Annotated in this window: 50 protein-coding genes (1 of these 50 running past the window's edge); 41 read left to right on the forward strand and 9 right to left on the reverse strand. The window is 48.0% G+C overall.

Annotated features, from left to right (window positions below):
* The first annotated feature begins 30 nt into the window (after positions 1-30).
* From ytxJ to MNQ98_RS09475, 3 genes are all read left to right on the forward strand, one after another.
* Positions 31-378, forward strand: a complete 348-nt coding sequence (ytxJ, locus tag MNQ98_RS09465; protein ID WP_241932945.1) for a bacillithiol system redox-active protein YtxJ — start codon at positions 31-33, stop codon at positions 376-378.
* A 106-nt stretch (positions 379-484) separates the two neighbouring features.
* The gene (gene ccpA / locus MNQ98_RS09470) at positions 485-1,495 is read left to right on the forward strand and encodes a catabolite control protein A (RefSeq protein ID WP_241932946.1); all 1,011 of its coding nucleotides are present in this window, start codon (positions 485-487) and stop codon (positions 1,493-1,495) included.
* Positions 1,496-1,655: 160 nt separating this feature from the next.
* Positions 1,656-2,357: a 5'-methylthioadenosine/adenosylhomocysteine nucleosidase gene (locus tag MNQ98_RS09475; RefSeq protein WP_241932947.1), complete on the forward strand. Its 702-nt coding sequence runs from the start codon at positions 1,656-1,658 to the stop codon at positions 2,355-2,357.
* A gap of 97 nt (positions 2,358-2,454) precedes the next feature.
* Here MNQ98_RS09475 and MNQ98_RS09480 read toward each other — a convergent pair whose 3' ends face one another.
* Entirely contained in the window at positions 2,455-3,087 is a 633-nt protein-coding gene (locus MNQ98_RS09480) for a GNAT family N-acetyltransferase (RefSeq protein WP_241932948.1), read from the reverse strand.
* A 279-nt stretch (positions 3,088-3,366) separates the two neighbouring features.
* On the opposite strand from MNQ98_RS09480, the gene acsA reads away from it, so the two are divergent.
* Positions 3,367-5,091 carry an acetate--CoA ligase gene (acsA, locus tag MNQ98_RS09485; protein ID WP_241932949.1) on the forward strand — a complete coding sequence of 575 codons (1,725 nt, stop codon included), beginning with the start codon at positions 3,367-3,369 and terminating at the stop codon, positions 5,089-5,091.
* Between the two features lie 263 nt (positions 5,092-5,354).
* Here the strand turns inward: acsA and MNQ98_RS09490 are convergent, their stop codons facing one another.
* Complete coding sequence (locus MNQ98_RS09490) at positions 5,355-8,426, reverse strand: penicillin-binding protein 1A (protein ID WP_241932950.1); 3,072 nt, start codon at positions 8,424-8,426, stop codon at positions 5,355-5,357.
* A 404-nt stretch (positions 8,427-8,830) separates the two neighbouring features.
* Positions 8,831-9,430: a 30S ribosomal protein S4 gene (gene rpsD / locus MNQ98_RS09495; protein WP_241932951.1), complete on the reverse strand. Its 600-nt coding sequence runs from the start codon at positions 9,428-9,430 to the stop codon at positions 8,831-8,833.
* 530 nt (positions 9,431-9,960) lie between these two features.
* Here rpsD and MNQ98_RS09500 point away from each other — a divergent pair.
* The 5 genes from MNQ98_RS09500 (at position 9,961) to MNQ98_RS09520 (ending at position 14,892) form a co-directional block, all read left to right on the forward strand.
* On the forward strand, positions 9,961-11,949 hold the full coding sequence (locus MNQ98_RS09500) for a sensor domain-containing diguanylate cyclase (RefSeq protein ID WP_241932952.1): 1,989 nt from the start codon (positions 9,961-9,963) through the stop codon (positions 11,947-11,949).
* A 97-nt stretch (positions 11,950-12,046) separates the two neighbouring features.
* Positions 12,047-12,889 (forward strand): hypothetical protein, encoded by an 843-nt coding sequence (locus MNQ98_RS09505; RefSeq protein ID WP_241932953.1) that lies wholly within the window; start codon positions 12,047-12,049, stop codon positions 12,887-12,889.
* 111 nt (positions 12,890-13,000) lie between these two features.
* Positions 13,001-14,116 (forward strand): aminopeptidase, encoded by a 1,116-nt coding sequence (locus tag MNQ98_RS09510; protein ID WP_241932954.1) that lies wholly within the window; start codon positions 13,001-13,003, stop codon positions 14,114-14,116.
* Positions 14,117-14,211: 95 nt separating this feature from the next.
* The gene (locus MNQ98_RS09515; protein WP_208914827.1) at positions 14,212-14,457 is read left to right on the forward strand and encodes an HPr family phosphocarrier protein; all 246 of its coding nucleotides are present in this window, start codon (positions 14,212-14,214) and stop codon (positions 14,455-14,457) included.
* A 147-nt stretch (positions 14,458-14,604) separates the two neighbouring features.
* The gene (locus tag MNQ98_RS09520) at positions 14,605-14,892 is read left to right on the forward strand and encodes an Fpa/YlaN family protein (RefSeq protein ID WP_208914826.1); all 288 of its coding nucleotides are present in this window, start codon (positions 14,605-14,607) and stop codon (positions 14,890-14,892) included.
* A 176-nt stretch (positions 14,893-15,068) separates the two neighbouring features.
* Here MNQ98_RS09520 and cax read toward each other — a convergent pair whose 3' ends face one another.
* Positions 15,069-16,139: a calcium/proton exchanger gene (cax, locus tag MNQ98_RS09525; RefSeq protein ID WP_241932955.1), complete on the reverse strand. Its 1,071-nt coding sequence runs from the start codon at positions 16,137-16,139 to the stop codon at positions 15,069-15,071.
* A gap of 158 nt (positions 16,140-16,297) precedes the next feature.
* On the opposite strand from cax, the gene MNQ98_RS09530 reads away from it, so the two are divergent.
* Positions 16,298-16,684, forward strand: a complete 387-nt coding sequence (locus MNQ98_RS09530; protein WP_208914824.1) for an Asp23/Gls24 family envelope stress response protein — start codon at positions 16,298-16,300, stop codon at positions 16,682-16,684.
* Positions 16,685-16,719: 35 nt separating this feature from the next.
* Here MNQ98_RS09530 and ftsW read toward each other — a convergent pair whose 3' ends face one another.
* Both ftsW and MNQ98_RS09540 read right to left on the reverse strand, forming a co-directional pair.
* The gene (gene ftsW, locus MNQ98_RS09535; protein ID WP_241932956.1) at positions 16,720-17,946 is read right to left on the reverse strand and encodes a putative lipid II flippase FtsW; all 1,227 of its coding nucleotides are present in this window, start codon (positions 17,944-17,946) and stop codon (positions 16,720-16,722) included.
* A gap of 10 nt (positions 17,947-17,956) precedes the next feature.
* On the reverse strand, positions 17,957-18,304 hold the full coding sequence (locus MNQ98_RS09540) for a YugN family protein (protein WP_241932957.1): 348 nt from the start codon (positions 18,302-18,304) through the stop codon (positions 17,957-17,959).
* Between the two features lie 139 nt (positions 18,305-18,443).
* Between MNQ98_RS09540 and MNQ98_RS09545 the strand changes: the two genes are divergently transcribed.
* The 8 genes from MNQ98_RS09545 (at position 18,444) to MNQ98_RS09580 (ending at position 26,573) form a co-directional block, all read left to right on the forward strand.
* Positions 18,444-18,638, forward strand: coding sequence for a hypothetical protein (locus tag MNQ98_RS09545; protein WP_241932958.1), 195 nt, complete (start codon positions 18,444-18,446; stop codon positions 18,636-18,638).
* Between the two features lie 246 nt (positions 18,639-18,884).
* Positions 18,885-20,066 carry a M20 family metallopeptidase gene (locus MNQ98_RS09550; RefSeq protein ID WP_241933886.1) on the forward strand — a complete coding sequence of 394 codons (1,182 nt, stop codon included), beginning with the start codon at positions 18,885-18,887 and terminating at the stop codon, positions 20,064-20,066.
* 161 nt (positions 20,067-20,227) lie between these two features.
* Complete coding sequence (locus MNQ98_RS09555) at positions 20,228-22,006, forward strand: DNA repair helicase XPB (RefSeq protein ID WP_241932959.1); 1,779 nt, start codon at positions 20,228-20,230, stop codon at positions 22,004-22,006.
* The gene (locus tag MNQ98_RS09560; protein WP_241932960.1) at positions 22,003-23,892 is read left to right on the forward strand and encodes a helicase-associated domain-containing protein; all 1,890 of its coding nucleotides are present in this window, start codon (positions 22,003-22,005) and stop codon (positions 23,890-23,892) included. The genes MNQ98_RS09555 and MNQ98_RS09560 overlap by 4 nt, the downstream gene beginning before the upstream one ends.
* A 168-nt stretch (positions 23,893-24,060) precedes the next feature.
* A complete protein-coding gene (locus tag MNQ98_RS09565; RefSeq protein WP_241932961.1) occupies positions 24,061-24,498 on the forward strand; it encodes a YlbF/YmcA family competence regulator in 438 nt (145 codons plus the stop codon).
* A gap of 43 nt (positions 24,499-24,541) precedes the next feature.
* Positions 24,542-24,805: a YlbG family protein gene (locus MNQ98_RS09570; RefSeq protein WP_208914816.1), complete on the forward strand. Its 264-nt coding sequence runs from the start codon at positions 24,542-24,544 to the stop codon at positions 24,803-24,805.
* Positions 24,806-25,160: 355 nt separating this feature from the next.
* A complete protein-coding gene (locus MNQ98_RS09575) occupies positions 25,161-25,598 on the forward strand; it encodes a hypothetical protein (RefSeq protein ID WP_241932962.1) in 438 nt (145 codons plus the stop codon).
* Positions 25,599-25,691: 93 nt separating this feature from the next.
* On the forward strand, positions 25,692-26,573 hold the full coding sequence (locus MNQ98_RS09580) for a PHP domain-containing protein (RefSeq protein WP_241932963.1): 882 nt from the start codon (positions 25,692-25,694) through the stop codon (positions 26,571-26,573).
* Between the two features lie 648 nt (positions 26,574-27,221).
* On the opposite strand, the gene MNQ98_RS09585 is transcribed toward MNQ98_RS09580, so the two are convergent.
* Complete coding sequence (locus tag MNQ98_RS09585) at positions 27,222-28,982, reverse strand: Rqc2 family fibronectin-binding protein (RefSeq protein ID WP_241932964.1); 1,761 nt, start codon at positions 28,980-28,982, stop codon at positions 27,222-27,224.
* Positions 28,983-29,163: 181 nt separating this feature from the next.
* On the opposite strand from MNQ98_RS09585, the gene MNQ98_RS09590 reads away from it, so the two are divergent.
* From MNQ98_RS09590 to spoVM, 18 genes are all read left to right on the forward strand, one after another.
* The gene (locus tag MNQ98_RS09590; protein ID WP_241932965.1) at positions 29,164-31,956 is read left to right on the forward strand and encodes a calcium-translocating P-type ATPase, SERCA-type; all 2,793 of its coding nucleotides are present in this window, start codon (positions 29,164-29,166) and stop codon (positions 31,954-31,956) included.
* A 73-nt stretch (positions 31,957-32,029) separates the two neighbouring features.
* The gene (dapF, locus tag MNQ98_RS09595; protein WP_241932966.1) at positions 32,030-32,890 is read left to right on the forward strand and encodes a diaminopimelate epimerase; all 861 of its coding nucleotides are present in this window, start codon (positions 32,030-32,032) and stop codon (positions 32,888-32,890) included.
* Positions 32,891-33,064: 174 nt separating this feature from the next.
* Complete coding sequence (locus MNQ98_RS09600) at positions 33,065-34,945, forward strand: bifunctional homocysteine S-methyltransferase/methylenetetrahydrofolate reductase (protein ID WP_241932967.1); 1,881 nt, start codon at positions 33,065-33,067, stop codon at positions 34,943-34,945.
* Between the two features lie 38 nt (positions 34,946-34,983).
* A complete protein-coding gene (locus MNQ98_RS09605; protein ID WP_241932968.1) occupies positions 34,984-35,868 on the forward strand; it encodes a YicC/YloC family endoribonuclease in 885 nt (294 codons plus the stop codon).
* A 51-nt stretch (positions 35,869-35,919) separates the two neighbouring features.
* Complete coding sequence (gene remA / locus MNQ98_RS09610; RefSeq protein ID WP_006209218.1) at positions 35,920-36,180, forward strand: extracellular matrix/biofilm regulator RemA; 261 nt, start codon at positions 35,920-35,922, stop codon at positions 36,178-36,180.
* Between the two features lie 14 nt (positions 36,181-36,194).
* Complete coding sequence (gene gmk / locus MNQ98_RS09615) at positions 36,195-36,770, forward strand: guanylate kinase (RefSeq protein ID WP_241932969.1); 576 nt, start codon at positions 36,195-36,197, stop codon at positions 36,768-36,770.
* 68 nt (positions 36,771-36,838) lie between these two features.
* The gene (gene rpoZ, locus MNQ98_RS09620; RefSeq protein ID WP_208914808.1) at positions 36,839-37,039 is read left to right on the forward strand and encodes a DNA-directed RNA polymerase subunit omega; all 201 of its coding nucleotides are present in this window, start codon (positions 36,839-36,841) and stop codon (positions 37,037-37,039) included.
* A 189-nt stretch (positions 37,040-37,228) separates the two neighbouring features.
* Entirely contained in the window at positions 37,229-38,473 is a 1,245-nt protein-coding gene (gene coaBC / locus MNQ98_RS09625) for a bifunctional phosphopantothenoylcysteine decarboxylase/phosphopantothenate--cysteine ligase CoaBC (protein WP_241932970.1), read from the forward strand.
* A complete protein-coding gene (priA, locus tag MNQ98_RS09630; RefSeq protein ID WP_241932971.1) occupies positions 38,473-41,001 on the forward strand; it encodes a primosomal protein N' in 2,529 nt (842 codons plus the stop codon). The genes coaBC and priA overlap by 1 nt, the downstream gene beginning before the upstream one ends.
* 41 nt (positions 41,002-41,042) lie before the next feature.
* The gene (gene def / locus MNQ98_RS09635; protein WP_208920551.1) at positions 41,043-41,540 is read left to right on the forward strand and encodes a peptide deformylase; all 498 of its coding nucleotides are present in this window, start codon (positions 41,043-41,045) and stop codon (positions 41,538-41,540) included.
* Positions 41,537-42,478 carry a methionyl-tRNA formyltransferase gene (gene fmt / locus MNQ98_RS09640; protein WP_241932972.1) on the forward strand — a complete coding sequence of 314 codons (942 nt, stop codon included), beginning with the start codon at positions 41,537-41,539 and terminating at the stop codon, positions 42,476-42,478. Before def ends, fmt begins: the two co-directional genes overlap by 4 nt.
* Before the next feature lie 56 nt (positions 42,479-42,534).
* Positions 42,535-43,860 carry a 16S rRNA (cytosine(967)-C(5))-methyltransferase RsmB gene (gene rsmB, locus MNQ98_RS09645; RefSeq protein WP_241933887.1) on the forward strand — a complete coding sequence of 442 codons (1,326 nt, stop codon included), beginning with the start codon at positions 42,535-42,537 and terminating at the stop codon, positions 43,858-43,860.
* A 135-nt stretch (positions 43,861-43,995) separates the two neighbouring features.
* Positions 43,996-45,036 carry a dual-specificity RNA methyltransferase RlmN gene (rlmN, locus tag MNQ98_RS09650; RefSeq protein WP_241932973.1) on the forward strand — a complete coding sequence of 347 codons (1,041 nt, stop codon included), beginning with the start codon at positions 43,996-43,998 and terminating at the stop codon, positions 45,034-45,036.
* A 7-nt stretch (positions 45,037-45,043) separates the two neighbouring features.
* Entirely contained in the window at positions 45,044-45,820 is a 777-nt protein-coding gene (locus MNQ98_RS09655; protein ID WP_241932974.1) for a Stp1/IreP family PP2C-type Ser/Thr phosphatase, read from the forward strand.
* Positions 45,817-48,045, forward strand: coding sequence for a Stk1 family PASTA domain-containing Ser/Thr kinase (gene pknB, locus MNQ98_RS09660; protein WP_241932975.1), 2,229 nt, complete (start codon positions 45,817-45,819; stop codon positions 48,043-48,045). Before MNQ98_RS09655 ends, pknB begins: the two co-directional genes overlap by 4 nt.
* A 37-nt stretch (positions 48,046-48,082) precedes the next feature.
* A complete protein-coding gene (gene rsgA / locus MNQ98_RS09665; RefSeq protein ID WP_241932976.1) occupies positions 48,083-48,991 on the forward strand; it encodes a ribosome small subunit-dependent GTPase A in 909 nt (302 codons plus the stop codon).
* Between the two features lie 4 nt (positions 48,992-48,995).
* A complete protein-coding gene (rpe, locus tag MNQ98_RS09670) occupies positions 48,996-49,655 on the forward strand; it encodes a ribulose-phosphate 3-epimerase (protein ID WP_241932977.1) in 660 nt (219 codons plus the stop codon).
* Positions 49,656-49,816: 161 nt separating this feature from the next.
* On the forward strand, positions 49,817-49,897 hold the full coding sequence (gene spoVM / locus MNQ98_RS09675; protein WP_095263314.1) for a stage V sporulation protein SpoVM: 81 nt from the start codon (positions 49,817-49,819) through the stop codon (positions 49,895-49,897).
* Positions 49,898-50,202: 305 nt separating this feature from the next.
* Here spoVM and rpmB read toward each other — a convergent pair whose 3' ends face one another.
* The gene (rpmB, locus tag MNQ98_RS09680) at positions 50,203-50,391 is read right to left on the reverse strand and encodes a 50S ribosomal protein L28 (RefSeq protein WP_054957233.1); all 189 of its coding nucleotides are present in this window, start codon (positions 50,389-50,391) and stop codon (positions 50,203-50,205) included.
* A 366-nt stretch (positions 50,392-50,757) separates the two neighbouring features.
* Between rpmB and MNQ98_RS09685 the strand changes: the two genes are divergently transcribed.
* The 4 genes from MNQ98_RS09685 (at position 50,758) to MNQ98_RS09700 (ending at position 55,925) form a co-directional block, all read left to right on the forward strand.
* Positions 50,758-52,539, forward strand: a complete 1,782-nt coding sequence (locus tag MNQ98_RS09685; protein ID WP_241932978.1) for a DAK2 domain-containing protein — start codon at positions 50,758-50,760, stop codon at positions 52,537-52,539.
* Between the two features lie 95 nt (positions 52,540-52,634).
* Positions 52,635-53,492: a DegV family protein gene (locus tag MNQ98_RS09690; protein WP_241932979.1), complete on the forward strand. Its 858-nt coding sequence runs from the start codon at positions 52,635-52,637 to the stop codon at positions 53,490-53,492.
* A 13-nt stretch (positions 53,493-53,505) separates the two neighbouring features.
* Positions 53,506-55,557, forward strand: coding sequence for an ATP-dependent DNA helicase RecG (gene recG / locus MNQ98_RS09695; RefSeq protein WP_241932980.1), 2,052 nt, complete (start codon positions 53,506-53,508; stop codon positions 55,555-55,557).
* Positions 55,558-55,637: 80 nt separating this feature from the next.
* Positions 55,638-55,925: a stage VI sporulation protein F gene (locus MNQ98_RS09700; protein ID WP_241932981.1), complete on the forward strand. Its 288-nt coding sequence runs from the start codon at positions 55,638-55,640 to the stop codon at positions 55,923-55,925.
* A gap of 165 nt (positions 55,926-56,090) precedes the next feature.
* On the opposite strand, the gene MNQ98_RS09705 is transcribed toward MNQ98_RS09700, so the two are convergent.
* Positions 56,091-56,765 carry an SOS response-associated peptidase gene (locus tag MNQ98_RS09705; RefSeq protein ID WP_241932982.1) on the reverse strand — a complete coding sequence of 225 codons (675 nt, stop codon included), beginning with the start codon at positions 56,763-56,765 and terminating at the stop codon, positions 56,091-56,093.
* Positions 56,766-56,996: 231 nt separating this feature from the next.
* Here MNQ98_RS09705 and MNQ98_RS09710 point away from each other — a divergent pair, with 231 nt between their 5' ends.
* Positions 56,997-57,671, forward strand: the 5' portion of a protein-coding gene (locus MNQ98_RS09710) for an NCS2 family permease (RefSeq protein ID WP_241932983.1). The gene runs 627 nt beyond the window's last position; 675 of the gene's 1,302 nt are visible here — the first part of the coding sequence; it begins with the start codon at positions 56,997-56,999; its stop codon lies off the right edge, out of view.

Below are 57,671 nucleotides of genomic sequence, written 5' to 3' on the forward strand. Positions count from 1 at the left end.
CTTCAATACAATGAAGGGAATGTATATCCTATGGCGACTATGACTAAAATGACTACAAACGAACAATTGCGTACTGCGCTGGAATCAACTCACCAGAAAGCGCTGCTACTGTTCAAGCACAGCACACGATGTCCCATCAGCGCCGGAGCTTACGAGGAAGTGACTGCTTATTTGCAGAATCATCCGAACGAACAGGTAGACTACGCTATGATTGATGTGGTGGCTGATCGTCCGGTTTCGAATGAAGCCGCGGACGTTTTAAGCGTTAAGCATGAATCGCCGCAAGTTATTGTTGTAAGGCAAGGAGCGCCGGTCTGGCATACATCCCATTCCCATATTACGGCTGAAGCGCTGAGAGGCAAATTGGACAGCCTGTAAGGCTGTGTCATTGCACAAAGCAGTAATTTGTCGTATCATAAATTTAATTGGCTATTGAACGTATGTTTGAATGAAAGAAAATTTATTGGCAATGGAGAGAAGGAATTTGACGGTAACCATTTACGATGTGGCGCGTGAAGCAGGCGTTTCGATGGCAACGGTATCGCGGGTTGTCAACAATAACCCCAACGTTAAGCCTCAAACCCGGAAGAAAGTTTATGAAGCAATAGAGCGTTTGGGATATCGTCCTAATGCGGTAGCCAGAGGTCTGGCCAGCAAGAAGACAACAACCGTCGGCGTTGTAATCCCAGACATTTCGAACTCTATTTTTGCTGAAATTGCTCGGGGTATCGAAGATATCGCCAACATGTACCATTACAATATCATTTTGTGTAACGCCGACAAGCGGAAGGAAAAAGAAATTCGTGTTATCAATACGTTGCTTGAGAAGCAGGTGGACGGGCTCTTGTTCATGGGCGGAACCGTGACGGACGAGCACATCCAGGCATTCCAGACCTCGGCAGTGCCGATTGTTCTCTGTGCAACTCGTGATGAGAGAGGCTCATACCCTTCGGTTGATATCGATCACGAGCAAGCTGCATTTGATGCAGTGAATACTCTGATTCGACATGGGCACCGCGAGATTGCAATGATCAGCGGTACTCTGCAGGATCCAGCTAATGGCTATGCCCGTTTTCACGGTTATAAGAAGGCACTTGAGGCAGCTGGTATTGAATACCAAGAAGATCTCGTGCGTATCGGTAATTACCGTTATGAATCTGGTGTAGAAGCTATGAAGTATTTCTTGGGCCTGAAGAAGAAACCGACGGCTATTTTTGCGGCAACGGATGAAATGGCCATCGGAGCGATTCATAGCATTCAAGATGAAGGCTATAAAGTTCCGGATGATTTCTCGATCATTAGTGTCGACAATATTCGTATGGCGTCCATGGTTCGTCCGCAGCTGACAACAGTTGCCCAGCCGATGTACGATTTGGGAGCCGTGGCAATGCGCTTGCTTACTAAACTGATGAAGAAAGAAAACGTGGAAAATTCTCGTGTTATTTTGCCGCATGAGACGATTCTTCGTCTTTCCGTTAGTCATGTAAACGAGTAGTTGTTCATGTTTAACATACAAATGTATATTTGTTGAAAAAAAGCTCCTTCAGGGAGCTTTTTTCTAGTGTTTGAAATTTGAAGTCTTTGTACGGCTTACGTCCTGGAAATTAGAGTGCGTATATGCTGGTATACGAAAGAGTGGAGGGGCATAAAGAATTATGACAACTTCTATAATTGGTCTGATTGGTGCGATGGACGAAGAGATTGAGCTGCTTTTGGCTCAGATGGATAGTAGTGAAAAAGTGTCGAAAGCAGGAGTGAATTACGTAGCTGGCACATTGCAAGGGAGAAAAGTAGTGGTATGCAAGTCAGGTGTAGGTAAGGTAAATGCCGCAGTGACTACTCAAATATTGATCGATTATTTCGGTGTATCCCAAGTGTTGTTTACGGGTGTGGCGGGCGCGCTTGATCCAAGATTGAACATTGGGGATATTGTCATTTCTTCTTCCTGCATGCAGCATGATATGGATGTGACGCCTCTTGGTTATGAACGGGGTGTGATACCATATCAGAGCATTTCTGATTTTCCAGCAGATGAGCACCTGATCAGCCTCGCTGAGACCGCCTGTAAGGAGCTTGCAGCGGAAGGTTACCTTGTGGGGAAGGTATTATCTGGGGATCAATTTATCGCCAGCAGAGACACTGTACAAACGTTGTATGAGCAGCTGAACGGCGCCTGTGCGGAGATGGAGGGATCTGCTGTAGCTCAGGTCTGCCATATGAATGGTGTGCCTTACGTCGTTATTCGTTCCATGTCGGATAAAGCGGACGGATCCGCACATGTTAATTTTGCAGAATTCACCGTTAAAGCTTCCCAGCGATCTCATTCTATTGTCAGTCATATATTAAATCATCTGTAAGATATAAAGTATCGCATTTCATATATTCATGTTGAAACGGCGCTGCCATCCATAAAAAGATGGCAGCGCCGTTTCCATTAAGTATATCTAAATTTAATCAATACATAAACCGTTGCTGGAATCGTATTCGGTCAAACTGTTCTTGCGAGGATAGAGGTACCTGTTTACCGATCTTCACCATGAGACAGTTCGCCGGATGGGAGCAAATTTCCGGATCATCGGTAGCATACCACTCCATCTCTACGACTTTCATCAGCCGTTCCATCATTTTACGGTAATCCCATACGTTCAGGCCGCTTCCTTTGAGATCCCAATGCCAGTAATATTCAGTTGTAAATACGATATACTGCTCCATTTGTCCGTCTTCAAAAGCAGTCTGAATCATTTTTTGGCCTAGTCCTAATGAACGGTAATCATTCGCTACTTCAATAGCTCCGAGCTCGATCAAATCTTCCATTTTTCCTTGGGACCATCGCTCTTGTTCATCAGCATAGTGAAAGGTTACATATCCGACAATGGTTTCTTCGTCGCGGGTAATAATAATTCTTCCTTCAGGCAGTTCTGCTATTTCAATCAGCGCTTCATGCTGTTCCGCAGGACGGCGAAAGGCATTGAGATCAGGGTGCATTGTCAGCTCTGAGATACGCTGGGGCGGTACGGGGCCTTCAATAATCAGGCGGCGGTCTTCAGGAAACAAGAGGTGAGACTTATACAGCTTGCAGTGTTCCATCCGGGTACGCTCCTTTCAAGTACATAACCTACTTATAGCAAAAAAATAAAAAAATGAAAAGCAATGACAGGAATTCCTAACCTATGATATAATCACTTCGACATAAAACCTTCACAATTATATCATTGACTTTCGAGTTTCCTCTCGAAAATCTTAGGTCAATGCACGATGATTTGAGCCTCAAGATGACCTGCCGTTTGTGAATTCTATTGTTACATTCATATCATTTGTAAGCGCCCACAAGTAGGGGAACGATTTAAGAATGAGGAGGATGCAATCATGAATCAAACGCATAGCGAAGTACTGCCTAGTGAAGTATCTAGTTCGAACATGAACAAATACGAGCAATCGGTCGCCCAGTTTTCCTGGGATGAGATCGAACGCCATTTCACTTGGTATGAGACAGGGAAAGTCAACATGGCTTATGAAGCAATTGACCGGCATGTAGCCGAAGGACGGGGAGAGAAGACAGCGCTGCTGTATAGTGACGCATCGCGTGATGAAGCGATCTCCTTCGCCCAATTGAAGGAGCAGTCCGATAAATTCGGAAATATTCTCCGTAAATACGGAATAGGAAAAGGCGAGAGAGTTTTCATCTTTATGCCGCGCTCACCTGAGCTTTATGTCAGCTTGCTTGGTATTTTGAAGGTAGGGGCTGTGGTTGGCCCATTGTTCGAAGCGTTCATGGAAACAGCTGTTAAGGACCGGCTGGAGGATAGCGGTGCCGTAGCACTCGTTACGACCCCTGCTCTGTTGTCTCGTGTGAAACGAGATGAGCTGCCGGAATTGAAGCATATATTCGTTGTCGGCGAGAATACGCCGGAGGACGAGGGAATTATCGATTTTTTCAGTGCAATGGAAGGTGCTTCGTCTGATCTGGAGATCGAATGGCTGGATCGGGAAGACGGATTGATCATGCATTATACATCTGGTTCGACAGGCAGACCTAAAGGCGTGTATCATGTTCAGAATGCTATGATTCAGCAGTACTACACAGGTAAGGTTGTTCTAGATCTGCGAGAAGATGATATTTACTGGTGTACTGCGGACCCAGGCTGGGTTACCGGAACATCTTACGGTATTTTTGCGCCTTGGCTCAATGGGGCAACGAATGTTATTCGAGGCGGTCGTTTCAGTCCGCAGGACTGGTATGGAACGCTTGCGAAGTATAAGGTAACGATATGGTACAGTGCTCCTACCGCATTTCGCATGCTGATGGGTGCAGGCTCTGATTTGATCTCCCAGTACGACCTGAGCAATCTGCGTCATGTGTTGTCTGTAGGAGAGCCTCTGAACCCTGAGGTGGTGCGCTGGGGCTATAAAGCTTACAAGCAGCGTATTCATGATACATGGTGGATGACGGAGACTGGAGCACAATTGATTTGCAACTATCCGAGCATGGCGATTAAGCCTGGATCTATGGGCCGACCGCTACCGGGTATAACCGCAGCCATTCTCGATGATCAGGGACGAGAGGTGGCGCCATACACGATGGGCAACCTCGCAATCAAAACAACATGGCCGTCCATGATGAGACAGGTCTGGAACAATCCTGCTAAATATGAGGAATATTTCAGAATTCCGGGCTGGTACGTTTCCGGTGACTCTGCTTACATGGACGAAGAAGGATATTTCTGGTTCCAAGGCCGGATTGATGATGTCATTAATTCTTCAGGTGAGCGGATCGGGCCTTTTGAGGTGGAGAGCAAGCTGGTAGAGCACCCTGCGGTCGCAGAAGCAGGTGTTATCGGTAAGCCTGACGTAACAAGAGGTGAGATTATCAAGGCCTTTATCTCGCTCCGTGAAGGTTATGAGCCTACACAGGAGCTCAAGGACGAGATTTACCGCTTTGTGAAGGAAGGATTGTCAGCGCATGCTGCCCCGCGGGAAATCGAATTTAAAGATAAATTGCCAAAGACCCGTTCCGGTAAAATCATGCGCCGTGTTCTGAAGGCATGGGAGCTAGATCTGCCAACAGGCGATCTGTCGACGATTGAGGATTAAATTAATTACTTAAATGAAAGAGCAGTCCCTAGAGTCCTACACGACTCAGGCGACTGCTCTTTATTTTTTCGAGAGATAAGAAAGTGTAAACATCGGAGTAAATTACGTCTCTCTCTCGCAAGATAAACTGCCGCTAAAAGCGGTCTGTCTTGTTTGAGTTACGTCGATAGACGTTTTGCGTATACTTCGTTGAATAATAATAAGGGCCGCCTCTATGAGCAGATATTTCTGCTATAGAGGTGGCCCTTATTGCATAGATTGGTTTAATTTTTTTCGAAAAATACCGTTGGTGAAGCTGAAGATTCTCCAACTGGATTTACAGCTGTAATTCGGAACGTCCCGCTGATTGGGGAGCTATTACTAGAGTGGAATTCGTTGGTTTGACTTGTTCCGATTATTTGATAGATCCCGTCATTGTTAGGACTGAAATAGACGTTATACAAGGTTACTCCATCCTCAGAAGGGTTAGCACTCCAAGTTGCCCGGAATCCGTCAGGTGTAGCCTGGATCGTTGGCTGTCCCGGCTGATGAGGCATAGAGGTTGGTCCCTGAGGACCAGTGTCAGGAATTTCTTCCGTTCCTTCATCAGGTGTAACGCCGTCAGTTTCATTGCCCGGATCTGGTGTTGGATCTGGATCAGGGACAGGACTGTTTCCAACGATAGCACTTGGCTCAGAGGCTTTTCCTGCGACGTCCACTGCAACAATGTAGTAGGTTACATTAGCGCCCCCAGAAGTGGTAAATTGTTTCGTACCGTCTGCCATAACAACTTGACCTTGGTTCACAAACGGACCGCCATTTGCCGAACGGTACAGTCTGTAGCCAACAACATCAGATGATCCACTTGGCGAAAAGGTGATAACACCCTTGGAGTAGTTTAAGTTTTTCGGAGGAGTTGGTGCTCTTCCATCATCCACTCTCGGGTCGACCTTAGTCGGCATGCCTTTGTTGGCATCCTCTGGAATGTAGAATTGCAACGACTCATGACCTCCACGCATGACAGCGAATGCAGCTTCAAGCTGCTTGATCAGTTCATCGATCGGCTTTTCCCGTTTAATGACGATCTGCTCTTTGAGAAAATCTTCAGGCGTTCCATCTCTAGGAATATAATTAGCGCCTTTATAAGTAATATATTTGGCTTTGGCCAGGCTGTCGTCTCTTTCCGTAGGCACAAACTTTGCATTAAACAGATCCGTAACAAACTTGTTAGTCAGCTCAGTTGGCAGCTTTCCACTGTATGCTGATACGGTTTTGGACACGATACCTTCAGGCTTTTTAAACTCTTTTGTCGGGAACAGGTCAGGTTTAAGGTTGATCGTTTCATTCATGACCTTGGCCCAGATGCTTTGTGCATGGGTTCGTTGAGGCTTATCCAGCGTATTTACGGAATGCTTATAGCCGACCCACACACCCAAAGTAATGTCGGGAGAGTAGCCTAAGAACCAGCTGTCTCCATAGTCTTGGCTTGAACCTGTCTTACCGACTACCGGTATTTTATTGAAGTGCTTATAGTTGTCCCGTACAGTGCTACCTGATCCGTTGGTTATAACGGTACGCATCATATCGGTCATCAGGTAAGCGGTCTGGCTAGAAAATACCTGAACAGGTTCGGTCTTATGTTTATATACAATCTTGCCATTAGAATCCACAATTTTATCGATTAAATAAGCGTCTGTAAATTTCCCTTGGTTACCGATTGCGCTATAGGCATTAGTCAACTCCTCAACAGACGTGCCGTGAGTAAGTCCGCCTATAACACCGGTACCTGCGGCATAGTCCCTTTCCACTAGGGTGGTAATACCGAGCTTTTTAGCGAACTCCAAGGCACTCTCAATGCCGATGACATTGTTGAATAGATTCAGCGCGACGGTGTTCGTTGAGTTGTTCAGCGCTTCGCGCGCGGTCATAAGACCCTTATAGCGCCAGTTTACGTTTTTCGGGATATGATAGCCGTTCGAACCATCCTTCAAAATAACCGGAGAGTCATCCACAATGCTGCCTGGTTGAACCTTACCTGAATCAAGCGCAGGCAAGAAAGCGGCAATCGGTTTCATGGCCGATCCCGGCTGACGGACCATCTGGGTAGCGTAGTTCATCTCTTCTGTTTTAAAATCCCGGCCCTCAATCATACCAAGGATGGCGCCGGTCTTGTTGTTGATCATCATCGCGGCGGTTTGTTCTTTCCCTTTGGTTTCACTGTCGGGGAAGAAGTTGTTGTCATCTTCCGCAATCTTCCGCATCGCACCGTAAATCGTGCGGTCTATGGTTGTGTATATTCGATAGCCGCCGGTGCTCAGCTCAGACCGTGCCTCATCCATCAAATCGCCGTTTTCTTTCGTTTGTTCCCCATCGACTTTCGGATTGTTCAGCTCCATAATAATTTTGGAAGCTTGACGTTCAACCTCCATCATCAGATATGGGTAAGTAACATATGCCTTTTGGGTACGTGGAGCAAGAGATTTCTTAATATCAAAAGCTTTTGCTTTTTTATGCTCGGCCGGAGTGATTTTACCTTCCTCCAGCATACGATCAAGCACGAGCCCTTGTCGTTTCATAGCACGTTTAAATGACTTCTCATCAAACTCCCCGATACCGTTGAAAGCCGAATAAGCGGAAGGGAGCTGGGGAAGACCTGCTAAATAGGCCGCCTGGGCAATGTTCAGTTTGTTAAGATCGCTAATGTTAAAAATACCTTTTGCCGCTGCTTTGATTCCGAACACATTATAGCCGTTTGAACCGTTCCCATAAGGTACTTTGTTCAAGTAGGCCGTTATGATTTGTTCCTTGCTTAAAAAACGTTCCAGGCGGAATGATAGTAAAATTTCTTTCACTTTCCGGTCACTTGTCTTGTCGCGGCTTAAAAAGGCTTGCCTTGCGAGCTGCTGTGTAAGTGTGCTGCCGCCTGTCTGAATAGGCTCATTCAGAAGGCGCTGCTTTACAGCACGGGCAGTGCCCATGTAGTCTACCCCTTTATGTGTATAAAAACGATTATCTTCTATGGATACAACCGCATCAATGACAATTTGGGGAATTTCATCACGTTTTACGGGTCGCCGGTCTTCTTCTGTCCGGAGCTGTCCAATAGGGGAGCCATCGCCAAAGTAGGCGAAGCCAGTGACGGCGTTATCGTCCATCTTTTGTTCGATGAGAGCTCTTGATCTTACGGGTTCATCTTTAACGATAGAGGTTACGTACCCTAAGACGGATCCTCCGATGAACAGCGTTCCCATCAAACCAATCACAAAGAGCCAGCCCAGTACCGATCCAATTTTTCGTCCAATGGATCTTTTCGGAGGGCGCTTGTTCTCAGGCTCCTGTTTTTTCTCCTCAACCATGAATGTTACTCCTCCTTTTAACGCACCTATTATAGCATAAATCGACGGTTTTGAATCATCATATCGCATCCTGTCGTTCCCATTTTACGGAAATTTGTTTTTTTAGAATTGCTGTATTGTAAATAATGGTAAAAGTGCATAACGAAAAAAGCTTAGAAGGACCTCAGTAGAAGGGTGGAAAGATGTTTACAGAGTCGGTGGGGGGTGCCATTCGCAGTATTCAGCAGGGAGCAGTTAAATGGAACGAAGAAAAACTGACCTAACTTTAAAAGTATATTTGACAAAAAAAAGACAGATGCACCTGAGGAAGTTCCTCCTATCATTTTGGGAGAGAATTCTGGTGTATCTGTCTTTATTGCAGAGAAAAACCCGGAAGTAAAACCTCCGGGTTTTGTAGATCAATCTTAACGGTTGTAGAATTCGACGATTTGCTTCTCGTCGATATCTTGAGACAATTCGGAACGTTCTGGCAGACGGATGTACTTGCCTTCCATTGCAGTTTCATCGAATTCAAGGTAAGCAGGAAGATGTACGCGGTTAGCCATAGCATCTTTAATTGCAGAAAGGCCGCGGCTTCTTTCACGAAGACCGATTACGTCGCCTGTGCTAACAGCGAAAGAAGCGATGTCCACTTTTTTGCCGTTTACAGTTACGTGACCATGTGCAACCAGTTGACGTGCACCTGCACGGGAGTTGCTGAAGCCAAGACGATAAACGAGGTTGTCCAGACGGCTCTCAAGCAGGAACATAAAGTTCTCACCGGCGATACCTTTCATGCCTGTTGCTTTATCGAACAGGGTGCGGAATTGTTTCTCACCCAAACCATACATATGGCGCAGTTTTTGCTTTTCTTGAAGCTGCATTCCGTAGTTGCTCATTTTTCTCCGTTGGTTAGGACCATGTTGTCCTGGAGGAAAAGGGCGTTTCAATTCTTTGCCAGTACCGCTGAGGGAGATGCCCACACGACGGCTTAATTTAAATTTAGGACCGGTGTAACGTGCCATGTAATATAGACTCCTTTGTAATTAAGTTTCATTTAGGGCTCTATTTGCGCCGTATTTGTTTATTACTGTCCGGTATGGTATCCGGCAGATCTGACGGGAAAGTTCAGCCGCTGTCCTGTCAGCAACAAATATCGTGAGGGTGACACAACGTTCCGCCCAATTCAAATGGAATGCATTGCATTCTTGTTCAACAATAAATATTATATGAAATGGTGATATAAAGTCAAGTTGAAGATTCCTATAACCTTTGTCTAATTTTGTCGATAGGACCATGGACCTAAAAAATATGAGTGAAACTCCGAAATTATAATGCAAAATTGGGTAGAAAAGAGTAATATAAGATTAATAGTAAATTATTGATTTAATCTAGAATACATACTATGTTGCTGTACTGCTTAACAGCGAGAAGGAAAGCGGCGGATTACTACGTCGCAGTCGCGCAGGCATTGGTTAGATGAAGGCTTGCGCATTTAAACCGGAATACTGGGTCTTTAGACAGACCTTTATAATGGTGCAAAGGAGCGCCCTTTATGTCAGAAGAACAACGGAAAGTTTCTGAAAGCTCTCCCGGTTCTACGGCCATGTTTAACGGTCCCGGGCGAATTCCTAGAACGGAATCTTATGTGTGGCACCAGACGATGGATATAACACCTTCAGACTTTCCCTATCTTCAGCAGTTAATGGAAGAGAGTTTTGAAGAGTGGATGAAGGAGAGCGCTGGGCTCCAAATGGTATCCAAGGCTGATTGGGCTGTTATTAGTCCGACTGGGGAGTGGTTGGTTGGAGATCCCATGCTGCAGGAATATTTCTCAGCCGGGGATGACAGCACTTTAAAGCGAGCCTTGGAGATAAGAGCGGCTGCGGCTGGTAGCAGTGAAGACCGTCTTGGCGGCAGAATTGTATGTGCGGCTCCTGTGTTTTCAAGAACTCACGGTGATTTGTTTGCTGTACTGATCAGTGTCTCTTCTGCAGAGATAGGGAAAGAACAGGCTCAATTTATGACAGAAGCGGCAGCGTTAATGCTTCGTGCTTGTTTTTACCGCCGGTTTGAATGCATCTTTGTAGAAGATTTAGCTAAAATTCATAGCCAAGCAGAGCGGGAAGCCCGCAGACGATCTGTCCTGTTTCAAGTTGTGAAGCGAATGCATGCCCAGATTAATGTGGACGGGGTACTTACGGAAATGCTGGTTAGCGTTCTTGACCTTTATCCGAACGTGAACGTGAAGCTGTTTATGTCGCAGGATCACCAGAGCAGCCATCCATTGGTACGTCCTTTGCTTTTGCACCATTGGCAAGAAAAAGTGTATGTCCGAACCTTTATGGAAGGTGCCCTGACTATTTGCGATAATCGGGATCAGCCGCAGGGACTAATAGAAATTGGTGTTCCCGTAGGGGGAAAGCAGGGTGTCTATGGTGTTCTTCACCTTGTGGTCAAGCGTGAGGAAATGGAGGATATGGATCTTGATCTGCTTGGTATGATGGCGGATGCCGCAGGAACGGCTTTCGAAAATGCCAAGTTGTACGAGCAGTCGAACCTGATGATCCACGAACTGCGAATGATCAACGAACTGACCCAGCAGCTGAACAAAAGTTTGCAATTGGCGGACATTTATCAGTTTGCCAATGAGGAACTTCGTAAAATATTGGCTGCAGAGTATTGCTGTATTCTGAGTTATAACGAGGAGCTTGGTGGACTGGAGGTCATGTCGTGTAATGCCGCGTGGCTGACTAAAGAAATGTTCGAGAAAGATTATGGCTTGGGAGGGCTGGTATATCATTCCAAGGAGCCTCTGATCCTGGCGGATTACACGGAAGAACGTCCTGCAGTATCCAAGCTGATGGATACGACGGGATCCAATTCAACTATTGCGACACCTCTGACCGTAAATGGGGAAATACAGGGCGTTATATTGTTAACCCACAGAAAAAAACATTATTTTTCTTACGATAACTACCGCCTGCTTCAAGCGTTAACGAGCCATATCGGGCTTGCGGTAGGGAATGCTTCCCTGCATGCGGAGGTAAGACGGATGGCGAATCGGGACATGCTGACAGAGCTTTATGCTCGTCATTATCTCGATGAAGCTATACATGAATGCCAAAGCCGTGATTTTTGTGGCTCGCTAATCGTGGTCGATATTGACCAATTCAAGCAGGTGAACGATACTTTTGGGCACCAGCGTGGCGATAAAATATTAAAGCAGGTCAGCGGTATCGTGAGAACGTCCATCCGGCAAAGTGACATTGCTGCTAGGTGGGGTGGGGAAGAACTTGCGGTTTACCTTCCCGGCTTAGGTATTGAGCAGGCACTTCAGGTGGCTGAGCGCATACGTTTAAGGGTTGCAGAAGAGACAGAGCCGAGAGTGACCGTCTCCTGCGGCATATCGGAATGGAACTGGATGCATGACAGAATTAGTGTTGAATCTCTTTTTTACCGTGCGGATATGGCGCTATACGAAGCCAAGAACGGCGGGCGAAATCGGATTGTGGTTGAAAAAACCGATACTTCGGAGGAATAAAGGAAGCCCAGCGGCTGGTTATGCCGGTGGGCTTTTTTTTGTATAAATGGGAAAAGGACGGTTAGCCTAAGAGGGATGAATATACGAAAGGCTGATCATGATGATAGGATACAAAACACTTTTACTCTTTCGCAATATGATGTTTTGGCTGAGCTTGACGCTCTGTGTACAGGGCTGCGGAATGAAGCAGCTTTCTGCTGAACAATCTTTTAATCGGGCAATTGCCGGGTTGGAAGGAGTGGATAATTTTACGTTTAAAGGAGATGCGGCGATCCGGAACGGGGACAGCGGTATTTTTAAGCAGACGGTCGCTTTTGAAGGTCAGCTTCAGAATCATAACCTGCTCACTTTAACGACTTCTAAATCGCCCCCTTCTTCGTCTACAGCCTCAACGTATTCCGCTGGAAGTATGAGCATGGACGGTTTGAAGGGGAAGATGAAATATGAGAAGGGCGCTTGGCGGCCCCTTGCCTCCGGCTACTCGAATGGTGACTGGATGTCACGGTTGAGTCCCTTGGAACAGCTTCAATACATCGGTGATACCGATAAAAAAGTAACAGAGGAGTATGGTGCAGCGCGTGGTACCAAGGTGCTCCGGATTGAACTGGCTCCTGAAGCTTCTCGGAAGATGCTGAGTGAAGCGCTGAACGGGCAAATGAAGCAACTTCGTAATCGTATGGACCAAAAGGGCGACTTACTCTACTCAGATAACGCTAAGGCACGAGAGAGACTTCAAGCGGTGTGGGAGAGGGAGAATCAGGAGTTAAACCGGCTGCTTTCAAATACAAATGTTTCGACCGTTTTTCATTTGACAATAAACAAGAAATCATACTTGCCCCAAAAACTGTCCTCAGAGCGTAAAATTTCTTTTAAAGACCCTTCCGGGCGTAAGCCGGACGAAACGATGGTGTCGGACATCAGCTTTTCGGAATTTCGATAATTTTCCGATGGCGGCTGACGTCACACCTTTTACCGTGATACAATATAATAATGAATTTACCGCTGTTCAATTGAGAACAAGCAGGCAAATCAGCTCAAGGAGGTTATATGAATGCGTGATCCAAGAATTCAGAAATTAGCCGAAAACCTGGTTGGTTATTCGGTGGATATGCAGCCAGGTGAGAATGTGCTGATCGAGATGATCGGCTCAGAACGTGATCTGCTTAATGCTATTATCGAAGAAGTTGGGAAAAAGGGAGGTCACCCTTTTGTCCAGCTGACCGATAAAACGGTACAGCGTGCAATGCTGAAGAATGCTACGAAAGAGCAACTTACACTGTGGGCTGAACTGGACTTGAACCGGATGAAACAGATGGACTGCTATATAGGTATCCGTGCAGGAGAGAACGTAAACGATCTGTCCGATGTCCCGGAAGAGAACATGAAGCTGTACAACTCCCTGTACTCGCATCCTGTACATAGTGAAGAGCGCGTGAAGCGCACGAAATGGGTAGTTCTCCGTTATCCGAATGCGAGCATGGCACAGCTGGCTAACACTAGCACAGAAGCCTTTGAAGACTTCTACTTCGACGTATGCAACCTGGATTACTCCAAGATGGATCGTGCACAGGATCCGTTGGCGGAACTGATGAGAAAGACCGACAAGGTCCGTATTGTTGGTCCTGGAACAGACCTTAGCTTTTCGATTAAGGGGATTGGAGCTGAAAAATGTTCTGGTCAGAAGAACATACCTGATGGAGAAGTATACACTGCACCGGTTCGTGATTCCGTTAACGGAACGATTTCTTACAACTCTCCAACGTTGTATAACGGAGTCACTTTTGAAAATATTAAATTCCGTTTCGAGAACGGTAAAATTGTAGAAGCAACGAGCAGTGATACGGCCCGGATAAACGAAATTCTGGATTCCGATGAAGGCGCCCGTTATATCGGTGAATTCGCGATCGGTTTCAACCCGTACATTCTAACACCGATGAAAGATATTCTGTTTGATGAGAAGATCGCTGGAAGTCTTCATTTTACACCTGGTCAGGCATATGATGTGACGGACAACGGCAACCGTTCTTCCATTCACTGGGATCTGGTATTGATCCAGCGTCCGGAATATGGCGGTGGGGAAATCTATTTTGATGACGTGCTGATCCGTAAAGATGGTATGTTCGTGATTCCTGAACTCGAGGGACTAAATCCAGAAAATCTGAAATAAAATGAAATATAGTTGCATAAGAAAACGGATTCAATGTATCATGAAGGAGAAATAAACAGCATTTCTTTACATCTTAAAGTTACGGAGGGATTCGTATGTCCAATAACAATGCGATCGTTGTAGACATTTCTCAGACAGCAGGCCAGTTCTCATCTTCTATTGTTTTGCAGGCTGAGAACAAGTACATCGATGTAAAGAGCATTCTGGGCTTGTTCACAACATTGGTGAGCCACCAGAGCTATGAGCTACACGTTCACGGTCCGGATGCCGATGAAGCAAAAAAAGCGATGATCGACGTATTTTCAAAGCATGGCTTGAATGTAACCGTGGTTGCTGAATAAATTCAGCGAAAAACATCCTTCCTAAAACGGAAGGATGTTTTTATATCATTGAGGAGTACTTTTGAACTGGTCCTTGTATTGATTTGCGATTTCGTCTAATATTAGATGTAGTAACCGTGCAGTGATATTAACATAGGGGGGAAGATCATGACTTCATCTGATTTGCAAGAACAGCTTCACCTTAAAGCGATCAGTCTTCTACATGAAGATGCAGATAAAATTCAAAAGCTCATTGAAGTGCAGATGGAGAATCTGGCAACCCGTTACTGCCCTCTCTATGAGGAAGTGCTGGATACCCAAATGTACGGATTTTCAAGAGAAGTTGATTTTGCTGTCCGTGCCGGGCTTCTTCCGGAAGTGACGGGGAAACAACTGCTCAGCAAGCTGGAACGTAATCTGGCTCTGTTATATGAAGCCATGAACCAAGCCGAATAGCCTGTCCAGTACAGGCGATACATAGAAACGCATGCGCGCGGGGGAGTGTCGGCATGCGTTTTTTTAATGTTATGGTTTTATTGAGACGGTTAAAATACAAAAGACGCGTTATACGGAGGAAGACTCAGTATGACGCGTCTTTTATTTATTGGAAAACGAGCGAAACAACAGGGCCTCTATACGAGATAAAAAGAGAAGCCAAGGATGACATAGACTGCAAGAAGCATAAGCCCTTCGAACCAGTTAGTCGCGCCGTCCTGTGTAATCGATTTGGCGATAAAGACAGCCACACCAATCGCCACGAGCTCGATGGTCGTAAATACGATATCCATTGTATTACCCATAAAAAAGCTGATGAATACCAGGACAGGGGCTACAAACAAGGCGATTTGGAGACTGCTGCCGACTGCAATTTCAACGGCCGCACCGATTTTATTTTTCATAGCGAGCATAATGGCTGCACTATGTTCTGCGGCGTTACCGACGATCGCTACGAGGAATGCACCGACAAACAGTTCACTAAGTCCGTATTCATGACTGACGGGCTCCAGAACCCCGACAAGCCATTCACTGACAAAGGCGACCATAACGGTGGCCACGATAAGATAAGTGATAGAGCGTCCTTTGGACCATGTAGGACCGTGTTCATGCGGAAGTTCTTGATCACCACTGTCGCTGACATCAGCCAAATAGCTTTTGTGTGTGATCATGGAGAATAGGAGCCACGCGAGATAAGCAGCTATGAGAATACCTGCCACAATCAGGCTCAAAAATTTTGTGTCTGATTCCGTAATAGAGTGGGTATTCAGAAATACAGCGGGGATGAACAACGCGATAATACCCAATATCATTAGGGAACCGTTCAGTCCGGCAAGTGTGACGTTGTATTTCTGGATTTTGAATTTCAGACCGCCTGCAAATAGGCTGAGTCCGAGGACGAGCAGCAGGTTGCCGATGATAGAACCGGTGATACTGGCTTTTACCATATCGTATAGCCCTTGCTTTACCAAAAGGATGGCGATGATGAGTTCGGCAGCATTACCGAAGGTCGCATTCAGGAAACCTCCGAGCCGCTGTCCGGCATAGTGGGCGACGCTTTCTGTCGCTTTTCCGAGAAATCCCGCGACAAAAATAACCGAGACGGCCGATAAAATGAACTGCAGCGTAAAATTCCAACCTAAGAAGTGTCCTGCTGCGCTCAGCAGGAATGTAATGACTAGCAGTGCGGGACTTAACCACTTTTTCAAAAGCGTACACCTACCTTTAGCTATGTAAAAAATTGAGTATTCTTTTACAATATACCCCAAACTTTGACTAAAATAAACGCAAGTTTTTAACCAGCATTTGCTTTTTAGGCCTGTTAGGATTTACAATAACGAATAATGAGGATGAAGGAGGATTTGACATGGCGGAACAACTTCAACTGGATAACGGTTTGATTCGGATATCGGATGATGTCGTCTCGAAAATCGCCGGAATGGCTGCCTTGGAGACTCCAGGGATCGCAGCAATGTCCGGTGGATTGTCTGAGGGCTGGGCGAAACGGCTTAGCGGCAAAAATGTACAAAAAGGTGTGACAGTGGAGGTAGGTCAACTTGAAGCAGCGATTGACCTGCGCATTATTGTGCTGTATGAGACACCGATACATGAAGTGTGCCGTATGCTTCAGCAGAACGTACGTGAAGCTGTAGAGAGCATGACAGGACTTCGAGTTGTCGAAGTTAATGTCAAAGTCGAAGGCGTCGCTTTCAAGGATGATGAGATTGATGACATTCCATATCGTGCGAAATAAGCCAATCAGAATAAGGAAATATAAATCAGAAAAGACTACCGGGTTGCCCGGTAGTCTTTTTTTATGACGGATTTTACATGTTCTTCCTTATCGGGACGGTTGCTTTCTCTAGAGATGCTAAGCATGATTCCCATGGCGAGCATCATAACCAGCAGGGAAGATCCGCCGTAGCTGATGAATGGAAGAGTTACACCCGTAATTGGTATGGTGTTGGTTACTCCGCCAATGTTGATGAATGCCTGAATAGCGATGAGACCCATAATCCCTATGCCGGTAAGTGTTCCGAAAGGGTCCGGGCAGCGTAGAGCAACGATAACACCCCTCCATATAAAATACAGATAAATCAGTAAAAATATCGAGGTGCCTATAAACCCGAATTCTTCACCGATAACGGAAAAGATAAAATCGTTGTACGGGTTCGGCAAATAATGAAGTTTCTGCACGCCTTCACCATATCCAGCCCCGGTCACCCCACCCTGGCCGATGGCAATAAGGGACTGGACCAGGTTATATCCTGTACCGGATTGGTCCTTGAAGGGATTAAGATATGCCTCAATCCGGCCCATTTTGTAGTTGCTGCTGGCCTCTTGCTGCACATCTCCGCCGGAGATAGAATCGAACAGGGAGCCGACTCCGATCGTCAAAGCCAATCCGAGTGCGACAAGCGATATACACGCTGTAATATGCTTCATACTGGCGCCACCGGCATAGATGATTAATCCGCTTGTGGCCACAAGGATAAAGGTAGAACCTAAATCGGGCTGAAGCATGATCAGACCGGCAACAATCCCTACGATAATAAGAACCGGGAAGAAACCGCCCTTCCATTGGCGGATCCGTTCCCCCTTCTTCGTTATCAATGCAGCCAGATATACAATCGTGGCGATCTTGGCCAATTCTGTCGGCTGAATGCCTAGTTTACCAAGATTAAACCAACTGGAAGCACCGTTGGTAGCTTTTCCGACGACTACAACAAGGATCAGCATGATTAACGATAAGAAAAAAACGGGTATAAATAGCTTTTTGTACTTCTTGTAATTGATGTTCATCGCGACCAGCATCACAAAGGTACCGACAATCGCAAAAATAAGTTGACGTTTGGTGAAATAAAGCGGGTCGTGCCCCCATTTCTGGCTAAAGACGGTCAAGCTGGAGCTGGAACTGAACACCATGAGCAATCCGAATCCCACCAACAGCAAGGTAAGGATCAGCAGCTGGAAATCCGGCGTCCCTCTCTTGGGCTGTGGTTTGTTTGTTTTCATAACATTACCGTTACGCTTCCAGCAGCAATTTTAGTTCTTGCAACTTCTTCGTGGCAACGTTCAGAATAGGCTGCGGAGCTGGAGTGTCATATTCCAGTCCATGCGGGAATGTGGCTTTTCCCAAGTAAACGGCTTCAATTTGAAGCACGGTGTCGGGTTTCTCCAGTTTTCCTTCCACAGCGCGGGTATTGATGCGAAGGAAGTATTCTGCATCGCTCTTCTTATCTTCAATTTTCAAATCATATGTAGCGCGGTAGTACTCCCACTGCCAGCGGATAAAGCCTACCTTCTCGGCACTTTCATCGAGATAAGCCAATTCACTTTTTAAGCCATCCAAGCCCGTATTCTCAAAAATCATGGCGTTAGTACCTCCTTAATTAGTCCCTACAAAGTTCTTTAAATATGATAGTATTTTTCAAGAACTTGTGCAAGCCTGAAAGCCCGCCAATTGTAAGGTCTGGCATGATGGTGTTACAAGAATAGCGCGGAGTAACCGAGTGGATTATTTTGAGAATAAGAAGTATATAGACCGTCTTTTTTCTGCTACAATGAAATTAATGAAGGCTTCTGCGGTGTTTGGTGATCCCGTCATGGCGGTGGGAGCTCCGGGAGATACGATCAAACCGGGGAAGATAAGGTCATCACGCAGAGGGAACTGGAGGAAGAAGCAGACGTATTGTGCGGTGAAATAAAATATGTGGGAAGCGCTTACCTGATAGACGTTTTTCTTACCGATGATGTACGCAAGGTAGCGAAAGCTGCGGCCGGATAAAGATGAAGACGTTGCTCCTGTGAAGATTCCTCTGAGGGATGTCTACGAGAAGGTTAGAGATGGAGCCTGCAATGACAGCATGCTGGGACATGTACTGCTGTAGTGTACACTTCATGGATTGCTGAGGTTAGATTGAGCCGTTCAGGCGGGGGGAAGGATGATCGATATGAACGAGCAAGTATACTTGGAACAGCTGTTTCCGAAAATGGTGGAATGGCGGCGTTATATACATATGCATCCTGAAGTGTCTTTTCAGGAAGAGAAGACATCCGCTTTTGTCGAGGCGCGTTTACGTGAAATGGGTTACGAAGTATCCACGGGAATGGGTGGTCATGGAGTGATGGCGGTTCTAAAAGGAGGGCAGCCGGGAAAGACGATCGTGCTGCGTGCGGATATGGACGCACTGCCGATTCAGGATGAGAAGAGCTGTGAGTACAAATCCACTGTAACAGGTGTAATGCACGCCTGTGGTCATGACGGACATACGTCTATCCTTCTGGCAGCTGCTTCTTACTTCCGGCAAATTCAGGAGACGGTCCGTGGAGAAATCCGGTTTATGTTTCAGCCAGCGGAAGAGGCGTGCCCTGGTGGCGCCTTGGGAATGATTGAAGCAGGCGCACTAAACGGAGCGGATGTCATTTACGGCCTGCACTTGTGGACACCGCTTAAGCTTGGGACGGTAGCAAGCACGCCCGGCCCTGTAATGGCAGCTGCGGATGAGTTCTTTATCGACATTATCGGACGGGGCGGACACGGCGGGATGCCGCACGTGACCGCTGATGCCGTCGTGGCAGGTTCTGCTCTCGTTATGCAGCTGCAGACCATTGTCAGCCGGTCGGTCGACCCGCTGCAGCCGGCAGTCGTCACGGTAGGAACCATCGAAGGCGGTTCCGCCCAAAATGTGATTGCCGACCGATGCCGGATTACCGGAACAGTCCGTACATTTGATGAGGATACTCGAAAGCTTATCCGTACCCGATTAGAGTCGATCACTCGGATGACAGCTGAAGCATACGGAACGGAAACCGCGATTGAATATCTCAGCGGTTATCCTGCGGTTGTGAATGATGAGAATGAAGCAGAACGCTTTTTCCGGACGGCCCCACACATTTTTGGAGAGAATCAGGTTCATCTTTCTCCTAAAATCATGCCAGCTGAGGATTTTGCTTACTATTTGCGTGAAATACCGGGATGCTTTATGTTTGTGGGAGCGGGGAATGCAGAAAAGGACGCTGTCTTTCCTCATCATCACCCAAGATTTGATTTCGACGAGGATGCCATGCTGCACGGGCTAAAGCTGATGGTCGAAATGGTGCGCTCCTATCAAGATGAGTTTGCTCAAGGATGACCTGAGAGGCCTAAGAGAGTGCAAGCGTTTCAAGGACCGCATGGAACCGGGATAAATTGGGAATAGTAAACTTGGGGAAGTTCAGATCCGTATTCAGACGGGGATGAACTTCTTTTTGCGAATACAGCCAAATCTATAGGAATAGCCAAGGAGGAATACAATTGATAAAAGACAAACCGTGCATTGTCCAGCGAGACAGGACGATCCTCTTGGAAGTGGAGCATTCCGGTTTTGAAGAAGCCCGTGAACAGTTGTCACGATATGCTGATTTGGTAAAAAGTCCGCCCTCTTTTCATACATACCGGATTACTCCTTTGTCTTTGTGGAACGCAGTAGCATCGGGATGGAATGCCGAACAAATATGCGGGAGCCTTCAGTCACTATCCCGCTTCGACGTGCCTTCTTCACTGTTAGAGGAAATTTTAAGACTTGTATCGAGATACGGACAGCTCACGCTATTGAAACATCCAGAACGTGAAGAGTCGCTTATCCTCCGATGTGAGGATGAAGAACTTATGCATGAGATTAAACTGCAGCCCTCCTTATCTAAGGCAGGACTAACCTTTTTGACGAATACGGTTGTGGAGGTACCCTCGGAACGAAGAGGGATGTTGAAGCAGGAGCTGACGCGTCTTGGGTACCCCGTGATGGATTACGCCGGATATCAGGACGGACAGTTTCTTCGGATTCATTGGCAAGGTGAAGCGTATGAGGCTTTAGAAAAAGAAACAAAGCACGGTCAAAGTAATCGAACATCTTTCCGCCTACGTGATTATCAGCAGGAGGCAGCGGAAGCGTTTCGGGACAGTGGAGGAAAAGGGGGGAGCGGTGTACTCGTGCTTCCTTGCGGCGCAGGAAAGACCGTCATCGGCATGGCGGCGATGCGGGAGCTTCAATGCGAAACATTGATTCTGACGTCCAATACGACCTCGGTCCGGCAATGGATGTCGGAGTTGCAGGAGAAGACCTCGCTCCAATCTTCCGATATCGGCGAGTATACGGGTCAGCGTAAAGAGGTGCGGCCGGTGACGGTGGCAACATATCAAATACTGACTCATCGCCACAACAAAGAGGACGAGCTCCGCCATATGAAATTGTTCAACGAAAGAAGTTGGGGACTGATTATATACGATGAGGTTCACTTGCTTCCTGCACCTGTGTTTCGGGCAACCGCAGACATTCAGGCAACCCGGCGACTCGGTTTAACGGCAACGCTGGTCAGGGAGGACGGTCGGGAGCATGATGTGTTCTCCTTGATCGGGCCAAAGCGTTATGAGATGCCTTGGAAGACGCTCGAGGAAAAAGGCTGGATTGCCGCCGTGGATTGTGCAGAAGTGAGGGTACCCATGACGGACAGCCTGAAGGAACAATGCCGCTATGCCGGCACCCGCGAGCAGTATCGCCTGGCATCGGAAAATCCTGCGAAGTTGGACGTAGTGAAGAGGTTACTAGAGCGTCATTCCGGTGCTCAGACTCTCATTATAGGACAGTACCTGAACCAACTGGAGTCAATTTCCAGTGAGCTGGATATTCCGCTCATCTCGGGTCAAATGCCACAGCACCAGCGCAACGAGCTGTATGCTGCTTTCAGGAGAGGAGATCAGCGAATTCTTGTCGTCTCCAAAGTAGCTAATTTTGCAGTGGATTTGCCGGACGCTTCGGTAGCCATTGAAATATCCGGCAGCTTTGGTTCGAGACAGGAAGAGGCACAGAGGCTTGGCCGTATTCTGCGTCCGAAGGCTGGTGATAACAATGCACACTTCTATGCGCTCGTTTCACAGGATAGCCGGGAAGAGGTATTCGCACTTCGCAGGCAACTATTTCTCATTGAGCAGGGCTATCAGTATCGGACCGTAACGGAGCCTTCTATCGGAAATAAGGGTTCTCAAGCTTTCGAGGACGGCGCCGAACCTGGAAAGGAGGCAGCAGGTACGACATGATGGATATTCAAGACAGGTCACCCAGCCAATTACCAACACCGGAACAAAACGTATTGTATCGGATTTGGACTGCTTTTGCTGGCCAGGTATTTGATGAGGAAAAGCTGCTTTCCCTTGACATCCCGCCATTCAGCGGGGCTGAAGTACTGACCGCCTTCTTGGGTCTCAGGCAAGACGGATGGGTGAAAGCAGTCAAGAAAGCCTGGGGCGAGCGATTATACTTCATTCCCTCGGAAAGACTGCTCTTTGTGCAGGAAGCTTTTTTTACACCATCCCAGGCTCTGGAGGAAGTTTCTGCAGCGGCTCTGTCGTCTGAGGCGAAGCCGGGACTGGCTCTGGATGTATTTAATGCGTTGGTATACGGTGCGAAGAATGGTGGTTTTCCGCTAACTTCAAAAGGGACAGTACATAAAAAGCATATTCAAAAGCTGGATGAACCTGAGGGCCTTACAGGATCGGATATTGCCGCCATCGGGCTGCAGTATGCCCATTCAGATGCCTATCCTCCACGTGCTGCCGTGCTGCTGGACCTGCTCCTTAGTCTGGGGTTGCTGACCAAGGAGAGTAACGCCCTTGTGTTAAAGGAGGATGCACTTCAAGAATGGCTGGATCTGTCACTGGAGTGTATGAATAGTCTCCTCTTTCAGAGCATTATGGAAAGATACGGTCGAACGAATCCGGAAAGTCAGCATTTACGCCAGGTATTGTGTCATAAGGGCTTTAGAGAAGACGTCTGGTATGATGTGGACCGCCTGCTGGACGAAATGACGGCTGCAGGTATCGAGATGCAGGAGCGTAGGAATGAATTGTATGATGAAGGAAAGGCATGGCTCCGTTTTCTGGCAGGGGCAGGCTGGGCTGATGTAGGCACAAGTAATGACGAGCATTTGCTGATCCGGTGGAAAATACCTGCTGGACGACTTCTCAAAGGCGAGGTCGACGGCAGGACTGCTTCTGCTTCAGGGTACTTATTTATTCAGCCGGATTATGAAGTTATGGTGCCGCCGGATACCCCCTTCTCAGTTCGTTGGAGCTTGGCCCAGTGTGCAGAACGTGTATCCGATGACCATATGTCGGTTTACCGTCTTACCAAAGGATCTGTTGCGCTTGCAGCTGATTTGGGGATGAGCCCGGAACAGGTGACTGATTTTGTTGTCAGCCAGGCGCTCTCTGGTGTACCTGACAATGTGGCGGCGGCTCTCGCACAGTGGGGACGTGAAGTGGGCAGAACTTCATTTGCGGAACTAACTGTACTGCAGTGTGAAACGGTGGAAGAAGGCGATCAGATCGCGGCTCATCCCAAATTGACGGAGTGGATTCATCGCCTGGGCCCCCTGTATTTTGCCGTAAAGCCCGAACATGTAACCGAAATCAGAAAAATCCTTACAGTTGCTGGACTTCCGCCTAAACGCCAGATTGGCGGTTTTGATCAGACTGCTGGCCAATGGCGGCAAGAGGAACCCCGGCAAGCAGAAGCAGAAAGAACGGACAGCCTTTACCGAAAAGGGGATTACGATCATTTCAAATCCTCAGGTCTTGTATATAGCGGAAGGAATGAACATTATTTTCAGCCGGATTCCGAAATACCGGACAAGCAGGATCTGTTTCCCGGACTTGCAAAGATTCCTGTCATGTGGACAAGGGATTGGCGCAGTTATCATGGTACAACAGCTAAGCAGATCATGGAACAGGCGCTGGATTGGAAAGTTAAGGTGGAGCTTGGTATGGAAAATAAAAAAGCCGAATTCATACCGAAACGGCTGTTCCGTAATCCATGGAGGGTATCTGGGCTGATATATTCATCAGACTCGGAGAAGCCGGAACAGATTGAGCTGAGTGAGGGCGGATGGCAGGAGATGAGACTGATTGTGCCGGGTCAATCCTGAGGCGGACGTCCATTTCTCTATAGAATAAGCAGTTCCCAATCAGCATCCTTTCAATCATTTTGGCGGTGTTCAACTGCAGTTTCCCTCTTCTTAAGCAGCGTCCGTTATGCTATGATAAAGAAGTCCACCTTTTGGGCGGACTAATCTATAAAGAAGCGGGATGAGATCATGAGCGTATCGGAATTGAACACGGTTGATATGGCCGAAGTGCTCACATACGCCTATGAATTGGGCGACATGATTAATGCATCCGTCGAGGTGGCGGATTATCTATATTGGAAACAGGCTGTTGAGAACGATCCGGGAATTCAGGCCCTGATTCATAAACTTGACGCCAAGAAGGAATTGTTCGAAGAAACACAGCGGTTCGGTCATTTCCACCCTAATTATCATTCGGCTAAAGATGAAGTTAGTGCGGTAGAAGCGGAGCTGGAGGCTTTTGAAGCCGTTGTACGTTTTAAGCTTGCTGAGAAGAATTTGGATGATCTGCTCTTTAATATGTCCGAGAAAATCGCATTTTCGGTGTCGGACACCATTAAAGTACCAAGCAATAATGCTCTTCCGAAAAAAGGGTGCGCAAGTGGCGGCGGCTGCCAGTGCGGCTGATCTGAGCGGTAATAGATAGAGATGAAAGAGAGGCGAGACCAGGATGCTGGCGGAACGAACCGGTTATATTATTTGGGTAAGTGATGTGAAAGCAGCAAGAAACCTTGAGAAATACGGCAGTGTGCACTATATTTCACGTCGAATGCAATATGTTGTAATGTACGTTAACGCTGATCGTGCGGACGAGACAGTCAAGAATATTCGCAGACTTTCCTACGTCCGTAAAATCGAGCGTTCGTACCGGAACGAGATTAAGACAGAATACAGCAGTAACGTGCCTGACAAGACCAAATTTTTCGGACCATGATTGAACTTCTCCGGTTAGCACCCGGTCTTGCCGATAAGTTGAATATGCAAAATACAAGCGGCCGCGAGGCCGCTTTTTTTATGAGGCAAGAAAGTATAAACTTTGGAGCAAGCTGCATCTTTATCTAGCAAGAAAAACTACGACTAAGTGCGGTCTGTCTTCCTTGAGGTACGTCGATAGATTTTTTTATATTAGAAAATAGAACTTTGCGAATCCATAAAATACCGTGATTTTAATTTTCAAGAACTATTCACAAAGAAAAAAGTTTCTGACTTGTGCATAATTAAGGAATGATGTAATATGTTGGGTATATATACATAGACATAAAGACCCATTGGGTGGAGAGTGATAATCCATGCGCGACAAAGGGACAGAGCGGTGGAGCACCTACGAACCGTTTTACATTACGTTAAATGACAAGAAAATAGCAGACATCGTCATAACAAATCATGCCAAAAGTCGGTACATGGATCGGGTGGAACATCACGATACTCCTCATGAGGAGATTGGGGCCTGGATGTGGGAATGTTTGAAACAGAATCGCATTGTGCCTTATTACAGAAACGAGCAGGATGTGTATCTTATTGATGATGATCTCGTCGTAGTTGCGGAATTTTCAGAGCTGGAACACGAACGTGATCTTATTGGAAACCCGCTGCATCGGATGATTATTGTGACTTTTCTCGGACGGATGTCTGAGACGATTGAACTTCGGGATCTAAAATCCTATTATTCATGGTTACGTCACTCCCGGCGTATGACCTTAATAAAAAACAGCCGTAAACGGAAATAGAGCATGCGTGTGACAGCACGGATGCTCTTTTTGTATAGGTCTGAGAAGTTCGGTAAAATAGAGAAATAAATGATGCAAAGAGGAGTTGTAAAGATGGAATCGGGTCAACAAACGTCATCAATGGCTGACAGAAGAAAAGGCTGCGATCTTCATACACATACGCTGGCTTCGGACGGGATGAACGAGCCCTCCGAGAACGTGCGCCTTGCGTACGAAAAAGGTCTATACGCTATTGCGATAACTGATCATGACACGGTTTCTGGTGTTCAAGAGGCTCTTGAAGCGGGTAAGCGTTACGGGATGACAGTTGTCCCCGGCGTGGAAATCAGCACCATGGCAGGTGGTAAGGATATTCATATTCTTGGATATTACGTAGATACGGAAGACAAAGATTTTCTGAACCGTCTGTCCAATCTGCGTAATACGAGAAATGAGCGCAACGAGAAAATCATTCTTAATCTGCAAAGTCTTGGTATTGAGATAACGATGGAAGAGGTTATTTCAGGCCTTGATCGGGATTTGAAGCCGGATGAAAGCATTGGCCGTCCTCATATAGCAGACACACTAGTGAAAAAAGGATTTGCCTCGAATATGCGTGATGCATTTGACCGTTACCTGGCGCACGGGGGTCTAGCCTACGCTGCTCAGCCTCGCATTTCTCCGCAGGAAGCGTGTTCGTGGATAAGAGAGGCTGGCGGAACGCCGGTATTGGCGCATCCGGGTCTGTATGATGATGACGGACTTGTAAGTGAAATTATTAAGGAGGCCCATCCATCTGGTATTGAAGTTTTCCACTCGGATCACGGACCAGAGGAAGAACGCCGTTATGGGGCAATGGCTGAGGATTTTGGTCTGATCGTGACGGCAGGCTCCGATTATCACGGTGAGCGGCAGGGGGCTGTGTTTCATGGGGATATTGGCAATCGCTCGGTGCCTGAAGATGTGCTGGAGAAGTTAAAGACTGCGCGGGGATAGGCCCGTAGTTAGGGATCATGTCAGTTGTAATGCTGAGAGGTTGTCTTCAATGAATCTAAGGTTCAACTGGATCTGCGTTTTAAAGACGCTCCGAGTACGAATCGTTCCTCCGATCTCTCTTGCCCCCGAATTATCTAAATGGTTTTTTTAGTGGATGAAATTCGGGGACAAAGGAGACCGCTTTCGCTTCTCCGGAATCGTTTCGTCCTCTCCGCTGCTTCGTGCTTTTATCACATTAAAACAAATAAACTTAACAACCTTTTTGAAACTCAGTTTCCAGCAACCATCTATAGATGGAAGCCTCAAACCTCACTTTGCGCACACACTCTTTCTCCCAAACAGCTGAATCCTTCGTGAATCCATCCTTTTCAAGCACGCGGCTCTTCGGATTGCAAGGGGAGAGGGTGGGAAAGAGGTGATGGGCTTTTTCTTGCCCACCATTTTAGGTTTCAGATAGAACAAGACGACCACTTCCCGATTAAATATCGGGAAGTGGTCGTCTGAATAAGAGTAAGGACAACTTGACGGGAAAGTCCACCGTCAAGTTGTCCTTTTTTATACCCTGCGGAAGAGATATTTGTCCTCGAGGGCAAGAGCGATTGGAGGAACGATTCGTACTCGCAGCGTCTTACAACAGACAACCGACCATTAATTTCTCTGGTTCTTAATAATACTTGGAAGGCTCTTGATGAGCTGTGCATCCGGTGTCACAAATAGCGTCTTTTGGTGATCATAGATGACAAACCCCGGCTTCGAGCCGCTTGGCTTACGAACATGACGGATCAACGTGTAATCAACGGGCACGCTGCTGGATTCTTTGGCTTGACTGTAATAGGCGGCCAATTGGGCAGCTTCCTGCAATGTGTTTTCACCGAAACTGTCGCTGCGGATGACCACGTGAGAACCGGGAATATCTTTTGTATGAAGCCAGGTGTCATTCGACGAGGCTAGACGGTTCGTGACATATTCATTTTGCAAGTTGTTTTTACCTACGTATAGCTCGATTCCTTCCGATGAAGTGTACATATGCAGTGTAGGTTTGTCGTTCTTTTTCTTCTTTCGTGTCTTGCGGCTACGGTCGCGTAGATAGCCTTGCTGGATCAGCTCTTCTCGTATCTCGTCAATATCGTTCAGTGAGGCGTGGGCCAATTGTTGCAGCAGGCTTTCAATATAACTGATCTCCTCACGGGTCTTGATGAGCTGTTCATCGATAACGGCCAGGCTGTTTTTGTATTTGTTGTACTTCTTGAAATAACGCTGTGCGTTATCCGACGGAGACAGCAGAGGATCAAGCGGGATGGTGATCATTTGCTGATCCTCGTCGTAATAATTAAGCAGTTCTGCTTGTTTGTCACCCTTTTGAATACTGTGTAGTGAGGCAAATAGCAGCTCGCCAGAAATGCGGTAACGGTCAGCGTCTCCGGCTTCCTCCAGATCCTCATGCAGCTTATCGAGCTTCTTGATGTTTTTGGAGCGTTCGTTCTGCAGGAAACGGAGCAGATCGCTCACCTTCTGCTTAACGGTATCCCGCTGAGCTTTGTCGCCGTAGTAATCTTCCAGACATTTGCTAGGGGAGTCGTAATGCTCTGTTTGCCCCGGAAGCATTGTGAGCGGGATGACGGAAAACACCATTTTTCCTTTGGCGCTCACTCCGCTCACGGGTGTGTAGCGGTGGTTTTCAACTTCGGTCATTATTTCGGAAAAAGCGTTCCATAACCCGCCGCAGTCTTTCTCGGCACTGGAAGAATCTCCACCAGTCGTATAACCAGCCCGATGGGCAATCTCCTGTGCTGCAAGAGGACTCATTCCACTAAAAGAATCTACCAGCCATGCAATAGGATCAACTGGACTGAGCACACAAGATTCCCGGAACTGTTCCTGCACGGTCTCCAGTGGATTGAGCTTATTCTGCTGCGGAGGTTCAGTGTAAGCCACCCCCGGCATAATGATCCGGTAGCTGCTGATCGCTGGTGTGACGTGATGGATTCCGTCGAGTATGGTTCCTGTGGAATGATCCAGTAGGATGATGTTACTGTGACGGCCCATAAGTTCAATGATGATCGTTTTGGAGGAAACATCTCCAAGTTCATCCCGCTGCCGGACACGGATGTGGATGATCCGCTCCATGCCGATTTGTTTGATTTCCTCTATAATTCCGCTCTCACAATGTTTCCGCATCAGCATACAGAACATTGGAGCTTCGGGCGGGTTGAGGAAGCTCTCTTCCGTCAGGTGCACCCGGGGATACGTCGGATTTGCGGAAAGCAAAATCTTGGCGTTTCCGTTCTGTGATCGGATGTGGAGCACAATATCCCGTTCGTTCGGTTGATATATTTTACTGATCCGGGCGCCCCGACAAGCTGTAAGCTCATGCACAATCGCCCGTGTTACAATACCGTCCAATGCCATTCGTCATTCTCCTATCTGTTACGTTACCCTTCTTGCTTTCTTCTCTATGATGCCATACTTCGCGCAAAAACTTAAGGGCCAGGCTGTGATATTTGTGGTCCTGTCCGAATACATTTACGTTAAGAGGTGGAAAAGCTGTCGTCCGCCGGAACTGGAGAAACAACCGGGAGGGAAAGGAAGCATGGAACAAAAGTTATGGCACCAGATGGATGTTGATGAACTGCAGCAGGTGATGCGGGTGCATCCGCAGCAGGGCCTCACGGAAGAGGAAGCAGGAGAAAGACGGAAGACCAGCGGGTTGAACGAACTGTCCGAGGGCAAAAAAATATCTCCGTTCACACTGTTGTTGAATCAATTCAAGGACTTCATGGTGCTCGTGCTCCTTGGTGCCACGTTGGTATCCGGTCTGCTCGGAGAATACCTGGATGCCGTGACCATCATCGCCATCATTTTAATTAATGGAGTGCTCGGCTTTGTACAAGAATTTCGGGCCGAGCGGTCACTCCGGGCATTGAAACAGCTGTCAGCACCTACTTCCAAAGTGCTGCGGGACGGAAAAGTAATTCATATTGCGGCAAAAGGATTGGTTCCGGGAGATATTATTCTGGTAGAAAGCGGAGACCGGATTCCAGCGGATGTCCGCTGGCTGGAGACAAGCAGCTGTAGTGTGGAAGAATCGGCTTTAACGGGTGAATCGCTGCCTGTGAACAAACACTCAGAGAATATTTCAGAGCATGATGTGCCGCTTGGTGACCTAAAAAATATCGGGTACATGGGCACGATGGTATCCCGCGGAACAGCGAAGGGAATGGTCATCCGTACAGGGATGGACACCGAGATGGGCAAAATTGCGGATTTGATTCAAAATACCGAATCCCAGGAAACTCCGCTGCAGCATCGTTTGGAGCAACTTGGAAAAATACTGATTGGCGTCTCACTTGCACTGACCGTTCTGGTTGTTGTTACGGGGATTTTGCATGGCCAGCCGGCGGCAGGCATGTTCCTGGCAGGAGTCAGCCTTGCTGTTGCCGCGATTCCTGAAGGTCTTCCAGCCATCGTGACCATAGCGCTGGCGCTTGGTGTGCAGCGGATGATCAAACGTAAAGCTATCGTAAGAAAACTCCCGTCGGTTGAAACGCTAGGCTGCGCTTCTGTTATCTGTTCGGACAAAACCGGTACGTTGACGCAAAATAAAATGACGGTAACCCGCGTCTGGACTGGTGGCCAGATGCTGGAAGTTACGGGACAAGGCTATGAGCCATCCGGTCAAGTCCTGAAGGACGGAAAGCCCGTCGAACTCCGGACGGATCAATCTTTACGAAGACTTCTACAGATCGGCGGTCTGTGCAACAATGCCGAAATTCATGAGAGTACGTCTGAAGAAACAAGGTCAAAACGCAAGAGTAAGGAAGAAGAGCTGCAGCCTGTCAGCTGGGAGCTCAAGGGTGATCCGACAGAGGGTGCGCTGCTTACACTTTCTGCAAAAATGGGGCTTAGCCAAGGTACACTCGCTGCTTCTTATCAGCGTGATAAGGAATTCCCATTCGACTCCGAACGTAAACTGATGTCTGTCATTGTCAGTCACCAAGGCGGACGCTTGCTATGCACTAAAGGGGCGCCGGATGTGCTGCTGGATGCTTGTACTTATATTTTGTGGGAAGGCAATGTCGTACCTTTGACCGGGACGCTACGGCAAAAGGTATTGGCGGCCAACGAATCCATGGCTTCCTCGGCACTGCGCGTACTCGGGATGGCATATCGGGATATTCGTCCTCATGATAAGCCAGAATCTGAACGAGAGGCTGAATGTCAACTTATCTTTACGGGGCTTGCCGGTATGATTGATCCTCCGCGTCGTGAAGTCCGGGATGCGATTGCAACATGCCGTCGGGCGGGAATCAAGACGGTTATGATTACGGGAGATCACCGCACGACAGCGGAAGCCATTGCAAGTCAGCTTGGTATTATGCCGCGTAATGGACATTCGATGACCGGTCAGGAACTGTCCCGTCTTGACGAAAAGCAACTGGATGCAAAGGTCGATCAAACATACGTATATGCCCGGGTCTCACCTGAGCACAAGCTGAGAATTGTAAAGGCGCTCCAACGAAAGGGACATGTGGTCGCTATGACCGGAGACGGTGTAAACGATGCCCCTGCGATCAAGGCATCGGATATCGGTATAGCTATGGGGATTACGGGTACGGATGTGACTAAAGAAGCCTCAGCGCTTGTACTGAGCGACGATAACTTCTCCACCATCGTAGCCGCGATTGAAGAAGGGCGGAGCATATACGAAAATATCCGTAAGTTTATCCGGTATCTCCTTGCCTCTAATGTTGGCGAAATATTGACGATGTTTTTTGCCATGATGATGGGTCTGCCGCTGCCACTGGTACCGATTCAGATTTTGTGGGTGAACCTTGTGACCGACGGACTGCCTGCCATGGCGCTCGGGGTTGATCAGCCGGAGAAAGATTTAATGGAGCATAAGCCGCGTGGAGCTAAGGAAAACATATTTGCAAGACGTCTCGGGTGGAAGATTATCAGCCGTGGTGTGCTAATCGGTCTGTGTACATTGGGAGCCTTCTGGCTTACGCTGCGGACAGCACCGGATCAGGCCGGACAGCTGGCTAAGGCGCAGACAGTCGCATTTGCCACCCTGGTCATGGCTCAGTTGATTCACGTGTTCGACTGCCGTAGCTCACGGTCCATCTTCCACCGGAATCCGCTTCAGAACAAATATCTGGTATTAGCCGTACTGTCTTCGGTACTGCTCATGTTGGGTGTTATATACATCGAGGCTCTGCAGCCGATATTTAAAACGGTTCCGCTGGGACTGAGAGATTGGGCAATCACGCTTGTCGGTGCCGGTATTCCAACATTCTTGATGGGTGCAGGCAGCGTATGGGGTGGTAAGCGTCACCGTAACCGCCGCAACATGATGACGAAAAGTGCAAATCTTTCGGCATAAAGTAAATTTGAAAATCCGTCTTGCTGCGGTATGCTGATTTCCATTAGCAGCTGCAGAGGAGATGGGTTTTCTTATGTTATTCACGAAAATGCACGGACTTGGAAATGATTTTATTATCGTATACGGCGAGAAGGATCTACCGATTAATGCTGCAGAACTAGCTGTAAAATGGTGCAACCGATTTTTCGGAATCGGGGCCGACGGACTCGTATATATTTTGCCTTCTGACAAAGCCGACTTTAAGATGCGAATCATGAATTCTGACGGTTCTGAAGCCGAGCAATGCGGAAATGCCATTCGTTGTGTGGCTAGATACGTCTACGATCACGGATATGCCGATGGCAATGAGGTCGTGATTGAAACGCTAGGGGCAGGCGTACAGAAAGTCAATCTCAAAATGGATGGGAATCAGGTCCGAAGCGTAAGGGTAGATATGGGAGAGCCAATACTTGAAGGGTTGAAGGTTCCAACTACGCTGGATCACAATCCGGTAGTGAATCATCCGATCGAGGTGGACGGCCGACAATTCAGCTTTACGGCTGTGTCGATGGGCAATCCCCACTGCGTGATCTATGTAGATGATGCCGTTCACTTTGACCTATCGGTATGGGGACCGAAGCTGGAAGTCCACCCATTTTTCCCGAAAAAGATCAACGTTGAAATTGCTACCGTAAAGGCGCGGGATTATGTGGATATGCGTGTGTGGGAGCGGGGTGTCGGGCCTACGCTGGCTTGCGGGACTGGTGCATGCGCAACTTTGGTAGCGTCAGTGCTGAGCGGCAAAACGGATCGGGCTGCTGTTATCTCACTTAAAGGCGGTGATTTGTTCATTGAATGGGATAAGGCTGATAACCATGTATATATGACAGGTCCGGCTGAGATGGTATATGAAGGAGAGATTCCGATAGAGCTGCGGGCTGCAGGGATACAGTAATATCGGATGGAAATTTATTTTATATGTTTCACGTATAAGTCACTTAATATCTCTCGAAGAAACGCTCTTCATCCTTAATAAAGGATACCGAAAGCGTTTCTTTTTGACTCTTTATCTTTGGGAAGTATTTATGATACATTAATATGAAACTATAGTCAGGTAGGGGGAAGTACGATGAGACCGGATCTGCGGCAAGCTTGGGGAAACAAGGTACTAATCGGGGACGGAGCGATGGGTACTTTCTTATATCAAAAAGGTTTCCCGGTAGGGATATCCTATGAGGAGTTGAATCTGACCTCCCCGGAAGTCATAGGAGATGTACATCGCCAGTACATAGAAGCTGGTGCCCAGATACTCGAGAGCAATACGTTTTCTGCGAACTACGATAAACTTTCGAAGTATGGTCTTGAATCGAAAGTAGATGAGATAAATCGGGCAGGCGTGCGCATCGCTCGTGAAGCCGCTGGCAAGGACGGATACGTTGTCGGGGCAATTGGTTCCATACGTGGAGGGAAGCGGAACAATATATCGACCGATGAGCTGAAGAGGCACTTTGAACAACAGATTCATTCACTGCTGTCGGAGGGCGTAGATGGTATAGTGCTGGAAACCTTTTATGATGTTGAGGAAATGCTTCTGGCTTTATCCCAGGTGCGTAAGGTAAGTGATATGCCGGTTATCTCTCAGTTTGCGGTGGAAGATATCGCCAGAACACTTGATGGACATACGATGACAGAAGCGTTTCGCATTGTTTCTCAGGAAGGTGCGGATGTATTCGGATTCAACTGCCGGACTGGACCTAATGGAATACTGCGTGCCTTGGAGACACTACAGGGAGTCAAGACACTACCGGCTTCGGTATTTCCTAACGCGGGTATTGCCGATTATGTGGACGGTGAATACCGTTACGGAGCCAGTCCTGAATACTTCGGGAAAATGGCAGTACAGTTTGCTGACATGGGAGCCCGGATTATCGGGGGCTGCTGTGGGACGACACCGGCGCATATCGCCGAGATTTCGTCTGCTCTTACGAACTACATTCCGTCTCCGCTGCCGGAGCCTTCTATGGAAGACGTAGACCGAGACCGGATCGTACTGCATGAACATCTGGAACAAGAACAAGGAATAGAACAGAGCGGCGAGCCTACACTTGTTGATCTTGTAAAGGAGCGGCATACGGTTATTGTCGAACTGGACCCGCCTCGTGATCTGGATATTACAAAATTCATGAAGGGCGCTGAAACTTTAAAAAGAGCAGGAGTAGACGCACTGACGATGGCCGACAATTCGCTGGCTGTCACCCGGATGAGCAATATGGCACTTGGCCATCTTGTTCACAGCCGTACCGGTCTCCGGCCTTTGATTCACATCGCTTGCCGGGACCGGAACTTGATTGGGACGCAGTCCCACATGATGGGCTTTGATGCACTTGGAATTGATCATGTACTGGCTGTTACAGGCGACCCTGCACGGTTCGGAGATTTACCGGGTTCCAGCTCTGTTTATGATCTGACCTCTTTCGAAATCATACGAATGATTAAGCAGTTGAATGAGGGCGTGGCTTTCTCGGGCAAGCCTCTGAAGCAGAAAGCGAAGTTTGTTGTGGGGGCAGCGTTTAATCCGAATGTAAGGCATCTTGATAAAGCGGTGCAGCGGCTGGAGAAAAAAATAGCCAGCGGTGCAGACTATGTGATGACTCAGCCAGTGTATGATCCGGAACTCATCGTAAAGTTGAGGGAAGCTACCAAGCATCTGGACATTCCAATTTTTATCGGGATTATGCCTTTAGCGAGTGGCCGGAATGCAGAGTATCTTCATAATGAAGTGCCTGGTATCCAGTTGTCCGATGAAGTGCGTGAACGGATGGCTGGCCTTGAAGGTGAAGAGGGCAGGTCTATGGGTGTGAAGATTGGGAAAGAACTATTGGATGTCGCGGCTGAGCATTTTAAAGGCATATACCTGATGACACCGTTTATGTTTTATGAGATGACGGCCCAGTTAACAGAATACGTATGGGAGTTATCCAACCGCCGATTGTCCCCCTTGTTTCATTAATAGTTATCAATTACAATAGTATAATGGATGTGATTCCGATGTCATTAAGTATGACCGGATTTGGTCAATCCGCCATCAAATTTGAGGGTTATACGGTTACCTTTGAAGTGAAGTCAGTGAATCACCGGTATTGCGAAGTTTTATTCCGGATGCCGCGTGAATGGGCTTGCTTTGAAGATTCTTTAAGAAGGACCGTACAGTCCCGCATCGGACGTGGGCGGATCGATGTTTACATTAATAAAGAAAGCGACGGCGAGAACTCCTCGGCGGTCCTTAATCATGCGATGGTTAAGGCTTATTTGAAAGCCGCGGATGAATTGGGAAGCTACGGCATTGAAGGGAAGCCAACAATTAGTGACATTCTTTCATTGCCTGAAGTTCTGATCAGCCGAAGTGAGCAGCCGGGCGAAGATAAGCGCCAGCAATGGGGCGAAATGTTATGCAGCGGGCTTGACAGTGCTCTGGATGGACTGATGCAAATGCGCAGTGCAGAAGGATCTCACCTGGCCCAAGATATGGAGCAGCGGCTTGAACGCCTTCAGTCTTTGCAGACAGAGATGGTAAGCCTTGCTCCGACCGTCACAGCTGAATACCGGACACGCCTGCGTCAGCGCTTGGAGGTCTTGAATGACGGCTCGTTGGCTTTCGATGAACATATATTTGGAATGGAAGTCGCTTTGTTTGCGGAGCGCTCCAATATTGATGAAGAATTAATTCGTTTGCATAGCCATTTCAATCAATGCAGACAGCTTTTGCATCAGAAGGGGCCTACAGGACGCAAACTGGATTTTCTGATCCAGGAAATGAACAGGGAAGTCAATACGATTGGATCCAAAGCCAATCATCTGACTCTGGTAAACCGTGTTGTCGAAATGAAAGCGGAACTGGAGAAGATTCGTGAACAAGCCGCAAATGTAGAATAAGCTGGCTTATTCGGCAAATAGAGTCAAATGTATAGGGGGAACAACCGCAATATGGCAATCAAACTCATTAATATCGGCTTCGGGAATATCGTATCGGCTAATCGTATCATTTCTATCGTAAGCCCCGAATCAGCTCCGATTAAGCGGATTATTCAAGAAGCAAGGGATCGTCATATGCTGATTGATGCCACTTACGGCCGCCGGACCAGGGCTGTGATCATAACGGACAGCGATCATGTCATTTTGTCGGCTGTGCAACCGGAGACGGTTGCTCACCGTTTATCCAGCAAAGATGATGACAACGACGAATAAAGATGGGGAGTATTATGTCTACAAAGGGATTATTAATTGTATTGTCCGGTCCATCCGGTGTAGGTAAAGGAACGGTATGCAGCGCACTGCGCGGCCGAGTTCCGGATCTGGTATACTCGGTTTCAGCCACAACGCGCAAACCGCGAGTGGGTGAAGTGGACGGTGTTAACTATTTTTTCAAGGAACGTGAACAGTTTCTCTCCATGATCGAGAACGATCAGCTCTTGGAATTTGCGGAGTATGTCGGTAATTATTACGGTACTCCGTGCGATTTTGTGGAAGAGACCATAGCAAACGGTAAGGATATTATTTTGGAGATTGAAGTGCAAGGTGCGTTGAAGGTTAAGGAGAAGTTCCCTGAGGGGATATTTATTTTCCTGACCCCGCCGTCTTTGGATGAATTAAAGGACCGTATTGTTGGGCGCGGCACGGAAAATCAGGCCACGATAGATCACCGGATGTCTGTAGCGGTTGATGAAATGGAATTGATACGGCATTATGATTATGCGGTTGTCAATGACGAAATCAATCACGCATGCAAACGAATAGAATCTATCATTATTGCCGAACACTGTAAAGTCGTGAAGTGAGATCATTATTAGCTTCCTTTTTGACAGTGAGAGATCATTAGTATATGAAAATGAGGTGCTTTGAAACTATGCTATATCCTTCCATCGATGAAATGATGAACAAAGTAGACAGTAAGTATTCGCTCGTTGTTGCGGCTTCCCGCCGTGCACGTCAGCTGCGTGAAGGTGAGAACAGTGAGCTGAAAAACCCGAAATCCCATAAACATGTGGGTGTTGCTCTCGAGGAAATCTACGGTGATTTCATTCGTGTTGAAAAGGGCGAAGAGTAAGCTTTCTGACATTTTAATAAGATGCTATACAAAAATGTGACAACCGAAAGGTTGTTATTTTTTTGAGAATATAAGCAAGTATAAGATTTTATTTATATTTATACTTGGCTTATATTTCTCGTAGAAGCGGCTTTCCAATATAAGCTTTGCTTCTTTGTTGTTTTAATACATAAAGCGGGGGGAGCAGTCATGTTAAACGGTAAAGTTATTGTGCTTGGAGTCACAGGCGGCATTGCGGCGTACAAGGCCGCTATGCTGTGCAGTAGACTTGTCCAAAAGGGAGCCGATGTGCATGTGATTATGACGTCCTCGGCCAAGCAGTTTATTACTGAGCTAACACTGCAGTCGCTTACTAAAAATCCGGTATACAGCGATACGTTTGATGAGCGTGACCCTTCAGTCGTATCCCATATTCATCTGGCAGATCTGGCCGACTTGGTATTGGTAGCTCCGGCTACGGCCAACGTTATAGGCAAAATGGCAAACGGTCTTGCCGATGATATGCTTACGACCACACTTTTGGCAACTACGGCACCAGTTATGATTTCCCCGGCAATGAATGTGCATATGTATACACATCCCGCGGTTGTAGCGAACATGGAAACACTGGTTTCCCGCGGAGTGTCGATGATTGAGCCCGGTGAGGGTCTACTCGCTTGCGGCTATGTCGGCAAAGGCCGTATGGAAGAGCCGGAAAGAATCGTTGAAGTGGTGGAAAGATTTTTCAAACAGCAGGAAATGGACCCGGTGCTCTCTGGAAAAGATAAGGTAGAGGGGATTTTGTCAGGTAAAAAGGTAGTCGTAACCGCAGGTGGAACGATCGAACGCATTGATCCGGTGCGTTACATTACAAATGATTCATCTGGCAAAATGGGCTTTGCGATAGCCAAGGCGGCAAAAGAAATGGGTGCGGACGTTCATTTGATCGCAGCTCATACTGATGTATCTCTTCCGGAGGGAGTGAAGGCGGAGCGGGTGGAATCAGCACAGGACATGTATGAAGCTGTCATGCGGGAGTTCGATGATAGTGACCTGATCGTTAAAGCTGCCGCAGTAGCTGACTATCGGCCGATGAAAGCAGCCTCCTCGAAGCTGAAAAAGCAGGGAGAGACCATGACGCTGGAGCTGGTCAAAACGACAGATATTCTGGAGACCATGGGCAAATCCAAAAAATCACAGTTTCTGATCGGATTCGCTGCCGAAACCAATTTGGTTGAACAGTATGCAATGGACAAGCTGCGCCGTAAAAACTGCGATCTTATCGTAGCGAATGACGTTACAAAATCCGGCGTTGGATTTGGAACAGATACGAACAGTGTGCAAATATTCGACTCGGAAGGGCTCGCACTTCATCTTCCGCTCATGTCCAAGGAGGATGTGGCTCGGCGCCTGCTTACTTTGGCAGCTGAGCGAATGGCAAAGGGGGAATCTTGATGGAAATGGCCAGAGTGATTGTGGACGTTCCGTCCAAGGACACCGACCGGCCGTTTGATTATCTGATCCCAGAACGGCTTCGGCCGTGGGTTGAGGTTGGAAGCCGGGTAGGCGTCCCATTCGGGCACCGGACACTGCAAGGTTTCGTTGTGTCTCTGCATCCGCGTCCCGAGATGGATTATGCCAAAATGAAGCCATTACAGGAAGTTCTGGACTTCGCTCCTCCGCTGTCCCCGGCGCTGATTAAGCTCAGTGAGTGGATGAAAGAGCGTTATGCGTGCCGTCAAATCACGGCACTGCAGTCCATGCTTCCAACAGCGCTTAAAGGGAAAGCGGAGCGTTATATTACACTCGGAAATCCTGATGAAGATAACAGCTGGCCGGAAGACGGCCTGTTTGCTTTGCTTCCCGAAAATGAAGTGGAGCAAGCGGTTTTGGATTTTGTTAAACAACGTGGTGAAGTCACATTAGAGCAAGTAAACCGGGCTTTTCCGAATGACTCAGACCAGATCAAAGCCTTGCTGGCACGGGGGCTACTGCTTGAGCATCAGCAGATTAAGGACAAGCTACAGAAAAAGACGATGAAAGCCGTGGAATTGGCTGTAGAAGTTGCAGAGGCGCAGGAAGCGCTAGCGTCATTTCCGGCAAAAGCCCAGCGCCAAAAAGAAGTTCTCGCATATATCATAGAAATGGAATCATTCCTTCCTATAGCAATGAAAGAAGTATTGTCTGCTCTTGGGGTGACAGCCGGAACCGTTAAAGCTCTTGCTGATAAAGGGTATATCCGGATCGAGGATATGGAAGTCTTTCGGGATCCTTATAAAGGCCGGGATTTTAAACCGAGCGAACCGCTTGTTCTTACACAAGAGCAACAGCAGGTGTACAGCCGAATTGTTTATAAGCTGGATGAGCGCCGGCATAGCGTCTTTCTATTACACGGGGTCACCGGGAGTGGGAAGACGGAAATCTATCTTCAGAGTATTCAGCGATGCCTGGAGCAGGAACGACAAGCGATCGTGCTTGTTCCGGAAATCTCACTTACACCTCAGATGGTTGAACGATTTAAAGGACGTTTTGGAGATCTGGTTGCCGTGATGCACAGCCGGCTTTCGGACGGTGAGCGCTATGACGAGTGGAGAAAAATTCATGAGGGCCGCGCTTCGGTAGTCGTTGGAGCGCGTTCGGCTATTTTTGCACCTTTTGACCGCCTTGGATTGATCATTATGGATGAGGAGCATGAGACCTCCTATAAACAGGAAGAAACGCCAAAGTATCACGCCAGAGATGTGGCGATTCGCCGGGCATCAGAAACAGGCGCAGCCGTAATCTTGGGCTCGGCTACCCCTTCCCTGGAGAGCTATCATGCTGCCAAATCGCAATCCCAGGAGGATTTTGCACCGGAATTGCTGGAAATGCCGACACGTGCGTTAGGCAACCGGCTGCCGGAAGTTACTATTGTTGATATGCGTGAAGAGTTAAAGGAAGGTAATCGTTCCATGTTCAGCCGTCTTCTTCACGAGGCGATTGCGATCCGGCTAGAGCGGGGAGAGCAGACGGTGCTGCTGCTTAACCGGCGCGGATACTCTACGTTTGTGATGTGCCGAAGCTGCGGCTATGTGGCAGGCTGTCCGGAATGCGACATTTCACTGACATACCATCAGAAATCGAACAATCTTCGTTGTCACTACTGTGGATATGCGCATCAGGCTCCGGAAGTGTGTCCGGACTGTGGAAGCGAGCATATCCGTTATTTCGGAACCGGGACACAGCGTGTCGAGGAAGAGCTTGCCAAACTGTTTCCGGGAATCCGGGTGATCCGGATGGATGTGGATACGACGACAGAGAAGGGTTCACATGAAAAGCTGCTGAAGCAGTTTAGGGATAAAAAAGCGGACGTTCTGCTCGGTACCCAGATGGTAGCCAAAGGCCTTGATTTTCCGGATGTGACGCTTGTAGGTGTCATTACAGCGGATTCGGCACTGAATCTGCCAGATTTCAGGGCAGCTGAGAAGACGTTCCAGCTATTAACCCAAGTTGCCGGCCGTGCAGGCCGTCATCAGCTGCCGGGAGAGGTTGTCATTCAGTCCTATACGCCCGAGCATTATTCTATTATTCATGCGAGTGGACACGACTATCTGACGTTCGTTAAGGATGAGCTCAAGCACCGTAAGGCGCTGCATTACCCTCCATATTGCAGGCTTATTCTGGTGACACTATCGCATGAGCAGCTGCCGCTACTTGTCCGTCTCGCGGAAAATTATGCGGCAGATTTGAAGGGAAGGGCGGACCGGAGAGGATGGTTCGGCAGTCTGGACCGTTTTGCCGCTGACGCCCTGGATGTTCTGGGGCCCGTAGCATCGCCTATTCCAAGGCTGAAAAATAGATACAGATTCCAATGTATGATAAAATGGCGTGGGACGATGGATGCTGTTTCGCTTGTCAGGCAGGTGGCTGAGGAGCTACAGGATTCGGTGCGTGACACGAAGTTGCAAATCAGCATTGACGTGGACCCGCAAATGTTAATGTAATACAGCATATATTGAATGAAAAGTGTGAGGAAGGTGTCATGATGGCAATACGTATTATTGTTAAGGAACCGGATGAAGTGCTGCACAAAAAGGCCAAGGAAGTTACAAAAGTAACGCCAAACGTTCAGAAACTGCTGGATGATATGGCGGATACCATGTACGATGCGGACGGTGTTGGCCTTGCTGCACCTCAGGTTGGCATATTAAAACGTCTTATTGTGGTAGATGCGGGGGATGAGCATGGGTTGATCAAGATGATGAACCCTGAAATTCTGGAAAGTGAAGGCGAACAGTTCGGGCCTGAAGGCTGCCTAAGCATCCCTGGATGGAACGGCGATGTGCGCCGTGCCGAGCAGGTAAAGGTGAAGGGACTTGATCGCGAAGGTAATGAACTGATCGTGACGGCGACGGGTCTGCTAGCCCGTGCTTTTCAGCATGAAATAGACCATCTGAACGGGGTTCTGTTTACAGACATCGCGGAACGGGTGTACGAATATGATCCGAACCTGCCTCCACGGAGGGAGCTGGAAAACCGATGAATATCGTATTTATGGGTACTCCTGCGTTCGCCGTGCCCAGTCTCGACATGCTGGTGGCTGAAGGCTACAACATTACGGCAGTTGTAACGCAGCCGGACCGACCGCAGGGGCGGAAAAAGGTTCTTACACCTACCCCTGTAAAGGAAGCGGCTTTGCGTCACGGTATTCCTGTGCTGCAGCCGCAGCGTCTCCGTAGCCCGGAAGCGATAGCTGAGCTTTCAAAATATGAGCCGGATATGATTGTTACGGCAGCGTATGGGCAAATTTTGCCGAAAGCTGTGCTGGATATGCCTTTGCTCGGTTGTTTGAACGTTCATGGATCGCTTCTCCCCAAATATCGGGGAGGAGCTCCCATCCAGCGTTGTATCATTAACGGGGAGAAGGTTACAGGCATTACATTAATGTATATGGCTGAAGGCCTTGATACGGGGGATATGATTGCCCGCGTGGAAGTTCCGATCCAGGATGACGACACCGCTGGAACGATGTTCGAGAAACTTAGCATCGTCGGAGCTTCTCTTCTGAAGGAGCAGCTTCCGTCTTTGACGGGCGGCAAGGTACAGGCAGTTCCTCAGAACGATGAGGAGGCAACATATGCTCCGAACTTGTCGCGTGAAGACGAGAAGATGGATTGGACCCGCACGTCCCGGGAAATCTATAACCAGATACGAGGTCTTGTTCCGTTTTCCGGTGGATTTACCCTTTGGAACGATGAGGTGTTCAAGGTATGGGCAGCTGCAGCTCCCGGGAACGGAAGCACCGCTTCAGGGGAAGCCATTTCTGGAACGGTGCTCGACCTGAGCGAGAACGGTATCGTGGTGAAGACCGGTGACGGCTCTCTGACATTGTTATCGGTTCAGCCAAGCGGTAAAAAAGCGATGGATGCTGCACAGTTTAGCCGTGGGACAAGCATGACGCTCGGGACGGTGCTGACGTGAGCGGACGAGGAAACACCTCTCCTAGAGGGCGTACATTATCAGCCAGAGAACTGGCTATGAATGTTCTGACACAGGTGGAGCAGGAAGGGGCATACAGCAATCTGCTGCTCAATACGGCCCTTCAGAAGGCTTCTCTTGAAAAGGGTGACGCCGGGCTTGCAACGGAGCTTGTATATGGAACGATATCCCGTCTGAACACCTTGGATTATTTTCTGGACCGGTTTGTCAAAAAAGGTACAGCCAAGCTGCAGCCTTGGGTAAGAGCACTGCTACGGTTGAGCCTGTACCAGATTGTGTATCTGGATCGGATTCCGGAGCATGCTGTTGTCAGTGAGGCTGTTAACCTGGCGAAGCGGCGCGGTCATCAGGGAATATCAGGCATGGTCAATGGGGTGCTGCGAAACATACTCCGGCAAAAGGATGAGCTGGTTGTTCCTGACAACTTGCCCGCAACGGACCGGATTTCTCTCCGTCATTCCCATCCGAAATGGCTTGTGGAACGCTGGATCGAACAATATGGAGAGGATACGGCTGAAGCGATTTGTGAAGCTAATAATGAGCCGCCTGCCGTTAGTGTCCGGGTCAATACAACGATGATCAGCCGTGATGGCATGTTGGAAGAGATGATTAACAGCGGTCTTGAGGCGGTACCCTCACAACTGAGTCCGTATGGAATTATTGTAAGAAGCGGTGGAAATATGGCCCATACAGACTGGTATCGTGACGGAATGATCTCCATCCAGGATGAGAGCTCGATGCTGGTCGCCGAGGCTGTTCATCCGGCCCCCGGCATGCGTGTTCTGGACTGCTGCGCCGCCCCAGGCGGCAAGACGGCTCATATGGGCGAAATCATGAAGGACGAAGGTTCCGTCATAGCCAACGACTTGCATTCCCATAAACAGAAGCTCATATCCGAGCAGGCGGAGCGGTTGGGTCTGGACAGTATTATGACGGTTACAGGCAATGCGCTGGATTTAGCGAAAAACTACGAGCCCGAATCCTTCGACCGTATTTTGCTGGATGCACCCTGCTCAGGGCTTGGAGTGATCCGGCGGAAGCCGGATCTGAAATGGGTCAAGACGCCTGAGGATATTCAAGAAATTGCAAAGCTGCAGGGTGAATTGCTGCAAGCGGTATCCGGCCTTGTTCGGCCTGGTGGAGTACTTGTATACAGTACTTGTACAATCGAACCCGGAGAGAATGAAGGGACGGTTGCTGCGTTTTTGGCCGACAATCCAAACTTTGAGGTCGCTGATGATGAAGCCGGTAGTATGAGTCGGGTATTGAAGAATGCACTTCCCCGAGGTGGGGGCGTGCAGATCCTTCCGCAGCATTTTCACAGTGACGGATTTTATATTGTAAGACTTCGCAGGCTCTCTTAAGGGCTCTGTTTGCAGGACAATAGGAATGGCCCGCCTTACTGGCGGGTTTTCTCTTTTACCGTCTCTTTTATTTATGTTAGAATAGGAAGAATGAGAAAAGAGATGCATATGAATGAAAAAGACAGGTGGAATGAGATGAACCCTTTTATATACGATTTTTCGCTTGAGGAGCTTCAAGCATGGGCTCAGGACAATGGAGAATCCGCATTCCGCGGTTCCCAAATATATGATTGGCTGTATGTTAAACGCGTAGATTCCTTCGAAGAGATGACAAATCTTTCTAAGGATCTGCGTCAAAAGCTGGAGGAGCAGTTCAGTTTCGTAACTTTGAAAGAAATTACCAAGTTTGAATCAAAAGACGGTACAGTCAAGTTTCTGTTCGGACTGCATGACGATCATGCGATCGAGACCGTTATTATGAAACATAATTACGGTAACAGCATTTGCGTGACAACTCAGGTGGGCTGCAGAATTGGCTGTACGTTTTGTGCTTCTACCTTGGGCGGGTTGAAACGGGATTTAACATCCGGCGAGATCGTTGCCCAAGTCGTTCAAGCGCAGAAGATTCTTGACAAGAGAGGGGAGCGCGTCAGCAGTATTGTAATTATGGGCACCGGGGAACCGTTCGAGAATTATGAAGCAACGATGAAGTTTCTGCGGACCATGATTCATGAGAAAGGGCTGAACATCGGGCAGCGCCATATTACGGTGTCGACAAGCGGTATCGTACCTAACATCTATAAGTTTGCCGAGGAAAACACTCAAATCAACCTGGCGATATCTATCCATGCGCCGAACGATACTCTTCGTTCCAAGCTGATGCCGGTCAATCGGCGTTATCCATTCGATGATGTCATCGAAGCTCTTCGGTATTACCAGGCTAAGACAGGACGCCGCATCACGTTTGAGTATGCTTTGATCGGCGGTGTCAATGACCAGGCTGAGCATGCGGAAGAGCTGGCAGATGTAATTAAAGACATGAATTGCTACGTCAACCTGATCCCGGTCAACCACGTGCCGGAACGGAAGTACGTCCGCACGTCGCGCAACGATATTTTTAAATTTCAACGTACGCTTGCAGATAAGGGTGTTAATGTAACCATCCGCCGTGAACAGGGTCACGATATTGCTGCCGCTTGCGGTCAGCTTCGGGCCAAGCATATGGAGTTGAGGTGAGAATAATTTGATCAATACGGTTCATGTCAGCCATGTCGGACGGGTTCGGCAGGTGAATGAGGACTCTGTCCTGATCCGTCATTTGGAGCATGGCTATACACTCGGCATTGTAGCCGACGGCATGGGGGGTCACCTTGCGGGGGACACCGCCAGCAGGCTCGCGGTTCAGACCGTGGCTGAAGACTTATCTTCCCTGGAACCGGATATGTCCATGGACGGCATTCGGGCAGCGTTAAGCGACGCCATCCTGCATGCTAATGAAGTGATATATCAGGAAGCTTCCGCCGATGAGCGGCTGCACAACATGGGAACGACCATTGTAGCCGTGCTGCTTCGGGGCCATGAAGGTTATATCGGGCATATCGGTGATAGCCGGGCATATAAAATTTCAACAGGTCAAGTGATCCGGCTGACAGATGATCACACACTGGTCAATGAACTGTTTAAAAGCGGTCAGATTACCGAGGAGGAATTAGAGTCTCATCCGCGTAAAAATGTGCTGATACGGGCGTTAGGAACGGATATAGATGTATCTGTTGAATTGAGCCCGGTAGCCATTGAGGCGGGAGAGGTGCTGTTGTTATGCAGTGACGGGCTAAGTAATCCGGTTAGAAGAGACCGGATAGGACAAATTGTCGGCTCACTTGAACTTCCTCTGGAGGAAAAAGCAGACCGCCTGCTTCAACTGGCACTTCTCGCCGGAGGCGACGACAACATCACCGTCGCCCTGTTCGAACATCAAGAAGAAGGTGCTGGGCAACGTATAAAGGGGTGGAATTCATGATCGGACATGAATTGGCTGGTCGTTACAAGATCATAGAACGAATCGGCGGCGGTGGAATGGCGCTGGTCTACAAGGCACAGGATATTTTACTGAACCGAAACGTAGCGATCAAAGTGCTGCGGCAGCAGTTTGTGCACGATGAGGAATTTATCCGCCGTTTCAGGCGTGAGGCACAATCTGCGGCGTCATTGTCGCATCCGAATGTGGTCAGCATTTATGATGTTGGCCAAGAGGATGAAGTTCATTATATCGTCATGGAATATATCGAGGGCTACAACCTCAACGAAATCATTAAAGAGAGAGCTCCGCTTCAGGTAGACGAGGCGGTACGAATTGCTTCTCAAATTTGTGATGCGTTGGATCATGCCCATCATAATCAGATCATTCATCGTGATATCAAACCGCATAACATTTTAATCGGTCGCAACGGCCGTGTAAAAGTAACGGATTTCGGTATTGCGAGAGCTGTAACTTCTACGACGATTACCCAGACAGGATCTGTTGTGGGTTCTGTGCATTACTTTTCCCCAGAGCATGCCAAGGGCGTAGCTACCGGAGAGAAGTCGGATTTATATTCTCTTGGTATCGTATTGTATCAAATGCTGACGGCACGTCTGCCGTTTCTAGGAGAAAGTCCGATCAGTGTGGCGCTTAAACATCTTCAGGAGGAATTTGATGAGCCTAGGGAAGTGAACCCGCTTATTCCTCAAAGTGTGGAGAATGTTATTCTGAAATCGATGCGTAAAAATCCGCAGGAGCGTTATCAATCGGCGGAAGAAATGATGCAGGATCTGGAAACTTGTCTGCTGCCTAACCGGCGGAATGAGCCTAAGGTGGATTTCGCTGATGATGAGGATCAGACCCGAGTGATGCCTGCTATCAAGACGATGCAGTCTGGTAATCATGTTGCTGCTGCTCCCGTCTATGATCCGGAGGATGAAGAACCGGATAAGGAAGAAGTTAAGCCCGGAAATCCGAAGAAGAAATGGAAAAAACCAGCGCTTATAATCGGTTTAGTCCTTCTGTTTCTGGGTATCCTGGCTGGTGTAGTCATTTATGTGAACAAAATGCTGGTTGTGCCTGAGGTCACGATTCCTAGCGTTGTGAAAATGACAGAAGAAGATGCTGTTCGTACGCTGGAGGAACTGGGCCTTGTTGTCGATAACGATGTGATCAGACAATACAAGCAGGGTGTAGACGAAGGTATTGTGTATGATCAGAGTAAGGCTGAAGGAACTGTCGTAAAGGAAGGTTCAATTATTCAATTATCGGTAGGAGCCGCCAAGGAATTAAGCGAAATGCTGGAATTAAGCGGGAAAAAGCTAGATGAAGCACTCAAGCTGCTGAAAGACCAAAAGGTGAGCGAAGACCGGATTGATTATACAAATGAAGAGCACAGTGACAGCGTACCGGCAGGGGAGATCATTTCCCAGTTACCAGTTAGCGGTGAGAAATTTGATCCGGACACAGTCCAAGTCCGGCTGATTGTAAGTAAAGGCAAGCAATCTGTGACTATGTATAACCTGATCGGTAAGTCTCGAAGCGAAGCGGAGAGTCTGATTAGGGAGCTCGGACTTCGGGTAGGTACGGTGGACCCAGTGCCAAGCTTCACCGTGAAAAAAGGTGAAGTTATCGAGCAGTGGCCTTATGATCCAAACGCGCTTGCAACGCCGGGAACGGAACAAAACTTGAAAGTAAGCTCGGGTTATCCGCCTGAAGCGTTGAACTATACCTTTAAGGTTCCGGTAGCACCTAACCGTGAGGGAGAGCAGAGTCAGATTCGTATCGTTTACTCTGATGCATTAGGCGACAATCAGGAAGGGGAAAGCCGCACGATTACCACAACAGAGATTATTCCGGTGAAACTCCTTCTGGCTCCGGAGAAAAACGGCTCGGTAGAAATTTACCGGGATGGCCGTGCGCTTGATACGTACTCGGTATTATATACCGACGCCAAGAACGGAACGGTGCCACAGCCTGAGATTGAAGCACCGCCTGTGCCTGAGGTTCCTGTCACTACTGATCCTCCACAGGAAGATATTGGTGGAGACAATGGTGGAGATCAGGGTACAGATCAAGGTACAGATCAAGGAACAGATCAGGGTGAAGAGAACGGTCATGAAGATGACTCGGCTTTATCCAATGAGGGTAAAGGTAAAGGCGATAAGGTGAAGGATTCGAAGAAAAATCACGATGATATTGATGCCGCAGGATGGGGCAGGTAAGAAGTTTACACCAACTACACGAAAGTGAGGCCTGCATATGCTTGAAGGACTGATTGTTAAGGCACTGAGCGGATATTACTACGTCAAACCACTGCGAGAAGGCAATGTTGTATCCGGGGAAGACCCATCGGTTCAATGCAGAGCCCGCGGAATTTTCAAAAAAAGAGGTGTTTCTCCGCTTGTCGGAGATCGTGTAATGTACTCTTTGACCGAGAATGGGGAGGGGACCGTGGAAGAAATTCTTCCGCGGTCTTCCCAATTAATACGTCCTCCAGTAGCTAATGTTCATTTAGCTGTTCTTTTATTTTCAGTAAGAGAACCGGATATGAGCTTGCTGCTGTTGGACAAATTCCTCGTACATATTGAGCACTCTGATCTAAAGGCTCTAATCTGTTTAACGAAGCAGGACCTTGCCGATGATTCCGGTGACTCCACGGAAGAAGTAAAGCGTGTATACGAGAAGATCGGTTACGAGGTTATCGTGACGAGTTCGTTGCAGGGAGTCGGTACTGAGGAAGTCAAGGAACGGCTCGCGGGACAAATCAGTGTATTCTCCGGTCAATCGGGTGTAGGTAAATCCTCATTGCTCAATGCGTTAATGCCTGGACTGTCTTTGGAGACGAGTGAAATTAGTATACGGCTTGGCCGCGGACGTCATACGACAAGGCATGTTGAGCTGATAGAGTTGGATAACGGGGGCTTTGTCGCCGATACGCCGGGATTCAGTCAGCTGGATTTTCTTGAACTGGGCGTAGAGGAGTTGTCCAGCTGTTTCAGGGAGTTCATTCCTTATGCGGAGAATTGTAAGTTCAGAGGCTGTAGTCATACACACGAACCCGGTTGTCAGGTCATTCAGGCCAAAGAAAATGGAGACATCGCAGATAGCCGTTATAAACACTATGTTGATTTTTTTACAGAAATGAAAGACAAGAAGCGGAGGTACTAACGTTATGATTAAGATAGCGCCATCGATACTTTCGGCGGATTTTGCCAAACTTGGTGATGAAATTGCAGAAGCACAGGCGGGAGGAGCGGACTGGATCCATGTAGACGTGATGGACGGCCATTTCGTGCCTAATATTACGCTTGGACCCCCAATCGTTCAGGCGATCAGACCCCACACTACACTGCCACTGGATGTACATTTGATGATTGAGCAGCCGGAGTGTTATATCGCTGATTTCGCATTAGCTGGGGCTGACTATATTACTGTTCATGCAGAAACCTGCCCACATCTCCACCGTGTCATTCATTTGATTAAGGAGCACGGGGTTAAGGCTGGTGTAGCCATTAATCCGGGAACTCCTGCCCATGTCCTACAGGAAGTTCTGCCTGATCTGGATATGGTGCTCGTTATGACCGTTAACCCCGGTTTCGGCGGACAAGCTTTCATCGAGCGCACCGTGCGGAAAATTGAGCAGTTGAGAGAGTGGATTGCCAATTCCCCGAATCCGGGAATTCATATAGAGGTAGACGGCGGTATAACAGCCGAGACGGCTCCGCTCGTAACGAAGGCCGGTGCAGACGTACTGGTGGCTGGAAGCGCCGTTTTTGGCAAGCCGGATCGCTCGTCTGCTATCGCAGAGATTCGCAAGAGCGCGCAGTTCTAAAGACGTAAGTCTGTGAGCTGGATGCATAGGGCGGAGATTACCCGCATAAATATGGTTACATGAGCTGGGTTCTCATGTAGCCTTTTTTGTTCGTGTTCACATCTATGGGCTTGGTGCATAAAATAACCTAGAAGGCATGAGAATGATGGGGAGGGTGAGACATGAAATTTTATACGTTCAAGCTGCCGAAGTTTTTGGGAGGTTTTGTGAAGGCCATTTTGAACACGTTTCACAAAGGCTGACAGCTTGTCCCGGCATAACAAAACCTCCGCCCGGGACAGCAACTGCGTGACTGTTACCGGGAAAGAGGCATTAAAAAAAGCACCTGCTGCGTTCAGGGTGCTTTTTGTTTAGTCACATGTATCTAAACGAAAGAAAAACTTCCTTGTCCCGCGCAGCCCTTTAGAAAGCTGGAGATTAAGAAAGTTTTTCTAAAAATATAAGAAAGTATTATATTTCCATTACTTGGCTTATATTTCTCGCAGAAACGCCATCGTCCTTCTCAATGGACGATGCAATCGTTTCTGCTTGTATGGGCATAGATTAATTATACGCGAGTCACTTTACCGGATTTCAAAGCGCGAGTGCTAACGTATACACGTTTTGGCTTGCCGTCTACCAGAATGCGAACTTTCTGAACGTTTACGCCCCAAGAACGTTTGTTGTGGTTGTTGGCGTGGGAAACGTGGTTACCAGTACCTGGTTTCTTACCTGTCACATAACATTTGCGAGACATAGATTACACCTCCTTGTTTCATAACCCTGCATAAAACAATACTTAAATATAATATCACAGTAAAAATTGCTGCGTCAACTATCCTAAAAACATTTATTTCTCTTTCCTCTTATAGTACAATGTTATTTAGTCCATAATATTTCCGAAGAAATACGGTGGGCTAATCGGTATGTCCCTCTCTTTACAGAGTAAGCTGCCGAAGGCTCGTCAGACGCGAGGCCAGCCCATCACCGGCGTTGTGACTAATTCATTTAATCATAGCATGTCTATTATTTGCTGGGCGATGATCGGTTTAAGGCTCTGAAATAGAACAAAAAACATACAATTAAAGCGTTATTTGTATCAAGCCAGGAAGGGGAATTCTCATTGAGTAAGCGTTCTTTGAATGGAACAGAATTTACCGCGATGGTTCTAGCCGGAGCGGAACAACTGCAGCTACATGCAGAACACGTCAATTCCCTGAATGTTTTTCCGGTGCCGGATGGCGACACGGGAACGAACATGAATTTGACGATGACTGCAGGTGTGGCCGAACTGAAAAGCAAGTATACGGAATCTTTAGGGCACAGTGCTGGTGTACTGTCGAAAGGGCTCCTGATGGGCGCCCGGGGGAACTCCGGGGTTATTTTGTCCCAACTGTTCCGCGGCTTCAGCCGTTATGCAGCTCCTTACACGGAACTGAACCCTAGTCAGTTTGCTACTGCGCTGCAGACGGGTGTAGAGGCGGCTTATAAAGCAGTCGTTAAACCGGTTGAGGGAACAATCCTCACGGTAGCGAAGGAAGCTGCCAAGCATGCTGTTTATTTTTCCCGCAGAAGCAACGATGTCGTGGAATTGATGGAGCAAGTATTGGCAAAAGCCAAGGAGACCCTATCCCAAACTCCGGATATGTTGCCGGTTTTGAAGCAGGTAGGTGTTGTGGACTCCGGAGGACAAGGCCTCGTATACATCTATGAAGGGTTTCTGAAAGCGCTGAAAAATGGTGTTTCTTCTTCAGAAGTGTCTCCCGCATCTGTAGAACAGACTGTATCACGGGTAGCTGTAGCTGGTATTGTTACCCATCCGGATTTAGCGACGGTACAGGTTCCAGCTTCAGCACAATCGAGACTTTCGACGGAAGATATCGAATATTTGTACGATATGGAATTCTTCATTAACCGACAGCTGGGCAACGCCCAACCTGCAGAATTTGATGAAGATAAATTTAGAAAAGCGCTTTCCGTGAATGGTGATTCCATTATCGTGATTGGCGACGATGAAACGATTAAAGTGCACGTGCATTCCAAAGCTCCGGGCGAGGTACTGAACCTGGCTTTGCTGTATGGCGAAATTACGCAGATTCATATTCTGAATATGCGTGAGCAGCACCGTGACCTGCTATCTACAGGCATGGACATCGCACCGATGCCTGAGCTGTTTGCAGATATCCCGGCTGAAACCAAGACACCTGAAGCCCCGGCTGTTCCCCCTGCGGACGAGCTGGCACCATACGGTTTCATCGCTGTGTCCTCGGGTGAGGGCATTTCGAGTATTTTCAAAAGTCTTGGCGTAGATGTTGTACTGGCCGGCGGTCAAACCATGAATCCGAGCACGGAGGATTTTGTGAATGCGATAACGTCTATTTCCGCACAACAGATATTTATCTTGCCGAATAACTCCAATATTGTGCTTGCTGCACAACAGGCGAGAGAACTGCTGGAAGGAGAACGCAGCGTAACCGTGATTCCGAGCAAGACGATTCCACAAGGGATTGCGGCCGCCTTTGAATTCCAGGAAGATGAGAGTGTCGAAAGCAATACCGATAATATGCTTGAAGCGGTTTCCCGTGTTCAATCTGGGCAAGTAACGTACGCCGTACGGGACACCAATATTGACGAGCTTCAGATTAAGGCCGGAGAATACATCGGTATCCAAAATTCGAAGATCGTTGCAGCAGCACCGGATCTGCTGAACGCATGTCAGGAGTTACTCGGTAAAATGCTGAGTTCCGGAGATGAAATCATCACGCTTCTTACGGGTGAGGATGCAACCGAGGAAATCACAGAGGGGTTGATCTCTTGGCTTGAGGATAACTATCCGAATGCAGAAGTGGAAGTGCACTATGGAGGACAACCGATTTACGCTTATCTGTTCTCTGTAGAAGTTTAATATATTTCTCGCAGAACCTCCGTCGCCCTTTGAAAAGGACGACGAAGTCGTTTCTACTTGTATAATTGATGGTCATTTATTAGGAGGGGTTCCCGGTGAAGAAAACCGTTATTGTCACAGACAGCACAGCGGATATTCCGGCAGACCTGGTGAAGAAATACGACATACGAATTGTTCCACTGCGTCTTATGTTCGGCAGTGATACGTATCTCGATGGAGTAGAGATTACCGCTGGCGAGTTTTATAAGAAACTCGTCGAATCGACTCAACTGCCGACAACTTCGCAGCCCTCCCCGGCTGACTTTGTGGGGGTATATGATTCAATCCTGAAGGAGTTTCCCGGCTGTTCCATTCTATCGATGCACCTCTCTTCCGGAATGAGCGGCAGCTACCAGTCGGCACTGCTGGCTACTTCCCTAATAGAGGGAGAAGCTGATATTACGGTGTGGGATTCAAAATCAGCGTCATATGGCTATGGATTGTTTGTTGTTCATGCAGCCCAGTTGGCTGCTGAGGGATTGCCGGTAGAAGAGATCCTATCCTCTACCGAAGAACTTCGCAGTAAGCGTCGTCTATATTTTTTGGTGGACACACTGGAATATTTGCAAAAAGGTGGACGCATCGGTAAAGCTTCAGCGGTACTGGGTACACTGTTGAATATTAAACCGATCCTGTCTATCGATGATGAAGGTATTATTTTTTCGGTTGAAAAAGTAAGAGGCCGCAAGAAAGCGACTGCCAGAATGATTGAATTGTTCCAAAATGATCTGGCAGGTGTTACGAATATTAAAGTAGCGGTGGGCACTACGGCAGATCCGGCTTCGGTTGATGATTTTCTGAAGCAATTGTCTGCCGTGTTTACGGTGAAAGAAACGGTCCTGTCTGACATCGGCCCTGTCGTAGGCAGCCATGTGGGACCGGGTACCATTGCCGCGTATATCTGGCCCGCTTGATTGGGGGAGCATTATGAGTCTCGATCTGGATCAAATATCCGTAAGACAGATAAACGGCGTGAGCGCCCTGAAAGAAGGGGAGCTTCACGCCTTTGGCGTCTCTACGGTTAAAGATTTGTTGGAGTATTACCCGTTCCGGTATGAGGATTACCGCCTCCGCTCACTCAGCGAGGTAAAGGACGGGGATAAAATTACAATACAGGCCAAAATAGCGGGTATTCCTGTGTTGCAGAGATACGGACGTAAATCCCGTTTGTCGTGCAAAATGCTGGCTGAGAATTGGATGTTTACCGCCACTTGGTTTAACCGCCACTTCCTAAAGGATCAGCTGACGACGGGCCGGGAAATCGTGCTGACGGGAAAATGGGATCAGAGACGTCTGCAGCTGACGGCGTCGGAATCCGAATTTCCGGATAAAGGAGCGTATCGGAGCGGAACGCTGCAGCCTGTATATTCTATTGGCGGAAAGATAACTCAAGGCTGGATTCGAAAAACGATCGGACAGGCATTGCAGCAGTACGGTGAGATGATACCAGAAATCCTTCCGCCTACTCTTCTTCAGAAGTATGATCTGATGCCGCGCAAACAGGCTATCGCTACCATTCATCAGCCGGTGGATTCCAAAGAAGGTCAGGAAGGGCGGCGGCGGATGGTGTATGAAGAGCTGTTTATGTTCCAGCTAAAAATGCAGGCGTTCCGTGCGTTGAACCACGACCGGATGGATGGTGTAGTACATACCGCAGACAATTCAACCATAAGGGAGTTTGTACGGAGTCTGCCCTTTGAGCTGACGGATGCGCAGAAGAAGGTGGAGCTTGAGATTTTGCATGACATGCGTTCGCCGTACTGCATGAACCGGTTGCTTCAAGGTGATGTTGGTTCTGGTAAAACGGTCGTGGCGGCGATCGCTTTGTATACAACTGTAAGATCCGGCTTCCAGGGTGCTTTGATGGTGCCTACGGAGATTTTAGCTGAGCAGCATATGCGTTCATTGCAAAAGCTGTTTGAACCGTTTGGAGTGACTGTGGGGTTTCTGACAGGCAGCGTGACGGGGAAGAGACGCAAGGATCTTCTTGCCTCGCTCCAGATGGGGTTGACCGACATCGTTGTCGGTACGCATGCTTTGATACAAGAGGATGTGTATTTCCGCCAACTGGGGCTTGTGGTGACAGATGAGCAGCACCGTTTTGGCGTGAATCAACGCAGCGTGCTTCGCCGGAAAGGATATAATCCGGATGTTCTGACGATGACCGCTACACCGATTCCCCGGACGATGGCCATTACTGCCTTTGGTGATATGGATGTCTCTACCTTGTCGGAGAGACCGAAGGGACGTATTCCCATTACGACTTACTGGGTCAAGCATGATCTGATGGAACGTGTTCTGGGATTTATCGCGAGAGAAGTGGAGCAAGGCCGTCAGGCTTATCTGATCTGCCCGCTTATTGAGGAATCCGACAAGCTCGATGTGCAAAATGCGATTGATCTTCATGTCCAGATGCAGCAGGCCTTCCCGAAATATCGCGTGGGACTGCTCCACGGCCGAATGACGCCAGCGGAGAAGGATGAGGTCATGCGCGGCTTTTACAGCAACGAATTGCAGCTGCTCATCTCAACCACGGTCGTCGAAGTTGGGGTTGACGTTCCTAATGCTACATTGATGATTATTATGGACGCTGACCGCTTCGGTCTATCCCAGCTCCATCAGCTGCGCGGCAGGGTAGGCAGGGGCGCTCACGCCTCTTACTGTATCCTTGTTGCTGATCCGAAGTCTGAGGTTGGACAGGAACGTATGGAGGTCATGACCGAGACTGAAGACGGATTCGAGGTAGCACGCCGGGACTTGGACCTGCGGGGACCGGGTGACTTCTTCGGTACGAAGCAGAGCGGAGTTCCGGAGTTCCGGCTGGCTGACATGGTTGCGGATTTTGAAGTGGTGGAGCAGGCAAGAGATGATGCTGCCACTTTAGTCGGGGATGCTTCTTTCTGGACATCTCCAGCCTATGCTTCTTTACGTGAATATTTGCAGAAAGAACAGATTTTTCAAGGTGATCTTATTGATTAGTTGAACAAGGTAGCACAATGGACCGGCCCTCGTCATATACTCAAACAGTGATAGGAGTTATTACGGGAGGTGCCAAACGTTTGAGCTATCAACAGTATGGAATTAGTCCGCAACTGGTGGAACGCATCAAGCTGAAAATGAAAAATCCTGCCTATAAGGAAAGGATTAAAAACCTGGTTCAAGGTTTATCAAAAGCTGATCTTCAAAATAGTGCAAAAGTGCATCAGATGGTACGGACAATAACAGGGATTTTGAATGAAAAGCTGAGTCCAGCGCATGAACAGCAGATTGTTCAGTTTGTTCTTTCTCAGCGGATTGATCCGAACAACACGTTTCACTTAATTAAGCTCTGGGGTATGTTCCGCTAAGTTCAGCGGTACATGCCAAGTAGATATCAATAAGCCCCTGCGGATTACATTCCTTGCAGGGGCTTATTCATGTGTAAGGCATAGCCGTTGGTCGTCCGCTATCATGTAACGCCACACTGCGTTGGAAACGCCGCGCGCTCTGAGCTGCGAATGGTGTGAAAAGCTCTAGCCAGTGATGGGCCTGATGCAGTCTGGGGTATCATTTTTAACCGAATTAACGCTTGTTCCAACAACGGTGGCAGTCATCTCAACAGTAGGAAAGGGACCGAGCAGCTGCTTAAGATCACCTGGACCTGCGCTGCGGCTGAGCCACAAGGCTTCGTCTTCAGGACTAAGTATGACGGGCATCCGGTCATGAATACGTTCCATTAGCTGATTGGGCCGGGTAGTGATGACGGTACAGGTGCTGAGCTTGCTCCCATCTGGTGCGGTCCACATATCGTATAGGCCTGCCATGCTGAATATCCCGCCGTCCTTCATACCAATCCGATGAGGTGTTTTGGCGTCCACTGTGCGCTGCCATTCGTAGAAACCGTCAGCGGGGATAAGACATCTTTTGCGCAGGAAAGGTGTCTTGAATGCCGGCTTTTCATCCAGCGTTTCACTTCGGGCGTTGATCATCTTGGCGGCACCGGAAGAGTCGCGTGACCAGGAAGGGACAAGCCCCCAGCGCAACTGTCCGATGCGGCGGCGTACGCCGTCATGAATAACTGCAGTGACCATCTGCGTTGGTGCAATGTTATAACGGGGGGTATGAAAAGGGGAGGTGGATTCAGGATCAATCAGATACCGTTCCATCAGATCCTCCCATGTGACGGTAAGTGTGAAACGGCCGCACATACAATTCGCCTCCTTCAGGCACAATGATAATAGTTATATTCTTAAATGTTATAATCCTCGTACTATATAGATTGAATTAAAAGACTAAGCATCACTACGAATGCGGATTATTTCACTTAATATAAAGTATACACGTAGTTAATGTTGGCGAAAAATGAAATTGTCACCTATAATAGTTAGGTGTGTTTTTTGCATCACGTGATTTTCAACATCAGAAATGGAGGCAATCAAGTGTTTGATTTAAAAGCCAATGGGACTTCGGTCAAAACAGAAGTCATTGCAGGAGCGACCACGTTTTTTACCATGGCGTATATTATGGTGGTAAACCCGCTGATCTTGTCCGGAGCAGGTGTTCCATTTGAGCAGAGCTTTACCGCAACCGTTATAGCTGCGGTGATCGGTACCCTGCTGATGGGCCTGGTAGCCCGTTATCCGATCGCTGTAGCGCCGGGTATGGGGCTCAACGCGTATTTTACATATTCTGTTGTTCAAGGGCATGCCAATTTGTCCTATATTGAAGCTTTCTCGGCTGTGTTTATCGCAGGGATCCTGTTTTTACTGTTATCGATGACCACACTGCGCAGCCGGTTAATCGAAATGATCCCGCCGAATTTAAAACATGCCATTACGGCGGGAATCGGCTTGTTTATCGCTTTTATCGGCTTGCGGATGAGCGGGATCGTCACAGCTCACCCGGATAATCTGGTAGCACTGGGTGATCTGCACCAGCCTTCGGTTGTGCTTGCGTTGGTTGGCCTTGGGATAACCTTGATTCTGTTGTCCCGAGATATTAAGGGAGCCTTGTTTATCGGGATGATCATTACTGGTATTATCGCTTATTTTGCGGATATGTTATCCTTTTCAAACGGAATTATGTCTGTACCTTCGCTCCCTGAGGGGATCTTG

The organism is Paenibacillus sp. N3/727 (assembly GCF_022637315.1).
Lineage (GTDB): Bacteria > Bacillota > Bacilli > Paenibacillales > Paenibacillaceae > Paenibacillus_AQ > Paenibacillus_AQ uliginis.

Excerpts from the sequence above, each read along its gene's own strand:
- ytxJ (WP_241932945.1), top strand. The coding sequence starts at position 31 with ATGGCGACTATGACTAAAATGACTACAAACGAACAATTGCGTACTGCG.
- MNQ98_RS09475 (WP_241932947.1), top strand. The coding sequence starts at position 1,656 with ATGACAACTTCTATAATTGGTCTGATTGGTGCGATGGACGAAGAGATT.
- MNQ98_RS09480 (WP_241932948.1), bottom strand. The coding sequence starts at position 3,087 with ATGGAACACTGCAAGCTGTATAAGTCTCACCTCTTGTTTCCTGAAGAC.
- acsA (WP_241932949.1), top strand. The coding sequence starts at position 3,367 with ATGAATCAAACGCATAGCGAAGTACTGCCTAGTGAAGTATCTAGTTCG.
- MNQ98_RS09490 (WP_241932950.1), bottom strand. The coding sequence starts at position 8,426 with ATGGTTGAGGAGAAAAAACAGGAGCCTGAGAACAAGCGCCCTCCGAAA.
- rpsD (WP_241932951.1), bottom strand. The coding sequence starts at position 9,430 with ATGGCACGTTACACCGGTCCTAAATTTAAATTAAGCCGTCGTGTGGGC.
- MNQ98_RS09500 (WP_241932952.1), top strand. The coding sequence starts at position 9,961 with ATGTCAGAAGAACAACGGAAAGTTTCTGAAAGCTCTCCCGGTTCTACG.
- MNQ98_RS09505 (WP_241932953.1), top strand. The coding sequence starts at position 12,047 with ATGATGATAGGATACAAAACACTTTTACTCTTTCGCAATATGATGTTT.
- MNQ98_RS09510 (WP_241932954.1), top strand. The coding sequence starts at position 13,001 with ATGCGTGATCCAAGAATTCAGAAATTAGCCGAAAACCTGGTTGGTTAT.
- MNQ98_RS09515 (WP_208914827.1), top strand. The coding sequence starts at position 14,212 with ATGTCCAATAACAATGCGATCGTTGTAGACATTTCTCAGACAGCAGGC.
- MNQ98_RS09520 (WP_208914826.1), top strand. The coding sequence starts at position 14,605 with ATGACTTCATCTGATTTGCAAGAACAGCTTCACCTTAAAGCGATCAGT.
- MNQ98_RS09530 (WP_208914824.1), top strand. The coding sequence starts at position 16,298 with ATGGCGGAACAACTTCAACTGGATAACGGTTTGATTCGGATATCGGAT.
- ftsW (WP_241932956.1), bottom strand. The coding sequence starts at position 17,946 with ATGAAAACAAACAAACCACAGCCCAAGAGAGGGACGCCGGATTTCCAG.
- MNQ98_RS09540 (WP_241932957.1), bottom strand. The coding sequence starts at position 18,304 with ATGATTTTTGAGAATACGGGCTTGGATGGCTTAAAAAGTGAATTGGCT.
- MNQ98_RS09550 (WP_241933886.1), top strand. The coding sequence starts at position 18,885 with ATGAACGAGCAAGTATACTTGGAACAGCTGTTTCCGAAAATGGTGGAA.
- MNQ98_RS09560 (WP_241932960.1), top strand. The coding sequence starts at position 22,003 with ATGATGGATATTCAAGACAGGTCACCCAGCCAATTACCAACACCGGAA.
- MNQ98_RS09565 (WP_241932961.1), top strand. The coding sequence starts at position 24,061 with ATGAGCGTATCGGAATTGAACACGGTTGATATGGCCGAAGTGCTCACA.
- MNQ98_RS09570 (WP_208914816.1), top strand. The coding sequence starts at position 24,542 with ATGCTGGCGGAACGAACCGGTTATATTATTTGGGTAAGTGATGTGAAA.
- MNQ98_RS09575 (WP_241932962.1), top strand. The coding sequence starts at position 25,161 with ATGCGCGACAAAGGGACAGAGCGGTGGAGCACCTACGAACCGTTTTAC.
- MNQ98_RS09580 (WP_241932963.1), top strand. The coding sequence starts at position 25,692 with ATGGAATCGGGTCAACAAACGTCATCAATGGCTGACAGAAGAAAAGGC.
- MNQ98_RS09585 (WP_241932964.1), bottom strand. The coding sequence starts at position 28,982 with ATGGCATTGGACGGTATTGTAACACGGGCGATTGTGCATGAGCTTACA.
- MNQ98_RS09590 (WP_241932965.1), top strand. The coding sequence starts at position 29,164 with ATGGAACAAAAGTTATGGCACCAGATGGATGTTGATGAACTGCAGCAG.
- dapF (WP_241932966.1), top strand. The coding sequence starts at position 32,030 with ATGTTATTCACGAAAATGCACGGACTTGGAAATGATTTTATTATCGTA.
- MNQ98_RS09600 (WP_241932967.1), top strand. The coding sequence starts at position 33,065 with ATGAGACCGGATCTGCGGCAAGCTTGGGGAAACAAGGTACTAATCGGG.
- MNQ98_RS09605 (WP_241932968.1), top strand. The coding sequence starts at position 34,984 with ATGTCATTAAGTATGACCGGATTTGGTCAATCCGCCATCAAATTTGAG.
- remA (WP_006209218.1), top strand. The coding sequence starts at position 35,920 with ATGGCAATCAAACTCATTAATATCGGCTTCGGGAATATCGTATCGGCT.
- gmk (WP_241932969.1), top strand. The coding sequence starts at position 36,195 with ATGTCTACAAAGGGATTATTAATTGTATTGTCCGGTCCATCCGGTGTA.
- rpoZ (WP_208914808.1), top strand. The coding sequence starts at position 36,839 with ATGCTATATCCTTCCATCGATGAAATGATGAACAAAGTAGACAGTAAG.
- coaBC (WP_241932970.1), top strand. The coding sequence starts at position 37,229 with ATGTTAAACGGTAAAGTTATTGTGCTTGGAGTCACAGGCGGCATTGCG.
- priA (WP_241932971.1), top strand. The coding sequence starts at position 38,473 with ATGGAAATGGCCAGAGTGATTGTGGACGTTCCGTCCAAGGACACCGAC.
- def (WP_208920551.1), top strand. The coding sequence starts at position 41,043 with ATGGCAATACGTATTATTGTTAAGGAACCGGATGAAGTGCTGCACAAA.
- fmt (WP_241932972.1), top strand. The coding sequence starts at position 41,537 with ATGAATATCGTATTTATGGGTACTCCTGCGTTCGCCGTGCCCAGTCTC.
- rsmB (WP_241933887.1), top strand. The coding sequence starts at position 42,535 with ATGAATGTTCTGACACAGGTGGAGCAGGAAGGGGCATACAGCAATCTG.
- rlmN (WP_241932973.1), top strand. The coding sequence starts at position 43,996 with ATGAACCCTTTTATATACGATTTTTCGCTTGAGGAGCTTCAAGCATGG.
- pknB (WP_241932975.1), top strand. The coding sequence starts at position 45,817 with ATGATCGGACATGAATTGGCTGGTCGTTACAAGATCATAGAACGAATC.
- rsgA (WP_241932976.1), top strand. The coding sequence starts at position 48,083 with ATGCTTGAAGGACTGATTGTTAAGGCACTGAGCGGATATTACTACGTC.
- rpe (WP_241932977.1), top strand. The coding sequence starts at position 48,996 with ATGATTAAGATAGCGCCATCGATACTTTCGGCGGATTTTGCCAAACTT.
- spoVM (WP_095263314.1), top strand. The coding sequence starts at position 49,817 with ATGAAATTTTATACGTTCAAGCTGCCGAAGTTTTTGGGAGGTTTTGTG.
- rpmB (WP_054957233.1), bottom strand. The coding sequence starts at position 50,391 with ATGTCTCGCAAATGTTATGTGACAGGTAAGAAACCAGGTACTGGTAAC.
- recG (WP_241932980.1), top strand. The coding sequence starts at position 53,506 with ATGAGTCTCGATCTGGATCAAATATCCGTAAGACAGATAAACGGCGTG.
- MNQ98_RS09705 (WP_241932982.1), bottom strand. The coding sequence starts at position 56,765 with ATGTGCGGCCGTTTCACACTTACCGTCACATGGGAGGATCTGATGGAA.